This window comes from Streptomyces sp. NPDC001513, assembly GCF_042894695.1.
In the GTDB taxonomy this organism is placed as follows: Bacteria; Actinomycetota; Actinomycetes; order Streptomycetales; family Streptomycetaceae; genus Streptomyces.
The window spans coordinates 1,174-56,884 of record NZ_JBIAVU010000021.1; the positions used below are offsets into that span (position 1 = coordinate 1,174).

The 55,711-nt window shown below is 73.0% G+C and carries 52 protein-coding genes (1 of these 52 cut by a window edge); 38 read left to right on the forward strand and 14 right to left on the reverse strand.

Annotated elements, in window-relative coordinates:
* Positions 1-343 precede the first annotated feature (343 nt).
* Positions 344-1,213 (forward strand): hypothetical protein, encoded by an 870-nt coding sequence (locus ACFYZ4_RS35895; protein WP_390785998.1) that lies wholly within the window; start codon positions 344-346, stop codon positions 1,211-1,213.
* A 70-nt stretch (positions 1,214-1,283) separates the two neighbouring features.
* On the opposite strand, the gene ACFYZ4_RS35900 is transcribed toward ACFYZ4_RS35895, so the two are convergent.
* Positions 1,284-2,555 (reverse strand): DUF1015 domain-containing protein, encoded by a 1,272-nt coding sequence (locus ACFYZ4_RS35900; protein WP_351302657.1) that lies wholly within the window; start codon positions 2,553-2,555, stop codon positions 1,284-1,286.
* Positions 2,556-2,667: 112 nt separating this feature from the next.
* Here ACFYZ4_RS35900 and ACFYZ4_RS35905 point away from each other — a divergent pair, with 112 nt between their 5' ends.
* The 4 genes from ACFYZ4_RS35905 to ACFYZ4_RS35920 are packed head-to-tail and all read left to right on the forward strand — an operon-like array spanning position 2,668 to position 6,720.
* Positions 2,668-3,705: an HAD hydrolase-like protein gene (locus tag ACFYZ4_RS35905; protein ID WP_384352218.1), complete on the forward strand. Its 1,038-nt coding sequence runs from the start codon at positions 2,668-2,670 to the stop codon at positions 3,703-3,705.
* Positions 3,706-3,755: 50 nt separating this feature from the next.
* Complete coding sequence (locus ACFYZ4_RS35910; RefSeq protein WP_384352221.1) at positions 3,756-4,814, forward strand: FecCD family ABC transporter permease; 1,059 nt, start codon at positions 3,756-3,758, stop codon at positions 4,812-4,814.
* Between the two features lie 2 nt (positions 4,815-4,816).
* The gene (locus tag ACFYZ4_RS35915) at positions 4,817-5,890 is read left to right on the forward strand and encodes a FecCD family ABC transporter permease (protein WP_390785999.1); all 1,074 of its coding nucleotides are present in this window, start codon (positions 4,817-4,819) and stop codon (positions 5,888-5,890) included.
* A complete protein-coding gene (locus tag ACFYZ4_RS35920; RefSeq protein WP_390785944.1) occupies positions 5,887-6,720 on the forward strand; it encodes an ABC transporter ATP-binding protein in 834 nt (277 codons plus the stop codon). Before ACFYZ4_RS35915 ends, ACFYZ4_RS35920 begins: the two co-directional genes overlap by 4 nt.
* 71 nt (positions 6,721-6,791) lie before the next feature.
* Here ACFYZ4_RS35920 and ACFYZ4_RS35925 read toward each other — a convergent pair whose 3' ends face one another.
* The gene (locus ACFYZ4_RS35925; protein ID WP_351302644.1) at positions 6,792-7,139 is read right to left on the reverse strand and encodes an SCP2 sterol-binding domain-containing protein; all 348 of its coding nucleotides are present in this window, start codon (positions 7,137-7,139) and stop codon (positions 6,792-6,794) included.
* Positions 7,140-7,203: 64 nt separating this feature from the next.
* Here ACFYZ4_RS35925 and ACFYZ4_RS35930 point away from each other — a divergent pair, with 64 nt between their 5' ends.
* The 5 genes from ACFYZ4_RS35930 (at position 7,204) to ACFYZ4_RS35950 (ending at position 12,405) form a co-directional block, all read left to right on the forward strand.
* Positions 7,204-7,464, forward strand: coding sequence for a hypothetical protein (locus tag ACFYZ4_RS35930; RefSeq protein WP_390785945.1), 261 nt, complete (start codon positions 7,204-7,206; stop codon positions 7,462-7,464).
* Positions 7,465-7,471: 7 nt separating this feature from the next.
* Positions 7,472-8,287, forward strand: a complete 816-nt coding sequence (locus ACFYZ4_RS35935; protein ID WP_390785946.1) for a TlyA family RNA methyltransferase — start codon at positions 7,472-7,474, stop codon at positions 8,285-8,287.
* Entirely contained in the window at positions 8,284-9,192 is a 909-nt protein-coding gene (locus ACFYZ4_RS35940; protein WP_351302636.1) for an NAD kinase, read from the forward strand. Before ACFYZ4_RS35935 ends, ACFYZ4_RS35940 begins: the two co-directional genes overlap by 4 nt.
* Positions 9,193-9,310: 118 nt before the next feature.
* Positions 9,311-11,035 carry a DNA repair protein RecN gene (gene recN, locus ACFYZ4_RS35945; RefSeq protein WP_351302660.1) on the forward strand — a complete coding sequence of 575 codons (1,725 nt, stop codon included), beginning with the start codon at positions 9,311-9,313 and terminating at the stop codon, positions 11,033-11,035.
* A gap of 251 nt (positions 11,036-11,286) precedes the next feature.
* Positions 11,287-12,405 carry a glycosyltransferase family 4 protein gene (locus tag ACFYZ4_RS35950; protein ID WP_390785947.1) on the forward strand — a complete coding sequence of 373 codons (1,119 nt, stop codon included), beginning with the start codon at positions 11,287-11,289 and terminating at the stop codon, positions 12,403-12,405.
* 271 nt (positions 12,406-12,676) lie between these two features.
* Here ACFYZ4_RS35950 and ACFYZ4_RS35955 read toward each other — a convergent pair whose 3' ends face one another.
* From ACFYZ4_RS35955 to ACFYZ4_RS35965, 3 genes are all read right to left on the reverse strand, one after another.
* Positions 12,677-14,302: a PucR family transcriptional regulator gene (locus ACFYZ4_RS35955; RefSeq protein ID WP_351303848.1), complete on the reverse strand. Its 1,626-nt coding sequence runs from the start codon at positions 14,300-14,302 to the stop codon at positions 12,677-12,679.
* Between the two features lie 22 nt (positions 14,303-14,324).
* Entirely contained in the window at positions 14,325-15,707 is a 1,383-nt protein-coding gene (locus tag ACFYZ4_RS35960; protein ID WP_351303845.1) for an FAD-binding oxidoreductase, read from the reverse strand.
* Positions 15,708-15,847: 140 nt separating this feature from the next.
* Entirely contained in the window at positions 15,848-17,653 is a 1,806-nt protein-coding gene (locus ACFYZ4_RS35965; RefSeq protein ID WP_351303842.1) for a glycoside hydrolase family 15 protein, read from the reverse strand.
* A gap of 472 nt (positions 17,654-18,125) precedes the next feature.
* On the opposite strand from ACFYZ4_RS35965, the gene ACFYZ4_RS35970 reads away from it, so the two are divergent.
* The 14 genes from ACFYZ4_RS35970 (at position 18,126) to ACFYZ4_RS36035 (ending at position 34,044) form a co-directional block, all read left to right on the forward strand.
* Positions 18,126-19,778, forward strand: a complete 1,653-nt coding sequence (locus ACFYZ4_RS35970; protein ID WP_351303840.1) for a CTP synthase — start codon at positions 18,126-18,128, stop codon at positions 19,776-19,778.
* Between the two features lie 76 nt (positions 19,779-19,854).
* Positions 19,855-20,508, forward strand: coding sequence for an NUDIX hydrolase (locus ACFYZ4_RS35975; protein WP_351303837.1), 654 nt, complete (start codon positions 19,855-19,857; stop codon positions 20,506-20,508).
* A 396-nt stretch (positions 20,509-20,904) separates the two neighbouring features.
* On the forward strand, positions 20,905-22,869 hold the full coding sequence (locus ACFYZ4_RS35980) for a tetratricopeptide repeat protein (RefSeq protein WP_351298632.1): 1,965 nt from the start codon (positions 20,905-20,907) through the stop codon (positions 22,867-22,869).
* A gap of 152 nt (positions 22,870-23,021) precedes the next feature.
* Positions 23,022-24,137 carry an alanine dehydrogenase gene (gene ald, locus ACFYZ4_RS35985; protein ID WP_351298629.1) on the forward strand — a complete coding sequence of 372 codons (1,116 nt, stop codon included), beginning with the start codon at positions 23,022-23,024 and terminating at the stop codon, positions 24,135-24,137.
* A gap of 344 nt (positions 24,138-24,481) precedes the next feature.
* Positions 24,482-25,600, forward strand: coding sequence for a ParA family protein (locus ACFYZ4_RS35990; protein WP_319726258.1), 1,119 nt, complete (start codon positions 24,482-24,484; stop codon positions 25,598-25,600).
* A complete protein-coding gene (locus ACFYZ4_RS35995; RefSeq protein WP_351298625.1) occupies positions 25,585-26,124 on the forward strand; it encodes a hypothetical protein in 540 nt (179 codons plus the stop codon). The genes ACFYZ4_RS35990 and ACFYZ4_RS35995 overlap by 16 nt, the downstream gene beginning before the upstream one ends.
* A 336-nt stretch (positions 26,125-26,460) precedes the next feature.
* On the forward strand, positions 26,461-27,618 hold the full coding sequence (locus ACFYZ4_RS36000) for a segregation and condensation protein A (protein ID WP_390785948.1): 1,158 nt from the start codon (positions 26,461-26,463) through the stop codon (positions 27,616-27,618).
* Positions 27,615-28,250 carry an SMC-Scp complex subunit ScpB gene (gene scpB / locus ACFYZ4_RS36005; RefSeq protein WP_390785949.1) on the forward strand — a complete coding sequence of 212 codons (636 nt, stop codon included), beginning with the start codon at positions 27,615-27,617 and terminating at the stop codon, positions 28,248-28,250. Before ACFYZ4_RS36000 ends, scpB begins: the two co-directional genes overlap by 4 nt.
* Positions 28,250-29,638, forward strand: a complete 1,389-nt coding sequence (locus tag ACFYZ4_RS36010; RefSeq protein ID WP_390785950.1) for a pseudouridine synthase — start codon at positions 28,250-28,252, stop codon at positions 29,636-29,638. The genes scpB and ACFYZ4_RS36010 overlap by 1 nt, the downstream gene beginning before the upstream one ends.
* Positions 29,639-29,808: 170 nt before the next feature.
* Positions 29,809-30,417, forward strand: coding sequence for a nicotinamide riboside transporter PnuC (gene pnuC, locus ACFYZ4_RS36015; protein ID WP_390785951.1), 609 nt, complete (start codon positions 29,809-29,811; stop codon positions 30,415-30,417).
* Entirely contained in the window at positions 30,414-31,508 is a 1,095-nt protein-coding gene (locus ACFYZ4_RS36020; protein ID WP_390785952.1) for an AAA family ATPase, read from the forward strand. Before pnuC ends, ACFYZ4_RS36020 begins: the two co-directional genes overlap by 4 nt.
* Positions 31,505-32,275: an NUDIX domain-containing protein gene (locus tag ACFYZ4_RS36025; RefSeq protein WP_390785953.1), complete on the forward strand. Its 771-nt coding sequence runs from the start codon at positions 31,505-31,507 to the stop codon at positions 32,273-32,275. The genes ACFYZ4_RS36020 and ACFYZ4_RS36025 overlap by 4 nt, the downstream gene beginning before the upstream one ends.
* Entirely contained in the window at positions 32,272-33,282 is a 1,011-nt protein-coding gene (locus ACFYZ4_RS36030) for an ADP-ribosylglycohydrolase family protein (RefSeq protein WP_390785954.1), read from the forward strand. The genes ACFYZ4_RS36025 and ACFYZ4_RS36030 overlap by 4 nt, the downstream gene beginning before the upstream one ends.
* Before the next feature lie 3 nt (positions 33,283-33,285).
* Positions 33,286-34,044: a DNA polymerase beta superfamily protein gene (locus ACFYZ4_RS36035; RefSeq protein ID WP_390785955.1), complete on the forward strand. Its 759-nt coding sequence runs from the start codon at positions 33,286-33,288 to the stop codon at positions 34,042-34,044.
* 30 nt (positions 34,045-34,074) lie between these two features.
* On the opposite strand, the gene ACFYZ4_RS36040 is transcribed toward ACFYZ4_RS36035, so the two are convergent.
* From ACFYZ4_RS36040 to ACFYZ4_RS36050, 3 genes are all read right to left on the reverse strand, one after another.
* Positions 34,075-34,755, reverse strand: a complete 681-nt coding sequence (locus ACFYZ4_RS36040; protein ID WP_384348336.1) for a DNA polymerase beta superfamily protein — start codon at positions 34,753-34,755, stop codon at positions 34,075-34,077.
* Between the two features lie 28 nt (positions 34,756-34,783).
* Complete coding sequence (locus ACFYZ4_RS36045) at positions 34,784-35,260, reverse strand: Rieske (2Fe-2S) protein (protein WP_390785956.1); 477 nt, start codon at positions 35,258-35,260, stop codon at positions 34,784-34,786.
* A gap of 83 nt (positions 35,261-35,343) precedes the next feature.
* Positions 35,344-35,685, reverse strand: coding sequence for a DUF952 domain-containing protein (locus ACFYZ4_RS36050; protein WP_390785957.1), 342 nt, complete (start codon positions 35,683-35,685; stop codon positions 35,344-35,346).
* 137 nt (positions 35,686-35,822) lie between these two features.
* On the opposite strand from ACFYZ4_RS36050, the gene ACFYZ4_RS36055 reads away from it, so the two are divergent.
* The 5 genes from ACFYZ4_RS36055 to der all read left to right on the forward strand — a co-directional run bounded on the left by ACFYZ4_RS36055 (position 35,823) and on the right by der (position 40,565).
* Complete coding sequence (locus ACFYZ4_RS36055; RefSeq protein WP_390785958.1) at positions 35,823-36,272, forward strand: YidB family protein; 450 nt, start codon at positions 35,823-35,825, stop codon at positions 36,270-36,272.
* A 129-nt stretch (positions 36,273-36,401) separates the two neighbouring features.
* Positions 36,402-37,490 carry a prephenate dehydrogenase gene (locus ACFYZ4_RS36060; protein ID WP_351298593.1) on the forward strand — a complete coding sequence of 363 codons (1,089 nt, stop codon included), beginning with the start codon at positions 36,402-36,404 and terminating at the stop codon, positions 37,488-37,490.
* Positions 37,491-37,676: 186 nt separating this feature from the next.
* Positions 37,677-38,384, forward strand: coding sequence for a (d)CMP kinase (gene cmk / locus ACFYZ4_RS36065; protein ID WP_351298591.1), 708 nt, complete (start codon positions 37,677-37,679; stop codon positions 38,382-38,384).
* Positions 38,339-39,028 (forward strand): lysophospholipid acyltransferase family protein, encoded by a 690-nt coding sequence (locus ACFYZ4_RS36070; RefSeq protein WP_351298588.1) that lies wholly within the window; start codon positions 38,339-38,341, stop codon positions 39,026-39,028. The genes cmk and ACFYZ4_RS36070 overlap by 46 nt, the downstream gene beginning before the upstream one ends.
* Before the next feature lie 76 nt (positions 39,029-39,104).
* On the forward strand, positions 39,105-40,565 hold the full coding sequence (gene der / locus ACFYZ4_RS36075) for a ribosome biogenesis GTPase Der (protein ID WP_351298585.1): 1,461 nt from the start codon (positions 39,105-39,107) through the stop codon (positions 40,563-40,565).
* A gap of 54 nt (positions 40,566-40,619) precedes the next feature.
* Here the strand turns inward: der and ACFYZ4_RS36080 are convergent, their stop codons facing one another.
* Together ACFYZ4_RS36080 and ACFYZ4_RS36085 are read right to left on the reverse strand one after the other, a co-directional pair.
* On the reverse strand, positions 40,620-40,982 hold the full coding sequence (locus ACFYZ4_RS36080) for a hypothetical protein (RefSeq protein WP_351298582.1): 363 nt from the start codon (positions 40,980-40,982) through the stop codon (positions 40,620-40,622).
* Between the two features lie 207 nt (positions 40,983-41,189).
* The gene (locus ACFYZ4_RS36085; RefSeq protein ID WP_351298579.1) at positions 41,190-41,996 is read right to left on the reverse strand and encodes a hypothetical protein; all 807 of its coding nucleotides are present in this window, start codon (positions 41,994-41,996) and stop codon (positions 41,190-41,192) included.
* Between the two features lie 297 nt (positions 41,997-42,293).
* Here ACFYZ4_RS36085 and ACFYZ4_RS36090 point away from each other — a divergent pair, with 297 nt between their 5' ends.
* From ACFYZ4_RS36090 to ACFYZ4_RS36100, 3 genes are all read left to right on the forward strand, one after another.
* Positions 42,294-43,013, forward strand: coding sequence for a transglycosylase family protein (locus ACFYZ4_RS36090; protein WP_390785959.1), 720 nt, complete (start codon positions 42,294-42,296; stop codon positions 43,011-43,013).
* A gap of 108 nt (positions 43,014-43,121) precedes the next feature.
* Positions 43,122-43,655: a hypothetical protein gene (locus ACFYZ4_RS36095; RefSeq protein WP_390785960.1), complete on the forward strand. Its 534-nt coding sequence runs from the start codon at positions 43,122-43,124 to the stop codon at positions 43,653-43,655.
* A gap of 81 nt (positions 43,656-43,736) precedes the next feature.
* On the forward strand, positions 43,737-44,717 hold the full coding sequence (locus ACFYZ4_RS36100; RefSeq protein WP_390785961.1) for a helix-turn-helix transcriptional regulator: 981 nt from the start codon (positions 43,737-43,739) through the stop codon (positions 44,715-44,717).
* Positions 44,718-45,002: 285 nt separating this feature from the next.
* Here the strand turns inward: ACFYZ4_RS36100 and ACFYZ4_RS36105 are convergent, their stop codons facing one another.
* Together ACFYZ4_RS36105 and ACFYZ4_RS36110 are read right to left on the reverse strand one after the other, a co-directional pair.
* Positions 45,003-46,064 carry a phosphatase PAP2 family protein gene (locus tag ACFYZ4_RS36105; protein ID WP_351304683.1) on the reverse strand — a complete coding sequence of 354 codons (1,062 nt, stop codon included), beginning with the start codon at positions 46,062-46,064 and terminating at the stop codon, positions 45,003-45,005.
* 239 nt (positions 46,065-46,303) lie between these two features.
* On the reverse strand, positions 46,304-47,419 hold the full coding sequence (locus ACFYZ4_RS36110; RefSeq protein WP_384348361.1) for a hypothetical protein: 1,116 nt from the start codon (positions 47,417-47,419) through the stop codon (positions 46,304-46,306).
* Between the two features lie 282 nt (positions 47,420-47,701).
* Here ACFYZ4_RS36110 and ACFYZ4_RS36115 point away from each other — a divergent pair, with 282 nt between their 5' ends.
* Positions 47,702-49,360, forward strand: a complete 1,659-nt coding sequence (locus tag ACFYZ4_RS36115; protein ID WP_384348364.1) for an MFS transporter — start codon at positions 47,702-47,704, stop codon at positions 49,358-49,360.
* A 156-nt stretch (positions 49,361-49,516) separates the two neighbouring features.
* A complete protein-coding gene (locus ACFYZ4_RS36120; RefSeq protein ID WP_351294566.1) occupies positions 49,517-50,689 on the forward strand; it encodes an acyl-CoA dehydrogenase family protein in 1,173 nt (390 codons plus the stop codon).
* A gap of 9 nt (positions 50,690-50,698) precedes the next feature.
* On the opposite strand, the gene ACFYZ4_RS36125 is transcribed toward ACFYZ4_RS36120, so the two are convergent.
* The gene (locus tag ACFYZ4_RS36125; RefSeq protein WP_351294569.1) at positions 50,699-51,148 is read right to left on the reverse strand and encodes a cell division protein SepF; all 450 of its coding nucleotides are present in this window, start codon (positions 51,146-51,148) and stop codon (positions 50,699-50,701) included.
* A gap of 285 nt (positions 51,149-51,433) precedes the next feature.
* Here ACFYZ4_RS36125 and ACFYZ4_RS36130 point away from each other — a divergent pair, with 285 nt between their 5' ends.
* The 4 genes from ACFYZ4_RS36130 to ACFYZ4_RS36145 all read left to right on the forward strand — a co-directional run bounded on the left by ACFYZ4_RS36130 (position 51,434) and on the right by ACFYZ4_RS36145 (position 55,212).
* The gene (locus ACFYZ4_RS36130) at positions 51,434-52,723 is read left to right on the forward strand and encodes a DUF5685 family protein (RefSeq protein WP_390785962.1); all 1,290 of its coding nucleotides are present in this window, start codon (positions 51,434-51,436) and stop codon (positions 52,721-52,723) included.
* A gap of 77 nt (positions 52,724-52,800) precedes the next feature.
* Entirely contained in the window at positions 52,801-53,613 is an 813-nt protein-coding gene (locus ACFYZ4_RS36135) for a DUF1684 domain-containing protein (protein ID WP_390785963.1), read from the forward strand.
* Positions 53,614-53,748: 135 nt separating this feature from the next.
* Complete coding sequence (locus tag ACFYZ4_RS36140; RefSeq protein WP_384350747.1) at positions 53,749-54,636, forward strand: S1 family peptidase; 888 nt, start codon at positions 53,749-53,751, stop codon at positions 54,634-54,636.
* A gap of 96 nt (positions 54,637-54,732) precedes the next feature.
* Positions 54,733-55,212 carry a hypothetical protein gene (locus ACFYZ4_RS36145; RefSeq protein WP_390785964.1) on the forward strand — a complete coding sequence of 160 codons (480 nt, stop codon included), beginning with the start codon at positions 54,733-54,735 and terminating at the stop codon, positions 55,210-55,212.
* Positions 55,213-55,245: 33 nt separating this feature from the next.
* Here ACFYZ4_RS36145 and ACFYZ4_RS36150 read toward each other — a convergent pair whose 3' ends face one another.
* Positions 55,246-55,711: the 3' portion of a DUF4231 domain-containing protein gene (locus ACFYZ4_RS36150; protein WP_351294584.1), read on the reverse strand. The gene runs 431 nt beyond the window's last position; the window shows 466 of its 897 coding nt (coding positions 432-897); the start codon falls outside the window, past its right edge; its stop codon occupies positions 55,246-55,248.

Here is a 55,711-nt window from a genome sequence, read left to right on the forward strand (position 1 = left end):
CCCGTCCTACCCCCGCCGCGATGACCGTGGTGGCGAGCGTCCCTCGTACCCGCGTCGTGACGACCGCGGTGACCGTCCCACCGGTGGCGACCGCCCGTCCTACCCGCGCCGTGACGACCGTGGTGGGGACCGTCCGTCCTACCCGCGCCGTGACGACCGCGGCGGCGACCGCGGTGGCGACCGTGGCGGGTTCCGTGGTGGCCGTGACGATCGCGGTGGTGACCGTGGTGGCTACCGTGGTCGCGATGACCGTGGCGGCGACCGCGACTTCCGCTCCGACCGGGACCCGGTCAAGCGCCTTCCGATCGACGAGGACGTCACCGGCCTCGAGATCGACGCCGATGTGCGCCAGGAGCTGCTGAGCCTGCCCAAGGGCCTGGCCGAAGAGGTCTCCAAGAACCTGGTCATGGTCGCGCGGCTGATCGACGAGGACCCCGAGCAGGCGTACGCGTACTCGCGCATCGCCCTGCGCCTGGCCTCCCGCGTCGCCGCCGTCCGCGAGGCCGCCGGCTTCGCCGCGTACGCCACGCAGAAGTACAGCGAGGCCCTCGCGGAGTTCCGTGCCGCCAAGCGCATGACCGGCTCGGTCGAGCTGTGGCCCGTGATGGCCGACTGCGAGCGCGGCCTTGGCCGTCCGGAGCGGGCGCTGGCCATGGCCGGCGAGCCCGAGGTGCAGAAGCTGGACAAGGCCGGCCAGGTCGAGATGCGTCTCGTCGCGGCCGGTGCCCGGCGGGACCAGGGGCAGCTCGAAGCGGCCATCGTGACCCTGCAGAGCCCGGAGCTGGCCTCCAGCTCCGTCCAGCCCTGGACCGCGCGCCTGCGGTACGCCTACGCCGACGCCCTGCTGGCGGCCGGCCGTGAGGACGAGGCGCGCGAGTGGTTCGGCAAGACCCTCGAAGCGGACAAGGACGGGGCCACCGACGCCTCGGACCGTCTCGCCGAGCTCGACGGTGTCGAGTTCGTCGACGCCGCCGTCGACCTGGCCGACGTCGATGTCGACGGTGAAGGCGAAGGCGACCTCGACATCGAGGACGTCATCGACGACGAGGACGACGAGGACGACGAGGACGCGGCGGAGATCGCCGCGGCCGAGCGCGCCTCCGACGTCGCCGAGTACTACGACGAGGACGACGAGGAGTACGAGCCGCTGGAGCAGTCCGCGGCCGACGCCGACGCCGACGACGCGCAGGACTCGGGCCGCAACAAGGCCTGAAGCACGGTGAACGCATGAGAAAGGGCGGTACCCCACCGGGGGTACCGCCCTTTCTCATGTCCGCAGGGGTTCAGCCCAGGCCGCGCAGGACCAGGCCGGTGGCCGGTTTCGGTCCGAAAGAGGTGGACTTCCGGGGCATGGTGACGCCCTGGCGGGCCAGATCCCGTACGACTTCCTCCCGTACGGGGTGCAGCAGGACGGCGGTGCCCCCGTGCCGTTCGGCCATGGCCACGGTGGACGCGGCGTCGTGGATGTACGTGATCTCCTCGGGGGCGTCCGGCACGTGCCAGAGGGCGTCGAGCAGGGTCGCGTGCAGGACGGTGGCGTCCAGCCGGCGCCAGGCCTCCGGGCGGTCGTGGCGGACCGTGCGGTCGAGGAGCGCCAGATCGGGATCGGTGACCAGGTGGAAGGTGCCGTCGCCGGTGAGGAGGAAGGCGTTGCCGCGTTCCGAGGCGTCCGCGAGGGCGTCCAAGGCCAGCGGGAGCGGTCCGTCGACCGGGGTGACGCGGAAGTGGCCGCCGAGGCCGGCGAGGGCGTCGGAGACCGGGAGCCGGCGCAGCATCCGGTGGATCGCGCGGACCTGGAGCGGGTAGCGGGCGGTGTCCACGAGGAGGACCAGCCCGAAGTCCCACGCCGTGGGGGAGCCGTGCTCCTCCTGGAGGCGCAGGTACGTGGCCCAGCGGTGGTGGCCGTCGGCGATGAGGGCCTGGCGGTGGCTGAGGTCCGCCGTGACGGTGGCGAGCTCGGCCGGGTCCGTGATGGCCCACAGGCGGTGCTGGAAGCCGTCCTCGGTGGTCGTCGACAGCAGGGGCGCGCGCTGGGCGGTCCGCTCGACGACCGCGGCCGCTCCCGTGCCGGGATCCTCGCCCCGGTAGGTGAGGAGCAGGGGTTCGAGGTTGGCGGAGGTGGCCCGCATCAGGCCGGCCCGGTCGGTGACCACGTCCGGCATGACGTCCTCGTGGGGGAGGACGATGCCCGCGTCGGCGGTGGACAGGGCGAGGGCGCCGATGACGCCGCGCTGGAGCAGTCCGGACTTGCGCTGCTCGTACACGTAGAGCGCGGGCTCGGGGTCGGCGCTGAGGATGCCCTCGGCGAGCCAGTCGTGCAGGGTGCGGGCGGCCTGTTCGTTGCGTGCGGCCGGGGTGCCGGCCTGCGGGAGGATCAGGCGGACGATGTTGTGCGGGTCGGCGGATTCGAGGTGGTCGACTCCGTCGGGGCGCACGACCACGTCGTACGGCGGGGAGGTGACGGCGGCGAGGCTGCCGACGCGCTCCGGGACGTAGCGCAGGCCATGGAACGGGATCAGTCGCAGCCCTTGGTCCGCGGTGCGAGGTGTGGTCATTGGTGCATGGTAAGTCGCGTCTCGCCATGCGGGATGATCGGGGCAGTGCAGAATCGGACAAGATCGTTCTCCCCCGGCTACCGCCGGGAGGGCCGTCAGAGGAGCGAACGCGATGACCCGGCAGAGCAGGACCAGTCCCGCGGCGAGTGAGCAGAGTCTGCACCAGGCGTACGACACCGCGCTGCTGGACCTCGACGGAGTGGTGTACGCGGGCGGCGAGGCCATCGCGTACGCCGTGGAGTCCCTGGCCGCGGCCCGGGCCGACGGCATGCACCTCGCCTACGTCACCAACAACGCGCTGCGGACCCCGGACGCCGTCGCGGAGCACCTGGGCGAGCTGGGCATCCCGACGGAGGCGGCCGAGGTGATCACCTCGGCGCAGGCGGTGGCCCGGCTGATCTCGGAGCAGGTGGAGCCGGGGTCGAAGGTGCTGGTGATCGGCGGGGAGGGGCTTCGGGTCGCGCTGCGCGAGCGCGGGCTGGTGCCGGTGGAGTCGGCCGAGGAGGAGGGCCTGGCGGCGGTGGTGCAGGGGTACGGGGGTCCCGAACTGCCGTGGGGGCGCTTCGCGGAGGCCTCGTACGCGATCAACCGCGGGGTGCCGTGGTACGTGTCGAACACCGACCTGACGATCCCGGGGGCGCGCGGGATCGGGCCGGGCAACGGGGCCGCGGTGGAGGTCGTACGGATCGCCACGGGCGCGGAGCCGCAGGTGGCGGGCAAGCCGCTGCCCCCGATGCACCGGGAGACGGTGCTGCGGACGGGTGCGGAGCGGCCGCTGGTGGTCGGGGACCGGCTCGACACCGACATCGAGGGCGCCTTCAACGGGGAGGTGGACTCGCTGCTGGTGCTCACCGGGGTGACGGACGCGGAGCAGCTGGTGCGGGCCGAGCCGAGGCACCGGCCGACGTACGTGGACCGGGACCTGCGGGGGCTGCTGACGGGCCAGCCGGAGGTGGAGCCGGTCGCCGAGGGGTTCCGCTGCGGGGGCTGGACCGCGGTCGCGCTGAACCGCGGGGTCCTGGAGCTGCGCGGGGAGGGCGGGGATCCGGTCGACGGGCTGCGCGCGCTGTGCGCCGCGGCCTGGACGGCGGCCGGGGACGGGGTCTGCACGCTGGACGCGGCGAAGGCGCTGGCCAGGCTGGGTCTTTAGGGCCGAACGGGTGATCCGTGCGAGGCGGAGGGTAGGCTAACCTAACTCGCGTGTTGGTCGAGAGCCCCCCTGAACCCGAACCGAGCACGGCGCCCGAACAGGCCGCCGTCGCCCGCCCGCGCCATGCCGCGCGCGTCGCCGGTCTGCTGGCCGCCCTCGCGGTGCTCGCGCTGATCGCGGTCGTGAGCATCGCGGTGGGCGCCAAGCAGATGCCCCTGGACGAGGTCTGGCACGGCCTGTTCGCCTACGCGGGGACGCCGTCCGACGTGGTGGTGCGGGACCTGCGGGTCCCGCGCACGCTCCTCGGGCTGATGGTCGGACTGGGCCTCGGCCTGTCCGGTGCGGTGATGCAGGCGCTGACCCGCAACCCGCTGGCCGAGCCCGGCATCCTCGGCGTCAACGCCGGCGCCGCGGCCGCCGTGGTCACCGCGATCAGCTTCTTCGGCGCCACGTCGATCCGCGAGTTCGTGTGGTGGGCCTTCCTGGGCGCCGCCGTCGTCTCGGTCGTCGTGTACGTGCTCGGCGGCAGCCGCAGCGCCACCCCGGTGCGCCTCGCGCTCGCCGGTACGGCGGCCAGCGCGGCCCTGGTCGGCTACATCAACGCCGTGCAGCTGATGGACAGCAAGGCGCTGGACAAGCTCCGCTTCTGGACGGTGGGTTCGCTGGCCTCGGCCAACATGGACACCGTCCGCCAGGTGGCCCCCTTCCTGATCGTCGGCGCGGTGCTCGCGCTGTCGCTCGGCCGGCCGCTGAACGCGATGGCCATGGGCGACGACACGGCGCGGGCGCTCGGCGCGCACCTGATGCGGACCCGGATCGCCGCCATGGTCGCCATCACCCTGCTGTGCGGTGCGGCGACCGCCGCGTGCGGGCCCATCGTCTTCATCGGCCTGATGATCCCGCACCTCGTCCGGGCGTTCACCGGTCCCGACATGCGCTGGGTGCTCGCGTACTCGGCCGTCCTGTCACCCGTCCTGCTGCTCGGCGCCGACGTCGTCGGCCGTGTCGTCACCCGGCCCGCCGAACTGCAGGTCGGCGTCGTGACCGCGCTCATCGGCGGGCCCGTCTTCATCTACCTGGTTCGGCGCAAGAGGATGGCCCAGCTGTGACCGTGACCGCGACCGTGAACGACACACCGCGCAAGGGCCGGTCCGGGCCCCGCCCGCTGCGCCTGCCCGGCGGGATCGCGCTCCGCGTCGAGGGCCGCGCGCTGGCCGTCGGGCTCCTGCTCGCCGCCGCGACGCTCGCACTCGCCGTCCTGCTCATCGGCACCGGCGACTTCGAGATCGCACCGTGGGACGTCGTCCAGACCCTGCTGGGCAACGGCACCCCCGCCAACGACTTCATCGTCAACGACCTGCGGCTGCCGCGGGTCCTGGTCGCCCTCCTCGTCGGGGCCGCCCTCGGGATGGCCGGCGCGGTCTTCCAGTCGGTCTCCCGCAATCCGCTCGGCTCCCCCGACCTGCTGGGCTTCGGGTACGGCTCGGTGGTCGGCGCGCTCGTCGTCATCATCCTCTTCAAGGGCGATGCCAACGAGGTGGCCGTCGGCGCGCTGATCGGCGGCCTGCTGGCCGGAGCCGCCGTCTACCTGCTGGCGTACAAGCAGGGCATCCAGGGCTACCGGCTCGTGCTCGTCGGCATCGGCGCCTCCGCCATGCTCGTCGCCGTGATCCAGTACCTGATCACGAAGGCCCAGATGATCGAGGCCACCCGCGCCACGGTCTGGCTGACCGGCTCGCTGGCCGGCCGCGACTGGGCGCAGGTGTGGCCGCTGCTCGCGCTCTGCGCGGTGCTCTTCCCCCTGATCCTCGGACAGGGCAGGGCGCTGCGGATGATGGAGATGGGCGACGACGCCGCGTACGCCCTCGGGGTGCCAGTGGAGCGGACGCGGCTGCTGCTGATGATCGCGGCGATCCTGCTCACCACCGCGGCGAGCGCGGCGGCCGGGCCCATCAGCTTCGTCGCGCTGGCCGCGCCGCAGCTGGCCCGGCGGCTCACCCGCTCGCCCGGCGGGAACCTGCTGACGGCCGCGCTGATGGGCTCGGTGCTGCTGATGGTGTCCGACTGGACCTCGCAGCGGGCCTTCGGCGCCGACCAGTTGCCGGTGGGCGTGGTGACCGGGCTGGTCGGCGGTGTCTACCTGCTCTGGCTGCTCGTCACCGAGCGCAAGGCGGGACGTATATGAACCTGATGAGGAGTACGCAAGTGCAGCGGCTGACCGCGGAGAACGTGACGCTCGGCTACGACCAGCGGGTCATCGCCGAAGACCTGTCGGTGGAGATCCCCGACCACTCCTTCACGGTGATCGTCGGCCCCAACGCCTGCGGCAAGTCCACGCTGCTGCGGGCCCTGTCGCGGATGCTGAAGCCGTCCGCCGGGCGGGTGCTGCTGGACGGGCAGGCCATCGGGTCGATGCCGGCGAAGAAGGTCGCCAAGACCCTGGGCCTGCTCCCGCAGTCCTCGATCGCGCCGGACGGCATCACGGTCGCCGACCTGGTCGCACGCGGCCGGTACCCGCACCAGGGGCTGCTGCGGCAGTGGTCGGCCGAGGACGAGCGGGTCGTGAACGAGTCCATGGCCTCGACAGGGGTCGCCGAACTCGCCGACCGGGCGGTGGACGAACTGTCGGGCGGGCAGCGGCAGCGGGTCTGGATCGCGATGGCGCTGGCGCAGCAGACGCCGCTGCTGCTGCTCGACGAGCCGACGACCTACCTGGACATCCAGCACCAGATCGACGTGCTGGACCTGTGCGCGGGGCTGCACGAGAACCAGGGGCGGACGCTGGTCGCGGTACTGCACGACCTGAACCACGCGGCCCGTTACGCGACGCACCTGATCGCGATGCGGGGCGGGAAGGTCGTGGCGGAGGGGGCGCCGGCGGAGGTGGTGACGGCGGAGCTGGTGGAGCAGGTGTTCGGCCTGAAGTGCCAGATCATCGACGATCCGGAGACGGGTACTCCGTTGGTGATTCCGGCGGCGCGTCGGTCCCGTGCGGGGGCCCACGCGGTGGCGTAGCGGGTGCCGCGCCGTTGCCGGGGGCGCTGCCCCCGGAACCCCCGCGCCTCAAACGCCGGCGGGGCTGAAGGTCAGAGCAGGCTCTTGAGGCGGAGGAGGTCGCGGAAGCCGGCTTCGAGTTTGACTCGGCCGGAGGCCCAGGCCTTGGCGAACTTGAGGTGGCCCGCGACCAGGGCGAGGAGGTCGTCGCCCGCCATCGCGAGGCGGATCTCGGCCTTGGCGGCCGGCGGGCCGGGGGCGACCGCGTCCACGCGGATGCGGCCCCCGTCGAGGCGGCCCGTGAACGTCTCGTCGAGGTCCGTGATGTGGCAGCTCAGGGAGCGGTCGAGCGCGGCCGCGCCGCGTACGCCGCCGTCGGCCCGGGCGAGATTGTCGGAGAGGGTGTCGAGTGCTGCGCGGCACTCCTGGATCGTAGCCATCGTGATCACGACCGTACCGCAGAGCCGTGCGTGGTCGCGGGGCGCTTCGGGGTAGCGTCGGGGCATGACCGACGAAGCCCAGGGCGCAGCAGAAGCCGACGGCGAGGCCTCCGCCGGGCCCGCGGGGCCCGTGGCGCTGGGCGTCGCACGCACGCCCACCGGACACGCAGGCGTGGACGCGCACCTGGCGCGGCTGGCGGACGCGGACCACCTCGCGGCGGACGGACACGTCGAGGTGTACGAGGATGTGCACCGGGGGCTGCGCGAGGCGCTGACCGCGCTGGACGCACCGCCCGTCCCTGGTCCGTACGAAAACAGGAGCTGAACCGAACGTGGCAGGAGTGGCACGCCGCCGCCTGGACGCCGAACTGGTACGCCGCAGCATGGCCCGCTCGCGCGAGCACGCCGCGCAGCTGATCGCCGCGGGCCGGGTGACCGTGGGCGGCACCACCGCGACCAAGGCCGCCACCCAGGTCGAGACGAGCGCGGCGCTGGTCGTCCTCAAGGACGACAGCGATCCCGACTACGTCTCGCGGGGCGGCCACAAGCTCGCGGGCGCGCTGGCGGCCTTCCAGCCGCAGGGGCTGCGCGTGGAGGGCCGCCGCGCGCTGGACGCCGGGGCCTCCACGGGCGGGTTCACCGACGTGCTGCTGCGCGCGGGCGTCGCCCACGTGGTGGCCGTCGACGTCGGCTACGGGCAGCTCGCCTGGTCGCTGCAGAGCGACGACCGGGTGACGGTCAAGGACCGGACGAACGTGCGCGAGCTGACCGTCGAGCAGATCGACGGGATCGCGGTCGGCCTCGTCGTCGGCGACCTGTCCTTCATCTCCATCGGGCTGGTGCTGCCCGCGCTCGTACGGTGCTGCGCGCCGGACGCCGACCTGGTGCTGATGGTGAAGCCGCAGTTCGAGGTCGGCAAGGACCGGCTGGGCAGCGGCGGGGTCGTGCGCAGCCCGGAGCTCCGGGCGGAGGCCGTGCGCGAGGTGGCGGCGCAGGCGGCGAAGCTCGGTCTGGGCGTTCTCGGGGTCACGGCGAGTCCGCTGCCGGGACCGTCGGGCAACGTCGAGTACTTTCTGTGGCTGCGGGCGGGGGCACCGGCACTCGACCCGGCGGATGTTGACCGTGCAGTGGCGGAGGGGCCGCAGTGACAGATTCAACGGGGGAACGCACCGTATTCCTGCTCGCGCACACCGGACGGCCGGCGGCCATCCGCAGCGCGGAGCTGGTCGTCAAGGGACTGCTGCGCTGCGGGCTGGGCGTACGGGTCTTCGCGCACGAGGCGGTGGACCTGCCGCTGCCGCCCGAGGTGGAGCTCGTCACCGAGTCCACGCCGGGGGTGCTCGACGGATGTGAGCTGCTGGTCGTGCTGGGCGGGGACGGGACCCTGCTGCGGGGCGCGGAGCTGGCGCGCGCCTCGGGGGTGCCGATGCTGGGCGTCAACCTGGGCCGGGTGGGGTTCCTCGCCGAGGCCGAGCGTGACGACCTGGACAAGGTCGTGGACCGGGTGGTGTCGCGCTCGTACGAGGTCGAGGAGCGGATGACCCTCGACGTGGTCGTGCGCACGAACGGCGACGTGGTCCACCGGGACTGGGCGCTGAACGAGGCCGCGGTCCAGAAGGTGTCCCCGGAGCGGATGCTGGAGGTGGTCCTGGAGATCGACGGGCGCCCGGTGACCGGCTTCGGCTGTGACGGGATCGTCTGCGCGACTCCGACGGGCTCGACGGCCTACGCCTTCTCCGCGGGCGGGCCGGTGGTCTGGCCGGAGGTGGAGGCGCTGCTGATGGTGCCGATCAGCGCGCACGCGCTGTTCGCGAAGCCGCTGGTGACCTCGCCCACCTCGGTGCTGGCGGTGGAGGTGCAGGCCGGCACCCCGCACGGCGTGCTGTGGTGTGACGGCCGGCGGATGCTGGAGCTGCCGTCCGGGGCCCGCGTGGAGGTCCGGCGCGGGGCGGTGCCCGTGCGGCTCGCCCGGCTGCACCACGCGTCCTTCACGGACCGGCTCGTCGCGAAGTTCGCGCTGCCGGTGTCGGGTTGGCGCGGAGCGCCCCACTAGCGGGTGTTCCGGCGTGTCGTCCATCGTGCTTAATAGCACATCCGTTCGGAGAACTCGGGGCGGGTGACGTCACATGGCACCGGTGAAACCTCGGTATCGTCGTCCCGTGCTTGAGGAGATGCGGATACGGTCGCTCGGGGTCATCGACGACGCGGTGGTCGAGCTGTCGCCCGGTTTCACCGCGGTGACCGGCGAGACCGGCGCGGGCAAGACGATGGTCGTCACCAGCCTCGGGCTGCTGCTCGGCGGTCGCGCCGACCCGGCCCTGGTGCGGATCGGGGCCAAGGCCGCGGTCGTCGAGGGCCGCATCGTCCTGCGCCCCGGCGCGCCCGCCGCCCTACGCGCCGAGGAAGCCGGGGCTGAGCTCGACGACGGCGCCCTGCTGATCAGCCGGACCGTGTCCGCCGAGGGACGCTCGCGCGCCCACGTCGGCGGCCGGTCCGTGCCCGTCGGCCTGCTCGGCGAACTCGCGGACGACCTGGTCGCCGTACACGGCCAGACCGACCAGCAGGGGCTGCTGCGCCCGGCCCGGCAGCGGCAGGCGCTCGACAGGTACGCCGGGGACGCCGTCGCCGTCCCCCTGGAGAAGTACGGATCCGCCTACCGCAGGCTCCGCTCCGTCGCCGTCGAGCTGGAGGAGATCACCACCCGGGCCCGGGAACGGGCCCAGGAGGCGGACCTGCTGCGCTTCGGGCTGGACGAGATCGCCGCCGTGGAACCGGTGGCCGGCGAGGACACCGAGCTGGCGGCCGAGGCCGAACGGCTCGGGCACGCCGAATCGCTGGCCTCGGCGGCGCAGCTGGCGCACGGCGCGCTCGCGGGCAATCCCGAGGACCCCGAGGCCATCGACGCGAACATGCTCGTCGCGGGCGCCCACCGCGCCCTGGAATCCGTACGGTCGCACGACCCGGCGCTCGGCGCGCTCGCCGAGCGGATCGGGGAGCTGGGCATCCTGCTGTCCGACGTGGCCGGGGAACTGGCGGGCTACGCCGACGACCTGGACGCCGATCCGCTGCGGCTGGCCGCCGTGGAGGAGCGGCGGGCGGCCCTGACCCAGGTGACCCGCAAGTACGGCTCGGACGGCACCGTGGACTCCGTGCTGGAGTGGGCCGAGCAGGGCGCGGCGCGGCTGCTGGAACTGGACGGCGACGACGAGCGGATCACCGAGCTGACCGTCGAGCGGGACGGGCTGCGCTCCGAACTGTCACTGCTGGCGCAGGCGTTGACGGACGCCCGGGTGGAGGCGGCGACCCGCTTCGCCTCCGCCGTGACGGAGGAGCTGGCCTCGCTGGCGATGCCGCACGCCCGGGTGACCATCGACGTCCGGCAGGCCGAGGACGCGGACGGAGTGGAGGTGGGCGGCCGTCCGGTCGCCTACGGACCTTCGGGCGCGGACGAGGTCGAACTGCTGCTGGCCCCGCACCCCGGCGCCCAGCCGCGGCCGATCGCCAAGGGCGCCTCGGGCGGTGAGCTGTCCCGGGTGATGCTCGCCGTCGAGGTCGTCTTCGCCGGCTCCGACCCGGTGCCGACCTACCTCTTCGACGAGGTCGACGCGGGGGTCGGCGGCAAGGCGGCGGTCGAGGTGGGCCGGCGCCTCGCGAAGCTCGCCAAGTCGGCGCAGGTCGTGGTCGTCACGCACCTGCCGCAGGTGGCGGCCTTCGCCGACCGTCAGCTGCTCGTCGAGAAGACCAACGACGGGTCCGTCACCAGGAGCGGGGTCACCGTCCTGGAGGGCGAGGCCCGGATCCGCGAGCTGTCGCGCATGCTCGCGGGGCACGAGGACTCGGTCTCCGCGCGGGCCCACGCCGAGGAACTGCTGGCGGCGGCGCGCGCGGACGCGTGAGCCGCGAGGGGTGACACGGTCGCGGAAGGGCCCGGCGCGCACGGCGCGGCGGGCCCTTCGCCGCGCCGGAGGCCGTGCGCGGGCGGGGCGGGCGGCCCGCCGGGGTGACGCGACACTAGGCCGTGTGGGTGAGGCTGGGGGGTGTCCTGCGGTATCTCGTACGGGATCCGCACCCGTATGGTCCCGGAACGCGCGTGCGGACTGGCATCCTTGGCGACGTCTCTGACTCCCTCACCCTGGAGCTTCGGCCCGTGAGCAGCTCCCCGGTCTCCACCTCCCTCCCGGCACAGCCCTACGGGCGCCCGCCGCTCCGCACCGTCCAGGTACTCGGCGACGGCGCGGGCGCGGGCAGCTGCGCGCACGTACGGTCGCTCGCGACCGGGCTCGCCGCACGCGGCGTACGGGTCACCGTGTGCGCACCCGTCCAGGCCGAGGGGGAGTACGACTTCACCGGCGCCGGGGCGGAGTTCGCGCCCGACGCGGTGAGCGCCCTGCGGGCCGCGTGCGCCGGCGCGGACGTCGTGCACGCCCACGGCGTGCGCGCCGGGCTGCGCGCCGCGCTGGCCATGCGGGGGCGCCGGGTGCCGCTGGTGGTGAGCTGGCACGGCGACGGGCCCACGACCGCGGGCGCGCTGGGGCGGCTGAGCCGGATGCTGGAACGGCACGTGGCGCGGGCCGCGGCGGTCGTCCTCGGGGCCTCCTCGGACCTGGTGGACCTCGCGCGGCTGCGGGGCGCCCGGGACGCACGGCTCGCACCGGTGGCCGTACCGGCGGGCCCCGCCGGAACCGAGGCGGCGGATCCGGGCAAGGTACGGGCGGAACTCGGGGCGGTCGAGCGGCCGTTGCTGATCACCGTCGGCAGCCTGGTGCCGCACCGCGGGTACTCCCTGCTGCTCGACGCGGCGCGGGAGTGGCGGGCGCTGGAGCCGGCCCCGCTGCTGGTGATCGCCGGTGAGGGCCCGCTCCGGGCCGAACTGTCGCGGCGGATCCAGGCCGAGGGGCTCCCGGTACGGCTGCTCGGACGCCGCCGGGACGCGGCGCAGCTGCTGGCGGCCGCGGACCTGGCGGTCCTGCCGAGCCGGCGCGTGGCACGGGCCCTGCTGGCGCAGGAGGCACTGCGGGTGGGGGTGCCGCTGGTGGCCACGGCGGTGGGGGGCGTGCCGGAGCTGGTGGGGGAGGGCGCGGTACTGGTCCCGCCGGGCGACGCGGCGGCGCTCGCCGCGGCCGTGACCGGCCTGCTGGCGGACCCGGAGCGGAGGGCTGCGCTGGCGGTTGCGGGGCGGGCGCAGGCGGCGACGTGGCCGTCCGAGGACGACACGGTCGCGCAGGTCCTGTCCGTCTACGACGAATTGATGGAACGCCGGCGTTAGCCTCCCGGCGGGGTCGCACCCCAAAGACCGGGGCTCCGCCCCGGACCCCGCGCCTCAAACGCCGGCGGGGCTGGATTTTGCGGGCTGGATTGCCGCGGAGCGGCAATTTCAGCCTCGCCGGCGTTTGAGGCGCGGGTCCGGGCGGAGCCCGGGGAACGGTGGAAGGGCGGGTAGGGGACAGCCCCGCAGGGCGCCGTCTGTGCAGGCGGCCGCCCAGGCATCGGCGCGACCCCGGCGAGGCCCGCCAGGGCCAGGACGTGCGGGGAGGGCGTCAAGAAGGAGACGGGGCGTGGCGGCGGGCGCGGAGGGCCAGGCTCAGGGAGAGGACCGTTTCGGGGTCGTCCAGGTCCGTGCCCAGGAGTTCCGAGATGCGGGCCAGCCGGTTGTAGAGGGTCTGGCGGTTCAGGTGGAGCTCGCGGGCCGTCTCCGCCTTGCGGCCCGCATGGGCCAGGTACGTCTCCAGCGTGGGCAGGAGCGGCGGGCGGGACGTGGTGTCGTGGGTGCGGAGCGGGCCGATCGCCCGGTCCACGAAGGCCGCCAGGTCGGGGTGTTCGCGCAGCCGCCACAGGAGCAGGTCGATGTCCAGCCGCCGCGCGTCGTACCAGGGCCGCGCCGGCAGGCCGTGGGCCGCCGTGGCGGTCTCCGCGGCGTGCCGCAGACCCGCCGACGCGGCCGCCCAGCCGCCCGCGACGCCGACGACCACGGCCGGCGGGGCGGCGGCACGGTCCAGGCCCGCCCGTTCGACGCCGGCCCGCAGCGCGGCCGAGACCCGGTCCGCCACTGCCGTGCGTTCCGATTCGGCCCGCAGGGACACGAGGAGGGGCACACGGCCCTCGACCGGGCGGACGCCCAGCAGGACCGGCACCCCGACGGACGACAGCTCCTCCAGGACCGCGCGGGCCAGGACGGCCCAGTTCCCGGACGGGCCGAGGTCCGAGGAGAGCCGCATGACCACCGGCAGCAGCGGCCCCGCCCCCGGCTTGAAGCCCAGGACGCGGGCCTGCGCAGGGGCGTCCTCCGCCGAGATGCGGCCCTCCGCCAGGTCCGTCAGGAAGTCGCCGCGGCCGCGCGCCGCCAGCTCCTCCTCCTGCCGCGCCTGCATCAGCACGACGGCCAGCACGCCGGCCGTGCGCTCCGCCGCCATCCGGTGCACCGGCTGCAGCGGCGCCGAGACGCCGACCAGGACGACGCGGGCCCGCACCGAGCCCGTGCCGTGGCCGCCGCCCGGTACGTCGACCACCACCGTGTTCGCCGACGGCTCGGCCTCGCGCTGGCCCCGTAGGCCCTCCCACACCTGCAGCGGGTCCGCGCCCGCGTCCCCGGCGGCGCTGCCGGCCGCGTACAGCAGCTGGCCGTCGGGGGTCTCCAGGAAGACCGGGTTCCCGGTGAAGTCGGCGAGGATCCGCAGCACCTGCGGGATGCCCCCGCCGCCCAACAGGGCCTCCGTGCAGCGCCGGTGGACCTCCTCGGCCCGCTGGAGCAGCGCGTAGTGGTGGTTGACGATCTCGGTGTGGACCTCCTCCGTGACGGCGACGAAGGGGACCTCCCGGTGGAGCTGGACCAGCGGCAGTCCCGCCGTGCGCGCGGTCTCCACGATCGTGGCGGGCAGCCGGGTGAAGCGCGGTCCCAGCTCGACCACCAGCGCGGCGATCCCGCGGTCCGCGAGGCGGCGTACGAAGGCACGCTGCTCGGCGGGCCGCGTGCCCAGGCCGAGACCCGTGGTCAGCAGCAGCTCGCCGCCCTTGAGCAGGGAGGCGATGTTCGGGACCTCGCCCGCGTGCACCCAGCGGACGGTCCGGCCGAGGCGGTCCGCGCACGCCACCACCTCGGGCAGCCCGCTGCGCAGTCCCGGCAGCTCAAGTGCCCGCTGAACCGTGATCCCGCCCTGATTGTCCATGTCGCGGGACGCTATCAGGGGGTCAGACCGGCCGGATGTTGTGGTTGAAGCGGAAGATGTTGTCCGGATCGTACTGCCGCTTCAGCTCGCCCAGCCGCCGCATGTTCGCGCTGCCGAGACCCGAGACCACCCGGTCCCCGCCCTCGTCCCCGGTGAAGTTCAGGTACACCGCGCCGGTGCTCCACGGCCGGGCGTCCGCCCGGACGTCCTTGACCCACTGCCGGCACCTCTCGTCGTCCGCCTCGTCCTCCCAGATCCCGAACGGGTGCACCGCCCAGGGCGCGTCGCGGTACGGCACCGGGTAGTCGGCCGGGCCGGAGGCGATGGCACCGCCCTGCGGGAACACCAGGTGCTGGGTGCCGGTCGGCACCGGCATGGACGCGGCGCGGGCGCAGAAGGCGTCCACGAATGCGTCGGGGAGACCGGTGAGGTACTCCGCCGACCAGTAGTTCCGCAGGCCCGGCGGGTCGTCGATCATGCACTGGAGGTCGGCGTACGGGATGGCCGTGACGATCTCGGACTCGTGGGGGATCGCCAGCAGCGGCCGCGCCAGCTCGCGCATCTCCTCCTCCGGGCCCGCGTACGTCAGCAGCGCACCGGCCAGCAGCAGCCCGACCAGGTGCGGCGGTACGAAGTCCTCGGGCGGGCCGGTCACGTACAGGGCGGCGCCGGACGCCTCCGGCGGACCGGCCTCGACGAGGTCCCGGAACGCGCGGACCACCTCGGGCCCGCGCTCGGGCAGGTACAGCACGAACGCGATGGACATGGCGGGCAGTTCGTGCAGGCGCAGGGTCAGCGAGGTGGCGATGCCGAAGTTCCCGCCGCCGCCGTGCAGCCCCCAGAACAGCTCGGGGTGGTCCTCGGCGGTCACGTGCAGCAGCTCGCCGTCCGCGGTGACCAGGTCCACGCCCAGCAGGTTGTCGACCGCCAGGCCGAACTTCCGGTCCAGCCAGCCGGTCCCGCCGCCCAGGACGAAGCCGCCGACGCCGGTGGTGGAGGCCCGGCCGCCGGTGGTGGCCAGGTCGTAGGGCTGGCAGGCCCGGTCCAGGTGGCTCATCGTGGCCCCGCCCTCGACGTGCGCGGCCCTGGCCGCCGGGTGGACCGTCACCTCGTGCATCCGCCGCAGGTCCACGACGAGGCCGCCGTCGTTGAGGGACATCCCGGCCACGCTGTGCCCGCCGCCGCGCACGGCGACCTTCAGGTCGAGGTCCCTCGCGAAACGCACGGCGGTCACCACGTCCGCCGCGCTCTCGCACTGGGCGATGACGGCGGGCTTGCGGTCGATCATCGCGTTGAAGACCTTCCGGGCCCCGTCGTACCCCGGGTCCTGCGGGGTGAACACCTCGCCGGACAGGTCCTCGCGGAGCGCGGTCAGCGCCGCGCCCGCCTTCGAGAGGGGAGCCATGGCCACCCCTTCCACCGGAGGGCAAAGGACCCTTCCAGCGTAGGGGGCGGGGTTCGGCGGGGCGCGCCGAGGAGCGCGCGCCTCGTACGCCCGAGCGGGGTCCCAGCCGAGCCCCCGCCCGCGTACGCCCGGGGAGCGCGCTACCCCCCGTACGCCCCGCTCGCCGTCAGCCGCAGCGCCGTGTCGATCAGCGGAACGTGGCTGAAGGCCTGCGGGAAGTTCCCCACCTGCCGCTGGAGCCGCGGATCCCACTCCTCCGCCAGCAGACCCAGGTCGTTGCGCAGCGACAGCAGCCGCTCGAACAGCCGCCGCGCCTCGTCCACCCGGCCGATCATCGCCAGGTCGTCGGCCATCCAGAACGAGCAGGCCAGGAAGGCTCCCTCGTCGCCCTCCAGGCCGTCCACGCCGGCCTCGTCGCCCGCCGTCGGGTAGCGCAGGATGAACCCGTCGGGCGTGGACAGCTCGCGCTGGATCGCCTCGATCGTGCCGATGACCCGCTTGTCGTCCGGCGGCAGGAAGCCCATCTGCGGGATCAGCAGCAGGGAGGCGTCCAGCTCCTTCGACCCGTACGACTGGGTGAAGGTGTTGCGCTCCTTGTCGTAGCCCTTCTCGCACACGTCCTCGTGGATCTCGTCGCGCAGCTCGCGCCACCGTTCCAGCGGACCGTCCGCGTCCCCGCTCTCGATCAGCTTGATCGTGCGGTCCACGGCGACCCAGGCCATCACCTTCGAGTGCACGAAGTGGCGGCGCGGGCCGCGCACCTCCCAGATGCCCTCGTCCGGCTGGTCCCAGTGGGTCTCCAGGTAGCGGATCAGCTTGAGCTGGAGCAGCGAGGCGTAGTCGCTGCGGGCGAGGCCCGTCATGTGGCCCAGGTGCAGGGCCTCGGTGACCTCGCCGTAGACGTCGAGCTGGAGCTGGCCGGCGGCGCCGTTGCCGACGCGGACCGGGCGGGAGTTCTCGTAGCCGGGCAGCCAGTCCAGCTCGGTCTCGCCGAGCTCCCGTTCGCCCGCGATCCCGTACATGATCTGCAGGTTCTCCGGGTCGCCGGCCACCGCGCGCAGCAGCCACTCGCGCCAGGCGCGGGCCTCCTCGCGGTAGCCGGTGCGCAGCAGCGAGGAGAGGGTGATCGCCGCGTCGCGCAGCCAGGTGTAGCGGTAGTCCCAGTTGCGGACCCCGCCGATCTCCTCCGGCAGTGAGGTGGTCGGCGCGGCGACGATCCCGCCCGTGGGGCCGTACGTGAGGGCCTTGAGGGTGATCAGGGAGCGGACCACGGCCTCCCGGTAGGGCCCGTGGTAGGTGCACTGGTCGACCCATTCGCGCCAGAAGTCGGTGGTCGACTCCAGGGCCGCCCCGGCGTCCGGGGGGTCCGGCGCGTCCTTGTGGGAGGGCTGCCAGCTGATGCTGAAGGCCATCCGGTCGCCGGGTCCGACCGTGAAGTCGGAGTACGTCGTCAGGTCCTTGCCGTACGTCTGGGCCTCGGTGTCCAGCCAGACCGAGTCGGGGCCGGCGACGGCGACCGTGCGCCCGTCGACCTTGTGGACCCAGGGCACGACCCGCCCGTAGCTGAAGCGCATCCGCAGTGCCGAGCGCATCGGGACGCGCCCGCTGACGCCCTCCACGATGCGGATCAGCTGCGGCGCGTGGTCCTCGCGGGGCGGCATGAAGTCGATCACGCGCACCTTTCCGCGGGGCGTGTCCCACTCCGACTCCAGCACCAGCGAGTCACCGCGGTAGCGGCGGCGGTCGGCACGCGGGGCCTCGGAGCCGGCCGGGTACGCCGGGCCGATCCGCCAGAACCCGTGATCCTCGGTGCCCAGAATGCTCGCGAACACGGCATGGGAGTCGAAGCGTGGCAGGCACAGCCAGTCCACCGCCCCGTCCCGGCAGACCAGCGCCGCGGTCTGCATGTCCCCGATCAGTGCGTAATCCTCGATGCGCCCGGACACGTTGCATCTCCAGTCGAACGGCCACGTCCGCCCCGAAGGGCGCTTGCATTGCGCGTATGCGCGGTCACCTGTGGGTGGGGATCTCCGCGTTGAGCCCATGATTCCGCATATCGGCTCGGTTAGGCCGTCTGACGGACTGCCCGGCGGTGATGTTCGCAATATCCGAGCAGGATATGACGGCACCCTAGTGATCTCCTTAAGCCGCGGAAGAATGCCGCTGGGCCGAACGGGTGAGCCGGCGCCACGCCGGCCCGGCGCACTTCGGCGCCCTGCTACCGGCCGCTGACGCCGCGTGGCCGGAGGCGGACCGGCCCGGGCGCTGATAGGCTGGTACCCCGTGGACCGGTGGTCTGCCTGTGCGAATCAGGAGCCCCGAAACCGCAGCTTCGGCGCCCCCTGAGACCCCTCCGGATCGACGGTGGCCGGCGCCGGACGCACCTCACCTCGCGACCACGGGAGCCCCCTCTTGGCGATGCCGCCCAAATCAATGACGACCAAGCACATCTTCGTCACCGGGGGTGTCGCTTCCTCCCTCGGCAAGGGCCTGACGGCCTCGAGCCTGGGTGCGCTGCTGAAGGCGCGCGGTCTTCGGGTCACGATGCAGAAGCTCGACCCGTACCTGAACGTCGACCCGGGCACGATGAACCCGTTCCAGCACGGCGAGGTGTTCGTCACCAACGACGGCGCCGAGACCGACCTGGACATCGGTCACTACGAGCGCTTCCTCGACGTCGACCTCGACGGCTCGGCCAACGTCACCACCGGCCAGGTCTACTCGCAGGTCATCGCCAAGGAGCGGCGCGGCGAGTACCTCGGTGACACCGTGCAGGTCATCCCGCACATCACCAACGAGATCAAGCACCGCATCCGCCGCATGGCGACCGAGGACGTCGACGTCGTCATCACCGAGGTCGGCGGCACCGTCGGCGACATCGAGTCGCTGCCGTTCCTGGAGACCGTCCGCCAGGTCCGCCACGAGGTCGGCCGCGACAACGTCTTCGTCGTGCACATCTCGCTGCTGCCCTACATCGGCCCCTCCGGCGAGCTCAAGACCAAGCCGACCCAGCACTCGGTCGCGGCCCTGCGCAACATCGGCATCCAGCCCGACGCGATCGTGCTGCGCGCCGACCGCGACGTCCCGACCTCCATCAAGCGCAAGATCTCGCTGATGTGCGACGTGGACGAGGCGGCCGTGGTCGCGGCCATCGACGCCAAGTCGATCTACGACATCCCGAAGGTCCTGCACACCGAGGGCCTGGACGCGTACGTCGTGCGCAAGCTCGACCTGCCCTTCCGCGACGTCGACTGGACGGTGTGGGAGGACCTGCTGGACCGCGTCCACAACCCCGACCACGAGGTCAAGGTCGCGCTCGTCGGCAAGTACATCGACCTGCCCGACGCCTACCTGTCGGTGACCGAGGCGCTGCGCGCCGGCGGTTTCGCCAACAAGGCCCGGGTCCAGATCAAGTGGGTCGCCTCCGACGACTGCAAGACCGCGGTCGGCGCGGCGGCGCAGCTGGCCGACGTGGACGCGATCTGCGTGCCCGGCGGCTTCGGCGACCGCGGGGTCAACGGCAAGGTCGGCGCGATCACCTACGCCCGCGAGAACAAGATCCCGCTGCTCGGCCTGTGCCTGGGCCTGCAGTGCGTGGTCATCGAGGCCGCGCGGAACCTAGCGGGCATCGATGACGCCAACTCCACCGAGTTCGACGCCTCCACCCCGCACCCGGTCATCTCGACGATGGAGGAGCAGCTGGCCTTCGTCGAGGGCGCGGGCGACCTGGGCGGCACCATGCGCCTGGGCATGTACCCGGCGAAGCTCGCCGAGGGCTCGATCGTCCGTGAGGTCTACGGCGACCAGGCCTACGTGGACGAGCGCCACCGCCACCGGTACGAGGTCAACAACTCCTACCGCGGCGAGCTGGAGAAGAAGGCCGGTCTGGTCTTCTCCGGAACCTCCCCGGACAACAAGCTCGTCGAGTACGTCGAGTACCCGCGCGAGGTGCACCCCTACCTGGTGGCCACCCAGGCCCACCCGGAGCTGCGCTCGCGCCCCACGCGCCCGCACCCGCTGTTCGCGGGCCTGGTCAAGGCGGCCGTGGAGCGGCAGCAGTCCGCGAAGTGAGCGCCTGACCGCATAACGTAGACAGCCGGGGCACGGATCGTGCCCCGGCTGTCGCGTTCTCGGGAAGGTATCGGCCATGGCCATGGGCAACGACATCGGCAACGACATCGTGGACACACCGGAGTCGTGGGAGGTCGTCGCCTCGCGCACCCCGTTCGAGGGCGCGAAGACGTCCGTCAAGTCGGACCAGGTCCGGATGCCCGACCGTTCGGTGGTGCGCCGCGACTACCAGGTGCACCCGGGCTCGGTGTGCGTGCTCGCCCTCGACGAGCAGCAGCGGGTGCTGGTCCTGCGGCAGTTCCGGCACCCGGTACGGCACCGGCTGTGGGAGCTGCCGGCGGGGCTGCTGGACGTGGCGGGGGAGAACCCGCTGCACGCGGCGCAGCGGGAGCTGTACGAGGAGGCGCACGCCAAGGCGGAGGACTGGCGGGTGCTGGCCGACTTCTTCACCTCCCCGGGAGGCTCGGACGAGGCGGTACGGGTCTTCCTGGCGCGGGACCTCGCGGAGGCGGAGGGGGAGCGGTACGCGGTCTCGGACGAGGAGGCGGACATGGAGATCGCCCGTGTTCCTCTCGGGGACCTGGTACGCGGGATCCTCGCGGGCGAGCTGGGCAACCCGGGGCTGGTGACGGGGGTCCTGGCCCTGTCCGCCGCGCTGGCCTCCGAGGGCGGCCTCGAAGCCCTCCGCCCGGCCCTGGCCCCCTGGCCGGCCCGCCCGTACGAGGCGTAGCCCGCGGCGCCGTTGCCGGGGCTCCGCCCCGGACCCCGGTCCTCAAGCGCCGGACGGGCTGAATCTCCAGCCCCGCCGGCGTTTGAGGCGCGGGTCCGGGCGGAGCCCGGGGAACGGTGGAAGGGCGGGTAGGGGAGGGCTTCGCGCAGCGGCGGGCTCGCAGGCGGCAGACGGCCCGCGCATGCCCCGAAGCCCCGCCCGAAGGAACGGCGGACGGAGTCCGGCGCAGCGGCGCGAAGCCGGTGAGGCCCCCCGGGGCCGAGTCCGCGCGAGCGGCGCGTGAAAAAGAGGACCATCCGCTGATCCGATTGGGGGATTTGCCCGCCGCGCTCCACACGGGTCGTCGCTCTCCGTGAACTACGCTCGCCATCCGAAGGCAGGGAGAGGAGCGGATCCGTGACGGATTTCGTCGGGCGGCGGCGTGAGCTCAAGGAGCTGCGCGAGGACATCGCGCGGACCGGGCTCGACACCCTCTCCGGCCGGAAGGCCAAGGCGCCCCGGGCGAGGGTGCTGCTCGTCGCCGGGCGGCCGGGCTCCGGGCGGACGGCCCTCGCCGAGGAGTTCGTGCGCGAGGTGGCGGGCGAGTACCCCGACGGGGTGCTCCGGACCCGGCTCGTCCTCCCCGGAGGGGAGACGGTGGACACCGAGCGCGCCGTCAGGGGCCTGCTGGAAGGGCTCGGGCGGCCCACCCCGCCCGGAGCGGGCGAGGACGAGCTGAGCTCGGCCCTCCGCACCGCGCTCGACGGCCGACGGGTGATCATCCTCGTCGACGACGCCGCCGATCCGCACCAGGTCGACGCCCTGCTGCCGGACACCCCCGAGTGCCTCGTCGTGGTCACCTCCGAGGGGCCCCTCACGGGGATTCCGGACGTGCGGCCCTGCACCCTCGGCGGGCTCGACACGCCCTCCGCCGTGGAGCTGCTCGCCCAGCACATCGGCGACACCCGCGTCACCGCCGATCCCCGGGCCGCCGACGCCCTCGCCGAGGAATGCGGGGGCCAGCCCGCCGCGCTCGGTCTCGTCGGCGGGTGGCTCGCCGCCCGGCCCAAGGCCTCCGTCGCCGATGTGGCCAAGCAGCTGCACGAGATGCCGGCCCTCACCGGCGGCCCGCTCGCCCGGTGTTTCCGGCTCGTCTACGAGTCCCTGCCGCAGCCCGCCCAGCGGACCCTGCGGCTGCTGCCGCTGGCCCCGGCCGGCCTCGTCGACTCGCACACCGCCTCCGCCCTCGCCGGCTGCTCCGTGGCCGGCGCCCAGGCCACGCTGGACGATTTCGCCGGGCTGGGGCTCGTACAGGGCGCGCACAACGGGCTGTTCCTGCTGCCCGGCTGCCTCGCACCGCTGCTCCAGGCCCTGCTGGAGGCCAAGGAGCGGCCCGCCGAGGTGCAGCTGGCCCGGGCGCGGATGCTGGAGCGCACGGTCCGGCTGCTGCACTCCTGCGGGGCGATGGCCTCGGCGGACGAGGACGACGTACGGGAGGTGCTGGACGGCCTGCCGCGCGCCCTGCGGTTCCCGGACCGGCGGGCCGCCGCCACCTGGCTGGACACCCGGCTGCCCGCGCTCGCCGCGGCCGCCTCGCTGGCCGTGGCCGACGGGGAGCTGGACACCCTGGCCCGCAGGCTGGTCGCCGCCCTCGTACGGGCCCTCGCGGAGCACCGGGGCACCGCCGGGGCCGCCCCGGAGCTGTACGGGCTGCACCGGCTGGTCCTGGACGTGGCGGAGCGCCGCGACCTGCACCGGGAGCAGGCCGCCGCGCTGCTGAACCTGGCCGATCTGGACGCCGAGACCGGCCGGACCCACGAGGCCCTGGAGCGCTACCGGGCCGCGCTGGTCGCGGGAAAGGCCGCCGGGGACCCGTACGCGACCGGCCGCGCGATGGAATCCGTAGGAGGCGCGTACCAGGAGCTGGCGGACTGGCACCGGGCCGCCGACTGGTTCGGCCGGGCGCTCTCCCAGGCCCTCGCGCGGGGGGAGCGCGCGGACGAGGCCCGGCTGTACGGGCGGCTGGGGAACGTGCACACGTACGCGGGCCGGTACGGGGACGCGCTGCGCAGCTGGCGGGCGGCCGCCGCGGGCTACCGGAAACTGGCCGATGTGCCAGGTCAGGCCAAGGCGTTGAGCGAGATGGCGCGGGTCCAGGAGTACGCGGGCCGGCCCGAGGAATCGCTGCACACCTGCCGTGAGGCGGTGGAGCTCGCGCGCAGGGCCGGCGACCAGCGGCTTCAGGCCGCTCTGCAGGTCCGGCTGGCCGACACGCTCGACCGGCTGGGCGACCCCGCGGCCGCCAGGCTGCACCGCTCCGCAGCCGACAGATTGCTGGGAGACGACCCCGCAGCCTGCGAAATCCGCAGTGATATCGACTGAGATTATTTGTTTGCAAGGCTAGACAGCGCGTCGTCCTTCATTAGACTGGCTTCACCACAACATCCCGTGGTGCATCCCGTTGCGCGTTCTTGTGGGCGGGTATGTATGAAAGTGCCCCGAAAAATCCCCTGAGCCAAGGACCGTGATCGACGATGAAGGTCGGCATCCCCCGCGAGGTCAAGAACAACGAGTTCCGGGTCGCCATCACGCCTGCCGGCGTGCATGAGCTGGTCCGCAACGGCCACCAGGTCTTCGTCGAGCAGAACGCCGGTGTCGGCTCCTCGATCACGGACGCCGAGTACGTCTCGGCCGGTGCGGAGATCCTCGGCACCGCCGACGAGGTCTGGGCCACCGCCGACCTGCTGCTGAAGGTCAAGGAGCCGATCGCGGAGGAGTACCACCGCCTCCGCAAGGACCAGACCCTCTTCACCTACCTGCACCTCGCGGCCTCCCGCGAGTGCACGGACGCCCTGCTGGAGTCCGGCACCACCGCCATCGCGTACGAGACGGTCGAGCTCGCCAACCGCGCGCTGCCCCTGCTCGCCCCGATGTCCGAGGTCGCGGGCCGGCTGGCCCCGCAGGTCGGCGCCTACCACCTGATGCGCTCGGCCGGCGGCCGCGGCGTCCTCCCGGGCGGTGTCCCCGGCACCCACGCCGGTGAGTGCGTGGTCATCGGCGGCGGCGTCTCCGGCTGGAACGCCGCGCAGATCGCCATCGGCATGGGCTTCCACGTGACCCTGCTCGACCGCGACATCAACAAGCTCCGCGAGGCCGACAAGATCTTCGGTACGAAGATCAAGACGATCGTCTCCAACGCCTACGAGCTCGAGAAGGCCGTCGTCGAGGCCGACCTCGTCATCGGCGCGGTGCTGATCCCGGGTGCGAAGGCCCCGAAGCTGGTCACCAACGAGCTCGTCGCCAAGATGAAGCCCGGAAGTGTACTTGTCGACATTGCGATCGACCAGGGCGGCTGCTTCGAGGACTCCCGTCCGACCACCCACGCCGAGCCGACCTTCCAGGTCCACAACTCGGTCTTCTACTGCGTCGCCAACATGCCGGGCGCGGTGCCGAACACCTCCACCTACGCGCTGACGAACGCCACGCTGCCCTACATCGTGCAGCTCGCGAACCTCGGCTGGGTCGAGGCGCTGCGCCGTGACCCCGCGCTCGGCCTGGGCCTCAACACCCATGACGGGCAGGTCGTTTACGGTCCGGTCGCCGAGGCGCACGGCCTCGAGACCCTCGAGCTGAGCACGCTCCTCGGCTGACGCGTCAACGACTGACGTCAATCTCACGTATCCGGCCGGACGCGTTTGCGGCATGCCCCGAGACCCCGCTCAACTCGCCTCGAACGTAACCCTTTAACCCTTTCGCGCACCCGCGAAACTTCGCAGCGACAGCTCGCACGCCCTTGACAGAGTGGTGTTCGGTTGCCGACACATCGTGCCGGGTCCGGCGGATTGTGTTGCCGCTGAGTGGTGACACGCCATAGAGTCGCCAACCGTCGGCATGGTGCCACGCTGACCTATCGATAAGTGTCCTGGTCACGTCCGAGGAGGTAAGACGACTTGTGAATGAGTCGACATTTGCCCCTGGGGGTGGTCGAGCAGGGATGCCCGAGCGGGGCCAAGGCCCTACCGGGCTCGAAGCCGTCGGCTCCGTCGCGGTACGCACCTTCGCAAACCACCAGCACATGACGACGCCCCAAAAGAGCATGGACGGCCTAGACGTGAACTCCAGGGCCGGCGACCTGAGCGGCGAAAAGCCCACTGGTTTCGCCGACTACGACAATGTGCCCGAAGGGCACTTCTACGACCCCGACGCGGAGTACGAACCGGACCCCGAGTACGCGGCCACCCTCGCCCCCGACGCTGCCCGCCAGCGCCGTGAGCGGATCGGCCCGACCGGACGCCCGCTTCCGTACTTCCCGATCCCGGGTCCGCTGACCGACCACGGTCCGGCGAAGATCATCGCGATGTGCAACCAGAAGGGCGGCGTGGGCAAGACCACGTCGACCATCAACCTGGGTGCCGCGCTCGCCGAGTACGGGCGCCGCGTGCTGCTCGTCGACTTCGACCCGCAGGGCGCGCTGTCCGTGGGTCTCGGCGTGAACCCGATGGAACTCGACCTGACGGTCTACAACCTGCTCATGGAGCGGGGCATGTCGGCCGACGAGGTGCTGCTCAAGACGGCGGTCCCCAACATGGACCTGCTGCCGAGCAACATCGACCTGTCCGCTGCCGAAGTGCAGTTGGTCAGTGAGGTCGCGCGCGAGTCCACCCTGCAACGGGCCCTGAAGCCCCTGATGGCCGACTACGACTACATCGTGATCGACTGTCAGCCCTCGCTCGGTCTGCTGACCGTGAACGCCCTGACGGCGGCTCACAAGGTCATCGTCCCGCTGGAGTGCGAGTTCTTCGCGCTGCGCGGCGTGGCGCTGCTGACCGAGACCATCGAGAAGGTGCAGGAGCGGCTCAACCCCGAGCTGGAGCTCGACGGCATCCTCGCCACGATGTACGACTCCCGTACGGTGCACAGCCGTGAGGTGCTGGCGCGCGTCGTCGAGGCCTTCGACGACCACGTCTACCACACGGTCATCGGCCGCACGGTGCGCTTCCCGGAGACCACGGTCGCCGGCGAGCCGATCACGACGTACGCGTCCAACTCCGTCGGCGCCGCCGCCTACCGCCAGCTGGCCAGGGAGGTGCTCGCCCGGTGTCACGCCGAGTGAGTCTGCCCGGAGCCGACGAACTGTTCCGTACGACCGGGGGGATGGCGCTCCAGTCGTCCTCGCCGCGGCGCGGGGTCGACGAGGCACCCGTCGCGGAACACTCGGCGAGTTCGGCCGAGGGCACGGCGGGGGAGGGCCGCAGCCGGGAGGCTGAGGCCGGTACGGCATCCGGCGGGCCCGTCGTGGGGCAGCCGCGACGACCGCAGGAAGGTTCTGTCAGCCCCGCCGGCCCGGCCGGCGGGGCGGTCGCCGCCCCGACCGGAGCGACCCGCCGGGGCAAGGGGCAGGGCCGGGGCGCCAACCGGCGCCCCAGCGGCCGCGAACGGCACGACGAGAAGATCACGGTCTACGTCTCCGCCGAGGAGCTCATGGACCTGGAACACGCGCGGCTGGTGCTGCGCGGGGAGCACGGGCTGGCCGTCGACCGGGGCCGCATCGTCCGTGAGGCGGTGGCGGTGGTCCTCGCCGACCTCGAGTCCCGTGGGGACGCCAGCATCCTGGTCCGCCGCCTGCGCGGCCGCTGACCGCCCCCGGCCGGCCCCGCGGAGCCCCGCCGGGCCCGGCCCGGCCCGGCCCAGGGCCGCGCCCGAGCACCTCGGGTACGCCGGCCCTTCTTCGCTCCCCGATGCCCGGCAGCCGGACGCCGTGACCCGATCCGGCCCGATCCGGCACGGCACCTCGGCGCGGTGTCGGAGCGCGCGTACGGCCGGGCACGAGCTGTGCTCGCCCGCCGTGCGATGTACGGCACCGGACGCCGCGGCCCGCTCCACGGAGATCACCCGGACACCCCCTAGGCTGCTGGTGGCCGTGTCGCTCCGCGCGGCTCGCCCCCGCTGCCCCTGCGCACCACTTGGACCGCGATGCCCTTCCCCGCCGAATCCGGCCGACCGCCCCGGCGAGCGCTGGGGCGCGGCCCCGGCACACCCGAGGCGGCGGACGCGGACGCGGGAGCGGGCCCCGAAGCCCCTGACGCGCCCGCTGCGCGGCCCGCGCCGGCGGAGGGCGGGGCGGAGCCCCAGGAGACCCCCGGGCCCCCGGAGGGCCCCCCAGGCCCTCAGCAGGACCATCCCGAGCCGGACAAGGCCGCCCCACTGCCGGCCGACACCCCGCCCGACACCCCAGCCGAAGCCACCCCCGCCGCAGGCGGCCCGGACGGGACCAGGGGTGCCGAAGCCCCTGCCGCAGCCGGGCCGGACGGGGACACCGCGGGCCCCGCCGGAGGCGACGGGCGGTTCACCTTGCGGCTCGCCAACTTCGAGGGGCCCTTCGACCTGCTGCTCCAGCTGATCTCGCGGCACAAGCTCGACGTCACCGAGGTCGCGCTGTCCAGGGTCACCGACGAGTTCATGGCCCACATCCGGGCCATGGGGCCGGACTGGGACCTCGACCAGACCACCGAGTTCCTCGTCGTCGCCGCCACCCTCCTCGACCTGAAGGCCGCCCGGCTGCTGCCGGCCGCCGAGGTCGAGGACGAGGCGGACCTCGCCCTCCTGGAGGCCCGGGACCTGCTCTTCGCACGCCTGCTCCAGTACCGCGCGTACAAGCAGATCGCCGAGATCTTCAAGGCGCGGGCCGAGGCCGAGGGCAAGCGGTACCCGAGGACGGTCGGGCTGGAGCCGCACCACGCGGACCTGCTGCCCGAGGTCGTGATCAGCATCGGGCCCGAAGGGTTCGCCCGCCTCGCCGTCAAGGCCATGCAGCCCAAGGCCAAGCCGCAGGTGTACGTGGACCACATCCACGCGCCCCTCGTCAGCGTGCGCGAGCAGGCCGGGCTCGTGGTGCGGATGCTGAAGGCGCGCGGCGAGGCCACCTTCCAGGAGCTCACCGAGGACGCCGCGGACACCCTCACCGTCGTCGCGCGCTTCCTGGCCCTCCTGGAGCTCTACCGGGAGAAGGCGGTGGTCCTCGACCAGGAGGAGGCCCTGCGGACGCTCACCGTGCGCTGGAGCGGCGGCGACGGCGACGGCATGCCGACCGTGACCGACGAGTTCGACCAGATCGTGGAGGCGAAGGATTGAGCAGCGAAGCGGCGAGCGCGGTGGCCGCGCTGGAGCTGAAGCCGGCGCTGGAAGCCGTGCTCATGGTCGTGGACGAGCCCGCGACCGAGGCGCACCTCGCGAAGGTGCTGGAGCGGACCCCGCGCGAGGTCGCGGACGCGCTGCGCGAGCTCGCCGACGAGTACACGGCCGCGCGCAGGGGATTCGAGCTGCGGCTGGTCGCGGGCGGCTGGCGGTTCTACACCCGGGCGGAGTACGCACCGGCCGTCGAGGGCTTCGTACTGGACGGCCAGCAGGCCCGGCTCACCCAGGCGGCCCTGGAGACCCTCGCCGTCGTCGCGTACCGCCAGCCGGTGAGCCGGTCGCGGGTCTCGGCGGTCCGCGGAGTCAACTGCGACGGGGTCATGCGGACCCTCCTCCAGCGCGGTCTGGTGGAGGAGGCGGGGACGGAACCCGAAACAGGTGCGATCCTATACAGGACGACGAACTACTTTCTGGAGCGGATGGGCCTGCGAGGCCTGGACGAGCTCCCGGAGCTCGCGCCCTTCCTCCCCGAGGCGGACGCGATCGAAGCCGAGACGCAAGAAGGTGTGCCGTCGTTCGATCCGGATGCTCCGGATACCGATGTAGACGACAAGACGACGGACATTTGATGCGAAGCAGCGGCAACGGCAACGGCGGCGGCAACAGGAACAGCGGCGGCGGTGGTGGCGGACGCGGCGGTAACCCCCGTGGCGGCTCCTCCTCTGGCGGTAACTCCCGCGGCGGCTCCTCCTCCGGCGGCAACTACCGCGGCGGCGGCTCCTCCGGCGGTGGCAGCTCCCGCGGTGGCTCCTCCGGCGGCGGCGGCTCCCGCGGTGGCTCCTCCGGCGGCGGCGGCTCCCGCGGTGGCTCCTCCGGCGGCGGCGGCTCCCGCGGCGGCTCCACCGGAGGCGGCGGCGGTTACCGCGGCGGCAACTCCGGCGGCTACCAGGGCGGTGGCTCGGACTCCCGCGACCGCGACCAGGCTCCGCCGCCGCGGATCCGCAACCCGCGCCCCGAGGAGCGCCGCTACGACGTGGGCCCCGAGGGTGAGCGCAACGGCCGCAGCGGTCCCAAGGCCGGCGGCGGCGGTGCCCGTGGCGCGGCCGCGCGCGGTGGCGCCAAGGGCGGCCCCAAGACCCCCGGCATCGGCGGGGCCGGCGGCCCGCGCCGCGGCCCGGGCAGCCGCAGCGGCCAGTCCCGCCCGCGCGAGCTGGACGCGCGCATCGAGGAGCGCGTGCGCGACCGGTACGCGGACAAGCCCGTGATCAAGACCCCGAAGACCTTCCCGGGCGCCGAGGAGGAGGGGGAGCGTCTGCAGAAGGTGCTCGCCCGCGCCGGCATGGGTTCGCGCCGCGCGTGCGAGGAGCTCATCGAGCAGGCGCGCGTCGAGGTCAACGGCGAGATCGTGCTGGAGCAGGGCAAGCGCGTGAAGCCCTCGGACGAGATCAAGGTGGACGGCCTGACCGTCGCCACCCAGTCGTACCTGTTCTTCGCGCTGAACAAGCCGGCCGGCGTCGTCTCCACCATGGAGGACCCGGACGGCCGCCAGTGCCTGGGCGACTACGTCACCAACCGTGAGACGCGTCTCTTCCACGTCGGCCGGCTCGACACCGAGACCGAGGGCATCATCCTGCTCACCAACCACGGTGAGCTGGCCCACCGCCTCACGCACCCGAAGTACGGCGTGAAGAAGACCTACGTCGCCGCGATCACCGGTCCGCTGCCGCGCGACATCGGCAAGCGCCTCAAGGACGGCATCGAGCTGGAGGACGGGTACGCCCGCGCCGACCACTTCCGCGTCGTCGACCAGCTCGGCAAGAACTACCTGGTCGAGGTGACCCTCCACGAGGGCCGCAAGCACATCGTCCGCCGCATGCTGGCCGAGGCCGGCTTCCCGGTCGAGAAGCTCGTCCGGACCTCCTTCGGCCCGATCGAGCTCGGCGACCAGAAGTCCGGCTGGCTGCGCCGCCTGACCAACACCGAGGTCGGCATGCTGATGCGCGAGGTCGGTCTGTAGCAGGTCGGTACGGACGCACGTCCGTACGTCCGCAGTAGGTCCGCAGTACGTCCGCTCCTGAGCGGTGGAAGCCCGCAGTGCCCCCGGCGCTGCGGGCTTTTCGCTTGTCCGGCACCCGGTCCACCGTTTATAGTCACCTTGACTATTAATGCGGAGTGAGGGGGGTCGGCATGAGCTGGACCATGAGCTGGACCGAGGTGCTCGGCTTCGCCACCGGCGCCCTGTGCGTCTGGCTGGTCGCCCGGCAGCACGTCGCCAACTGGCCGATCGGCATCGCCAACAACGTCTTCTTCATCGTGCTCTTCGCCCAGGCCGGCCTCTACGCCGACGCCGGGCTCCAGATCGTCTTCATCGCCCTCGCCGCCTACGGCTGGTGGTCCTGGACCCACGGGGGTGGACCAGGCTCCGCCGAGGCCCTGCCGGTACGCCGTACCACGCGCACCGAATGGGCCGGGCTCGCCGCGGCGGGGGCGGTGGCGGTGCTCGGGCTCACCCTCCTGCTGAGCCGGGCCACCGACTCCACCGTCCCCTTCTGGGACGCGCTGACCACCGGGCTGTCGCTCGCGGCCACCTACGGGCAGTGCCGCAAGCTCGTCGAGTCCTGGTGGCTGTGGATCGCCGCCGACCTCGTCTACATCCCGCTCTACGCCCACAAGGGGCTCTACCTGACCTCCGCGCTCTACGTGGGCTTCCTCGCCCTGTGCGTGGCCGGACTCCTCGGCTGGCGGCGCACGCTGCCCGCGCCGCCAGCCCGTACGGCGGCGGAGGCGACGGCATGAGGCGCTTCGGGCACGGCCTGGTCCTCGGCAAGTTCTATCCGCCGCACGCCGGCCACCACCACCTCGTGCGCACCGCCCAGGACCAGTGCGAGCGGCTGACCGTACTGGTGTGCGCGGCCTCCGTCGAGTCGGTCCCGCTCGCCGACCGGGTCGCCTGGATGCGCGAGGCGCACCCCGGGGCCGAGGTCGTCGGAGCCGTCGACGACATCCCGGTCGACCTGCACGACCCGGCGATCTGGGAGGCGCACATGGCGATCTTCCGCGGCGCGGTCCCCGGGCGGGTGGACGCCGTGTTCACCTCGGAGGAGTACGGGAGCGAGCTCGCCCGGCGGTTCGGCGCCGAGGAGGTACTCGTGGACCGGGAACGGACGCTGTTCCCGGTGTCCGGGACGGTGGTGCGCGGGGACCCGGTCGGCTCCTGGGAGTTCCTCGGGCCGGCCGTGCGCGCCGCGCTGACCCGGCGGGTCGTCGTCCTGGGCGCGGAGTCCACCGGGACCACCACGCTGTCGCGGGCCCTGGCGGAGCACTACCGGCGGCGCGGCGGCGTCTGGGCCAAGAGCGGCTGGGTCGCCGAGTACGGCCGCCGGTACAGCGAGGAGAAGCTGGCGGCGGCCCGCGCGGCCGACCCGGCGGCGTCCTGGGCGGACGTGTCCTTCACCTCGCAGGAGTTCCCGGTCATCGCGCGCCGGCAGGACGCGGACGAGGAGCGGGCCGCCCGGCTCGGCTCCCCGGTGCTGTTCTGCGACACCGACTCCTTCGCCACCGGCATCTGGCACGAGCGGTACATGGGCGGCCGCAACCCCGAGGTCGAGCGGATCTCCGCCCGGACCCGACGGGACCTGTACCTGCTGACCGACCACGCCGACGTGCCCTTCGAGGACGACGGGCTGCGGGACGGGCCCCGGCTGCGGCCCTGGATGACCGGCCGGTTCCGGGAGGAACTGGAGCGCACCGGGAGACGTTTCCTGACCGTGGACGGGGACCGGGAGGCCCGCCTCGCCAAGGCGGTCGCCGCCGTCGACGAACTGCTCGGCGAGGGCTGGTACTTCGCCGACCCGCTGCCGGAGAACGTCCGGGCGGAGGCCCCGTGACCGCCGCCGGATACGACCCTCCCCCGGCCTCCGGCCGGGGAGACCCCCATCTCGCTGCGCACGCCTTCGAGCCGTTCGCGGTGGCCGTCGACCTCGCCGTGTTCACCGTCCGTGCCGGGACCCTGCACGTGCTGCTGATCCGGCGCGGACAGGAACCGTACGTGGGGGCCTGGGCGCTGCCCGGGGGCTTCGTCCTGCCGCGGGAGTCCGCCGAGACCGCCGCCCGGCGCGAACTGGCCGAGGAGACCGGTCTGCCGCCGGAGGTGGTGGCGGCGCTCCACCTGGAGCAGCTGCGCACCTACAGCGAACCGGACCGGGATCCGCGGATGCGGGTGGTCTCGGTGGCCTTCACGGTCCTCGTCCCGGACATGCCCGAACCAGCGGTCGAGGGCGGCGGGGACGCCGCGCACGCCCGCTGGCTGGCGGTGGGGGAGGCCTCGGACCTGGCCTTCGACCACGCCGTGATCCTGGCGGACGCGCGGGAGCGGATCGGCTCGAAGCTGGAGTACACCTGCCTGGCCACCGCCTTCTGCCCGCCCGAATTCACCCTGGGCGAGCTCCGGGCCGTCTACGAGACCGTCTGGGGCACCGCCCTCGACCGCCCCAACTTCCGCCGCAAGGTCCTGACGACGCCCGGTTTCGTCGAGGCCGTGCCCGGCGGCGCCCGGCTCACCGGCGGCCGCGGCAAACCGGCCGCCCTCTACCGGCCCGGCCCCGCGACCGCCCTCCATCCCCCTCTGCTCCGACCGGAAGGACCCACTCGATGACCAAGCGAGCCGCGACGGGCGCCCTGATCGGCCTGGCCCTGGGCGACGCCCTCGGCTTCCCGACCGAGTTCAACGACGTGCCCTCGATCCTGGCCAAGACGGGCCCGTGGCGGGAGATGCGGCTCCCCCGCCCGGCGATCGTCACGGACGACACCCAGATGACCCTCGCCCTCGCACGCGGCATACGCACCGCCGCGGAGCGGGGCCGGGTCGGCCCGCTGCGCCTGGCCCGGCCGGTCCGCGAGGAGTTCGTCGACTGGTACCACTCCCCGGAGAACAACCGGGCGCCGGGGAACACCTGCCTCAAGGCCTGCAGCCTCCTGAACCTGCCCGAACGGGACTGGCGGGACGCCAGCCAGCTCGGCTCCAAGGGCTGCGGCGCGAACATGCGGGTGGCCCCGGTCGGACTGGTGCCCGGCTGGACGGAGGAGGAACGGGCGGGCGCCGCCCAGCTCCAGTCGGCCCTCACCCACGGGCACCCGACGGCCCTCGCCGCCTCCGACCTGACCGCCCGGGCCGTGCACCTCCTCGCCACGGGCACCGAGGTGACGGGCCTGGTCGGACGGCTGCGCTCGTACGCGCTGGAGAACCGCACCCGCTACCACGAGCGCTGGCTCGGCGACCTCTGGACGCGGACCGCCTCCGACACCTCGCCCGAGTCCTTCATGGCACGCGGCTGGGACGAGTGCCTCGGCGTCCTGGAGCGGCTGGCGGCCGCTCTGCGCTCCCCGTCCCCGGAGACCGACCCCTGCCTGGCCACCGGCGACGGCTGGATCGCGGAGGAGGCCCTCGCCACCGCCCTCCAGTGCTTCCTGCTCTTCCCCGACCAGCCCCTCCTGGCGCTGCGCCGCGCGGCCTGCACCAGGGGCGACTCGGACTCCCTCGCCTGCCTCGCCGGCGCCTTCGCCGGAGCCCACCTCGGAGCCGACGTGTGGCCCCGGGACTGGGAGGGCCGCATCGAGTACCGGGACGAACTCCTGGCCTTCGGAGCCCTCTGGGATGCTTGATCCATGCTGGACGCACTGAGTATCGACCTGACCCCCGTCGTGGCGGAGCAGCCCGACCCGCTGCTCTTCGCCACGGTCTCGGGCGCGCACCTGTACGGCTTCCCGTCCCGGGACTCCGACATCGACCTGCGCGGCGCCCACCTCCTGCCGGCGCAGGCCCTCCTCGGCCTGCGCGAACCGGAGGAGACCCGCACCCGCATGTGGGACCGGGACGAGGTGGAGATGGACCTCGTCACGCACGACCTGCGCAAGTTCGTCCGCCTGATGCTGAACCGCAATGGCTACGTCCTGGAGCAGCTGCTCTCCCCGCTCGTGGTCCACACGACACCGGCGCACGAGGAGCTGATCGCGCTGGCCCCGGGGGTGCTGACCTCCCACCACGCCCACCACTACCGGGGGTTCGCCAACACCCAGTGGCGGCTCTTCGAGAAGGCCGCAGAACTCAAGCCGCTGCTGTACGCGTTCCGGGCGCTGCTCACCGGCGTCCACCTGATGCGGTCGGGCACGGTGCAGGCGCACCTGCCGACCCTGCTGGCCGAGGTGCCCGAGGCGCCCCCGTACCTCGCCGCCCTGATCGAGGCCAAGGTGGCCGCCGAACACGGGGGCTACGAGGGCCCGGCCGTCGGCGGGGTGCGCGCGGACTTCGAGGCGCTGCACGCCGTACTGGACGCGGCGCAGTCGGCCTCCGCGCTGCCCGAGCACGGGTCGGCGTTCGAGGCCCTCGACGCGTTCGTCGTCCGGCGCCGGACGCTGCGCGACTGACGCCACACGACCGACGCTACGTGACCGACGCTACGTGACCGACGCGCGGCGGGCGCGGACCAGGAAGTCCTCGACGCGGGCCTGGTCCGGCTCCGCGGGCAGGGGCGTGGTGGCCAGGGCGGCCTCCGTCTCCTCCTGGAGGCGGGCCATCCAGGCGTCGACCTCGTCCCAGGCGAGCTCCCCGCGGCGGACGGCGAGGAGACGGTCGCGGTACGGGCCCGCCTCGATGGTCAGGCGGCCCGTGCGCAGCAGGTCGCGGCAGGACAGCAGCAGGCGCAGCAGGTGCATGGCGTGCTTCCAGCGCGGGGCGCCGTGGACGCGGACGTCGGCGAGGAGTTTGCCGCGCTGGGAGGCCGCGTACCGGCTGAAGCTGGTGTGGGCCCGGCGGGAGAGGAAGGCCTCGCGCAGCGAGAGCAGTTCCTCGCCCACCGGGGTGAGCTCGTCCACCAGGGGCGAGTGCAGACACTCCAGGATGTTCGGGTTGGCCCGCAGCGCGAGTTCGCAGAAGCGCTCCAGCTCCCACGAGAACTCCTCGTCCCGCGGGCCCTCCACGTGCGTGGGGGGCTTCTCGAACCGCCAGAACAGCGGAGCCGGGGCGAGGTAGACACCGCGCCGGTCGGTGTCGCTCGCCTCCGTCGCCAGCCCGAACGCCCGGGAGCCCATCACGCACCGGTAGACCGTGTGGTCCCGTACCAGTGTCAGATCGTCCATGGGGCGAGCGTAGGTGCCTGACCTGCCGCTATGCGAGTGAGATAGTGCCGTCCGCCGCGACCTTGATCTTCTTCTCCGCCAGTCCCTTGGTGGAGGGCCCCTTGGTCACCGCGCCGTCCGCGATGGCGAACTTGCTGTCGTGGCAAGGGCAGTCGATGCTGCCGTTGGCCACCTTGTTGACCAGGCAGCCCTGGTGCGGGCAGACCGCCGTGAAGCAGCGGAAGGATCCGGCCGTGGGCTGGGTGACCACGAGCTTCTGCTCCTTGAGGATCGTGCCGCCGCCCTTGGGTACGTCCACCGCCTTGACGAGGACCTCCTTGGCCGCCGAACCGGCTTCCGGGGTGGCCGCCGTGGCGGCGCCGGCGGGTGCGGACGCCGAGCCGTTCGCCTCGCCCTGCGGGGTCTTCTCGCCGTCACTGCCGCAGGCGGTCAGCGCACCGCCGGCCAGGGCGGCCGCGCCCGCCGCCAGTACCGTGCGCCGGGCGGTGTGCGTGGGGTCGCTCATGAGTCTCTCCTCGCGTTGTGGCCGGGAAGGGCGTGCAGCATCCTGGCCTGCGGCGAGCCTCAGGTGAAGCTTGCCGCGCCGTTTCATCGGCCCGGTTCCCATGGGGCCAGTGAGGCAGGGGTGCCGGGTGTGCGTACGACCTCCCACACGTGGATCACGGCCTCCCGGTTCAACGGACCGTGGACATGTGGGTAGCGGACGCCCGATTCACCCTCGCGGCGGACTTCCGCGGTCAGGGCGTCCTCGTCGAGCTCCACCGCGAGCAACGTACCCGGCACCTCGCGGTAGTGCGCGTCGACGATCGCGAGCGCCGTCGGGCGATCGGCCGAACAGTGCACGAAGCCCTCCGAGTCCAGTGAGGGCGGGGCGTAGGGGAGCGCGGGCGCGGCGGCCCAGTCGGCGAGCGGAACGATGTGGAAGATCATGCGGATCGTTCTACCGCAGCGGCCCGGGGGTCGCGCATCAGGTGGCGGCATGAGGCGGTATGGGTGACATTGTCCGTGTCTTGAAGCCGGGTACGGCGCTGTCCGCGCGGCCCGGTCCCTCTTCGAAAGGCAGGACCATGGCGGGTAACGACCTCGGCTCTCTTCTCGGCAGCCTCCTCGGGGGCGGCGGCCAGGGCGGGAGCGGCGGCGCCGGCAACATCCTCGGCGCGCTGATCGGCGCGCTCGGCGCCGGTGGCGCCGGCGGCGCCGGCGGCCAGGCGGCCGCCGGCAACGGTGCGAACAATCCGCTCGGCGGCCTGATGGACATGCTGACCAAGTCCGGCCTCGCCGACCAGGCGCAGTCCTGGATCGGCACCGGTGAGAACAAGCCCGTCAGCGCCGACCAGATCAAGGAGGCGCTGCCGGACGGAGCCCTCCAGAAGGCCGCGGAACAGGCCGGCGTCTCCCCGGAGCAGGCCGCCGACCAGATCGCGCAGACGCTGCCGCAGGCGGTCGACAAGCTGACCCCGCAGGGGCAGGTGCCGTCCGGCTCGCTGGAGGACATCATCAAGGCACAGGCGCTCTGACCCTCGGCGACGACAGCCCGGGCCCGACGGACCGTCCCACCGGACGGACCGCCGGGCCTTCGCACGTCCGCTCTGGCTACCCTGGCCGGGCAGTCCCGTCACCGTGCCGTACGCAACCCTGGAGCGCCCGTGAGAACCGCCGTCGTCATCGGAACCGGACTGATCGGCACCTCCGCGGCGCTCGCCCTCGCGGCGCGCGGGATCACCGTGCACCTCGCCGACCACGACCCGGACCGGGCCCGTACCGCCGCCGCCCTCGGGGCCGGCACCGACGAGGCGCCCGAGGGCCAGGTCGACCTCGCGATCGTCGCCGTACCGCCGGCCCACGTGGCGGCGACGCTGGCCGACCTGATCGGACGCAAGGCGGCGCGCGCCTACGTGGACGTGGCCAGCGTCAAGGGCGGCCCGCGGCGGGAACTCGCGGCGCTCGGCGTGGACGTCACCGCCTACATCGGCACCCACCCGATGGCGGGCAAGGAGCAGTCGGGACCGCTCGCGGCCACCGCGGACCTCTTCGAGGGCCGCCCGTGGGTGCTGACCCCGACCCGGGACACCGAACACGAGGTGCTGAACCTCGCGCTGGAGCTCGTGGCCCTGTGCCGGGCCGTCCCCGTGGTGATGGACGCGGACGCGCACGACCGGGCGGTGGCGCTCGTCTCGCACACCCCGCAGCTCGTCTCCAGCATGGTCGCGGCCCGGCTGGAGGAGGCCGACGAGACGGCGGTCCGGCTGTGCGGGCAGGGCATAAGGGACGTGACCCGGATCGCCGCCTCCGACCCGCGGATGTGGGTGGAGATCCTGTCGGCCAACCCGGGGCCGGTGGCCGACGTCCTCGCCGGGATCGCGGCCGACCTCAAGGAGACCGTGGAGGCGCTGCGGGGCCTCCAGTCGGCCGACGTGGAGAAGCGGCGCGGCGGCGCGGCGGGCATCGAGGACGTGCTGCGGCGCGGGAACGCGGGCCGGGTGCGGGTGCCGGGCAAGCACGGTGCGGCGCCGACGGTCTACGAGACGGTGGCCGTGCTCATCAGCGACCAGCCGGGCGAGCTCGCGCGGATCTTCGCCGACGCGGGACGGGCCGGGGTCAACATCGAGGACGTCCGGATCGAGCACGCGACGGGCCAGCAGGCCGGCCTCGTGCAGCTGATGGTGGAGCCGCGGGCGGTGGCCGGCCTGACGGCCGAGCTGCGGGAACGGGGCTGGGCGCTGCGGCAGCAGTAGCCGCGCCGTCCGTGCCGGGGGCGCCGCCCCCGGCACCCCGGGCGGGGCCGGATCCGCACGGCCGGCCGGGGGTGTTCCCGGCCGGAAAACAAGGCGGGGCCGGGAGCCGCCGGGGGCCGGTAACCTTGGGGAGGGGCGTTTTGCCGCGCCCGGACACGTACGCGCAACCAGGAAGGTGCCCGCACCGTGGAAACCGCAGCTCCGTCCGCCGTGATCGTCGCCATCGACGGTCCCTCCGGCACGGGCAAGTCCAGCACCTCCAAGGCCGTGGCCGCCAAGCTCGGGCTGCGCTACCTGGACACCGGTGCCCAGTACCGGGCCATCACCTGGTGGATGATCACCAACGGCGTCGACACCGACGACCCGCAGGCCGTCGCCGTCGCCGCGGGCAAGCCCGCCATCGTCTCCGGCACCGACCCGGCCGCCCCCACCATCACGGTGGACGGCCTGGACGCCGCCGGCCCCATCCGCACCCAGGAGGTCACCTCCAAGGTCAGCGCCGTCAGCGCCGTCCCCGAGGTGCGCACCCTGATCACCGAGCTCCAGCGCTCCATCGCCGCCACGGCGGCCGTGGAAGCCGAGGGGATCGTGGTCGAGGGCCGGGACATCGGCACCACCGTGCTGCCCGACGCCGACCTCAAGATCTTCCTGACCGCCTCCGCCGAGGCGCGCGCCGCCCGGCGCAGCGGCGAGCTCCGCGGCAAGGAGGCCGCCGACCTGGCGGCCACCAAGGAGGCGCTGATCAAGCGCGACGCGGCCGACTCCGGCCGCAAGACCTCCCCGCTGGCCAAGGCCGACGACGCCGTCGAGGTGGACACCACCGAGCTCACGCTCGACCGGGTGATCGAATGCGTCGTGACCCTGGTGGAAGAGAAGCGGGCGGGCCGCAAGTGAGCGAATCGCCCTCCCTCACGGGTGCGGCGGTCGGCAGGCGCATCGGCATCGGGCTCATGTACGGGCTGTGGAAGCCGCGCGTGCTGGGCGCCTGGAAAGTGCCCGCCTCCGGTCCCGTGATCCTCGCCGTGAACCACTCGCACAACATAGACGGCCCGATGGTCATGGGCACCGCACCCCGGCCCCTGCACTTCCTGATCAAGAAGGAAGCGTACGTCGGCCCGCTCGGCCCCTTCCTCGACGGGATCGGGCAGGTCAAGGTCGACCGCACCGGCACCGACCGGACGGCGATAGGCCGCGCCCTGAAGGTGCTCGACAACGGAGGGGCCCTGGGGATCTTCCCCGAGGGCAGCCGCGGCGAAGGAGACTTCGCCTCGCTGCGCGCGGGCCTCGCGTACTTCGCGGTCCGCAGCGGAGCGCCCATCGTGCCCGTGGCCGTCCTGGGCAGCGGCGACAGCCGCGGAAAGCTGATCCCGGGGCTGCCGGCCTTCAAGAGCCGGGTCGACGTCGTCTTCGGCTCCGCCTTCGACGCCGGCGACGGCACGGGCCGACGTACCCGTACCGCGCTGGACGAGGCCACCACACGCATCCAGGACCGGCTGACCGCCCACCTGGCCGACGCCAAGCGCCTCACCGGGCGCTGAGCGAGACTTGAAACCAGTAGTGGAACCGCGCTGCGCGGGTACCACCGACCACCACGAACGACGAGGAACGGACTTCATGAACGACCAGCACGACCACGGAGCACTTGGCGATGCCGAGTACGCGGAGTTCATGGAGCTCGCCGCGGAAGAGGGCTTCGACATCGAGGACGTCGAAGGCGCCATCGGGGCGGCGGGCCACGGCCCGCTGCCCGTCCTCGCCGTCGTCGGCCGCCCGAACGTCGGCAAGTCGACCCTGGTGAACCGGATCATCGGCCGCCGCGAGGCGGTCGTCGAGGACAAGCCCGGCGTCACCCGCGACCGCGTCACGTACGAGGCCGAATGGGCCGGCCGGCGCTTCAAGGTCGTCGACACCGGTGGCTGGGAGCAGGACGTCCTCGGCATCGACGCCTCCGTCGCCGCCCAGGCCGAATACGCCATCGAGGCCGCCGACGCGGTCGTCTTCGTCGTCGACGCCAAGGTCGGCGCCACCGACACCGACGAGGCCGTCGTCCGCCTGCTGCGCAGGGCGGGCAAGCCCGTCGTCCTGTGCGCCAACAAGGTCGACGGCCAGAGCGGCGAGTCCGACGCGGCCTCCCTGTGGTCGCTGGGCCTCGGCATGCCGCACCCGGTCTCCTCGCTGCACGGCCGCGGTACGGGCGACATGCTCGACGCCGTCCTGGAGGCCCTGCCGGAGGCGCCCGAGCAGACCTTCGGCGCCGCCGCCCCCGGCGGCCCGCGCCGCATCGCGCTGATCGGCCGCCCGAACGTCGGCAAGTCCTCGCTGCTCAACAAGGTGGCGAAGGAGGACCGCGTCGTCGTCAACGAGCTGGCCGGCACCACCCGCGACCCGGTCGACGAGCTGATCGAGCTCGGCGGCATCACCTGGAAGTTCGTCGACACCGCCGGCATCCGCAAGAAGGTCCACCTCCAGCAGGGCGCCGACTACTACGCCTCGCTGCGCACGGCCGCCGCCGTCGAGAAGGCGGAGGTCGCGGTGATCCTCATCGACACCACCGAGACCATCAGCGTCCAGGACCAGCGCATCATCACCATGGCCGTCGAGGCCGGCCGCGCGATCGTCATCGCCTACAACAAGTGGGACGAGCTCGACGAGGAGCGCCGCTACTACCTCGAGCGCGAGATCGAGACCGAGATGCAGCAGGTCGCCTGGGCGCCGCGGGTGAACGTCTCGGCGCTCACCGGCCGTCACATGGAGAAGCTGGTCCCGGCGATCGAGACCGCCCTCGCGGGCTGGGAGACGCGCGTCCCCACCGGCCGGCTGAACGCCTTCCTCGGTGAGGTCGTCGCCGCCCACCCGCACCCGATCCGCGGCGGCAAGCAGCCCCGCATCCTGTTCGGCACCCAGGCGGGGAGCAAGCCGCCGCGGTTCGTCCTCTTCGCCTCCGGCTTCCTGGAGCACGGCTACCGGCGCTTCATCGAGCGCCGCCTGCGCGAGGAGTTCGGCTTCGAGGGCACCCCGATCCACATCTCCGTGCGGGTGCGCGAGAAGCGCGGCGCCCAGCACAAGAAGAAGTAGCGGCCGAGAAGGAGTCGCGGCGCAGGCCGCGGTACGCGGAAGGGCCGTCCGGGGTCAGTAGCCCCGGCGAGGAGCGGGCGGCAGGGCCGCCGGGACGTGCGTCATCCCGGTCTGGTGCTGCCGCCCGCCGGCGTATCCGGGGCTGCCCGCGGACGAGTAGGCCGGTTGTGGCTGCGGGGTGTACGAGGGCTGCCAGTCGTCGGTCCGCTGCCATGCCGAACCGTTCCAGCCGCTGCCGTACGAGCTGCCGCCGGCGTACCCGCTCCCGTAGGAGAAGGCCGTGAACCCGAGGTCCTCCTCGCCCGTACGGTCGCCCGGCAGTGCCCGGAAGGCACGCAGGTACTCGGAGTACAGCGTGTCGTAGATCGGGGTGTGCGAGACGGCCGGAGCGCTGTCCCGGTCGCGTGCGGGGCGCATCGCGGGGACGGTGCTCGGATAGGACGGGGCGCGGGAGGAGTCGTATGAATGCACGTATCAGCCAACGAAACCGACGGCTTGCGGATGCGGGGTGACGGGGGAGTAAACGCAGATCGCCGGGGGTGTACGGGACGGACCGCACACCCCCGGCGCACGCCACCGGGCCCCCTCGCCGGGGGCTGGTGGCCGTTCCGGTGATCCGTTGGATCAGGCCCCGGGCGTACCCGCCAGGGGCATCGCGGCGGCCACGAGCTTGCCCGACGCGGCGGCCTTGTCGAGCGCGTCGCGCAGCAGGTCCTCGCGGGGCTGCTGGCCGATGGAGCCGACCGGGGCGGCGTAGATGAGCACGCGCTGGGTCTTCTGGACGGCGGCGCGCCAGCCGTCGGTGACCGACAGCGCCTGGTGCGCCTGCCACCAGGCGACCTGGCCGCCGCCCTCGGTGCCCGGCTGCAGCACGGCGTGCAGCTGGCCGCCGGCCAGCAGGACGGACCAGCCGCCCAGGACGGTGGGCAGCTCGGCGGTGTCGGTGACCGGGATGAAGCCCTGCTCGATGAGGAGCGGCAGGAAGTCGTCACCGGGGCCGTCGCTGCCGGGGCGGGCGATCGGCGCGGTCGGCTCGACGACCAGGGCGGGGTGCAGCTCGCCGGCGATGAGGATCAGGCCGCTGGTGATGCCGAGGACTGCCTGGCCGCCGGGCACGTTCTGCGGGCCGCCGCCGTCGGCGCCGGGCGCCGGGCTGTCGCCGGTGATGCTGCGGACGGCGCCCTGGAGCTGCTCCTCGGAGACGGAGACGACCTGCGAGGGGATGCAGGTGGCGTGGGCGAACGCGAGGACGGCGGTCTCCTCGCCGACGAACAGCACCGTGCTGGTGCGGTCGTTCTCGGGGTCGCCCGGGGTGCGGCAGGAAGTGCAGTCGTAACTGCGCGGCGCGTCCTCGCCGACGAGCAGCCTGTCGGCTTCTTCGTCACCGATCTCGGCACGTACCTCATCACTGACGTCGAGCATGCGCGGCACGGGGTGGCTCCTCGGCATAGGTGCGAGGCCGGGGGACTCCCGGCTCGCCGGGCTCAACGGGGGAGCGGCGGCCGGGGTCACGCCATTGGAGGGAACGGAATCGAACCGGGCCCCCGGAAGAGTGAACCGTCTGATCGGAGCGTTGTTTTCGTGCCAACTGTTTTCTGGTTGTGCTCAGTTGGCGGCCGGGTATGGCCGTTTGGGGCAGGGGTGGCGGGTCGGCCGACCGGGTGGGGTGCGGTGACCCGCCGCGTGGCGGGCCGGAGGGGGCCGCGGGGGGCTGCGTAGCGTGACCCGATGCCCAACCTCCGGATCCGCCGGGCCGCCGCCGTCGGCGTCGCCGCTGCCGCCGTGCTGGTGCTCGTACGTCCCTGCGGCCCCGCGGCCGCGGCTCCGCCACCGCCCGCACCCGGACCGGCGGGCGCGGCGCACCCCGGCTCGCCGGGGGTGATCGGCAGCGGGCCGGGGGACTGCGGACCGGGCGGGGAGTGGCCCTGGGACTGCGTGGCCGACTGCGAGAGCGGCGGGCGGTGGGCGGTCAACACCGGCAACGGCTTCTACGGGGGGCTGCAGTTCTGGCAGCCGACCTGGAAGGAGTACGGGGGGCTGGCCTTCGCCCCGCGCGCCGACCTCGCGACCCGGGGACAGCAGATCCGGGTCGCGGAGGAGCTCCTCGGCTCGCAGGGGTGGAACGCCTGGCCGGTGTGCTCGAAGCGGTACGGGCTGGCGGGGCGGATGCACGCGGTACGGGCCGGGGACACGCTGGTGTCGATCGCGCGCAAGCACCGGGTGCGGGGCGGGTGGCGGGCGTTGTACGAGGCGAACCGGGAGCTGATCGGGGCGCGGCCGCAGGCGATCGCGGTGGGCATGCTGCTGACGGTCCCCGAGCAGCGGCCGGAGCCGGAGCCGGAGCCGAGTCCTGAGTCGGTGGTTCCGGTGGCGCCCGCCGCGCCGGGGACCTCGTTCCCCGCCGTGCCGGCGCCGCCGCCCGCCAAGGCCCCGGCCCCGCTGCGCTGAGAGCGGGGTCCGCAGCCGGCCCCGTGCGCGCGTTGCGGGATGCCGCGCGGGCGCCGACCCTGGAAGGACCGAGCCGAACGGCTCGCTCGGACTCCGGTGGTGAGCCAGATGGTCCAGAGCAGACACCCACGTGCCGCGGCCTGCGCGCTGGCAGCGGTCCTGCTGGCCGTACCGGCCGCGGCGGGACGGTCCGCGGCCGCCGGGCCGGACGGGCAGGGCGCCCCGGCTCCGCCCACGGTCGTGGCCCCCGCCGTTCCCGGTCTGCCCGCCGTGGACGGCCCGGCGGACCCCGCGGCCGCCAAGGATCAGATCGAGAAGAACTGGGCCGCCTTCTTCGACCCGGAGACCCCCGTCAAGGAGAAGGCCGACCTGCTGCAACACGGTGAGATGATCGCCATGCTGCTGGGCCTCTTCGGGACCGACCCCGACAGCCCCGACACCGCGGTGGAGATCTCGGACATCACCTTCACCTCGCCCACCGAGGCCACGGTGACGTACGACCTGCTGGTCAGTGGAGTCCCGGCGCTGGAGGACAGCAAGGGGATCGCGGTGCTCGACGACGGGGTCTGGAAGGTGTCGCTGAAGAGCCTGTGCGGGCTGATCGACCTCAGCGGCCACGACGCGCCGGCGCCGCCCTGCTGACACCCCGCCGCCCGGGCCGCTCCCGTCCGGGCCGCGACCGTCCGGCTCCGCGCCGCCCGGCTCCGCTGGCAGACTCGGGGGATGCTCGACACCTCCGCACGACTGCTGCGCCTGCTGTCCCTGTTGCAGGCCCACCGCGAATGGACCGGGGCCGATCTCGCGGAGCGCCTCGGGGTCACCGCACGCACGGTCCGCCGCGACGTGGACCGGTTGCGGGAGCTGGGGTACCCGGTGAACGCCAGCCCCGGGACCGGCGGCGGCTACCAACTGGGGGCGGGGGCGGAGCTGCCGCCGCTGCTGCTGGACGACGACGAGGCCGTGGCCGTCGCCGTCGGGCTGCGGACCGCCGCCGGGAACGGGGTCGAGGGGATCGGCGAGGCCTCCGTGCGCGCCCTCGCGAAGCTGGAGCAGGTGCTGCCCTCGCGGCTGCGGCGCCGGGTGTCCGCCCTCAACGAGTTCACCGTGCCGATGCTGCGCGGGGCCGAGCGGTCCACGGTGGACGCCTCGGTGCTGACCGAGCTGGCCTCCGTCTGCCGGGACGGCGAGCGGCTGCGCTTCGACTACCGGGACCACGAGGGCAACGTCAGCCGCCGCACCGTCGAGCCGCACCGGCTGGTGTGCACCGAGCGGCGCTGGTACCTGGTGGCCTGGGACGTGGACCGGGAGGCGTGGCGGACCTTCCGCGCCGACCGGATCGAGCCCAGACCGCCGCACGGACCGCGGTTCACCCCGCGCCCGCCGCCCGCCGAGGACCTCGCCGCGTACGTCTCCCAGGGCGTGTCGCAGCGGGTGTACGCGGCCCGGGCGGTGGTGCGGCTGAAGGTTTCGGCACAGGAGGCGGGACGGATCGTCGGGCCGAGCGACGGGGTCCTGGAACCGGTGGACGGGCAGACCTGCCTGCTGCGCACCGGGGCGGCGAACCTTGACGTTCTCGTGATTCACATCATGCTGCTCGGCTGTGAGTTCGAAGTGGTCGAGCCGCCGGAGCTGACGGATCGGATCAGGGCCGCGCGGGATCTCCTGGGCAGGGCCGTGGAGACCGGAGAAGTGAAGGAAATGTAGCGGACCTGAGGGGGATTCAGCTGGTCTGGTCCATGAGGGCCGTGGCAATCTCCGGCGGGAATTCCGGGCCGTTCGGCGTGAATTCCAAAGTCCTTGCACGTCGGGCGTGTCGCGCTTCGGATAAGAATTTGCGGTTGTAGATATTCTGTGACACAAGCGTGACCCGGGACGGACGAACGTCCGGGCGCGACGCTGACGAACGACGAAGGCGGGCCCGGTCGGTGAGACCGGGCCCGCCTTCGTGTCGCGGGGTGAGGTGGTGCGTACCGCCCCGCGGTGGGTCCGTCAGCCGCCGGCGATCGGACGGGCCGCGGCCCCCCGGGCGGCGGCCCGTTCGGTGTGCGCCGGGCGGCGGCTGCCGACCGGGGTGACCGGGGTCCGCTCGGAGCGGATCAGGTGCGGCCGGCCGACGGCCGGGTGCGCGGCGGGCCGGGGGGCCGGGGAGTGCGCCGTGCCGGCGCCGGCCGCGGCGGGGACCGGGACGGGCTCCTCGACGGCTTCGTCGACGCGCCGCAGTTGCCACTTACCGCCCGCGGAGAGCAGCGGGGTGAGCGCGGAGACGACCGGCGCGGGCATCCGTCCGGTCTCGGCGCGGCGGCGCAGCAGCTCGCGCAGGTCGAAGACGTAGGCCTCGGCGCGGGCGATGAGCGGCTCGAACCACGGCAGCGCCAGCAGGATCAGCAGACCCGCGGACCAGCCGAGCAGGACGTCACTCACCCAGTGGGTGCCGAGGTACACGGTGGTGGCGCCGACGCTCAGGGAGACGACCGCGGACACCACGGACAGCACCCGCCGGGTGACCACGGTGGAGGCCAGGTAGGCCAGGATCCCCCAGGTCACGACGGCGTTGGCGGTGTGGCCCGAAGGAAATATATCGCCGCCGGCGAAGAGTTCGGCGGATCCGATCTCCGTGGCGTAGTGCGGGCCGAGCCGGCCGAGGCCGAGCTTGACCGACCCGACGGTGACGTTGAGCAGGAGCAGCGCCACGCCGAGGGTGATCAGCGGCCGGAGCGTGTGCTGGCGCCAGCAGCGCCAGCCGAGCCAGGCGGCGACCATGACGGCGGTGGGTCCGCGCTGGCCGAGCACGACGAGGTAGTCGAGGAAGGCGTGTACCTGCGGCCACTGTTCGTAGGGCCGGAAGAACATGATCTGCCAGTCCAGGCGGACCAGCCACGAAGTGGTCAGTACGGCCACCACGATGGCGAGATAGAAGACGAGGGTCGATCCCAGGAGTACGACGCGGTGCCGGCTCATCTGCGGGGTTTGCAGATGAGCCGGTCGCTCTGGTTCCCGGTCCAGCCGGGCGAACACCCGCTCCAGACGGGTCAGGATTTGGTCGGTACGCACTCAATCGACGTTACCGCGCGCCGCTGCTCGGCCCGGGCGAATCGCTGGCTTTGTGATGACCATGTGATGTGGAGTTGGTCTCACGCGGAGCTTAATTCGCGGTATTTCGGCAGTGGTTGGAAGCCCGAAGATCCACTGCCCCGGCAATTGTTTCCGTCACTTACCCGAACTTTATTGCCGCAGGTCATTTCTTTTGCTGAAAGATGGATGGGAATGATTCATTCCGTTATGTGGGGGCTCTATGGAGGTCCCGAGCCGTTCAGCCAGAACGCCCCGTAGACCGCCGAGGCCAGGGCCGCCGCGCCCAGCACCAGGGCCGCCCGCCGCGTCCGCCACCCCGCCAGGGCCAGCGCCGGCGGCAGCAGCAGCGGGAAGGCGGGCAGCAACAGACGGGGCTTGGAGCCGAAGTAGCCGGACGCGCACAGCGCCAGCGCCACGACGATCCCGCAGTACACGAGCAGCGGCGCCGGCTGCCGCCGGCGCACGCACGTCGCGTACAGCCACAGCACCAGCACCACCCCCGCGATCAGCCCGACACCGGCGGGGAACGCGGACGAGGCCAGCTTCGCGCCGATGAACCGGGCGAAGGCCCAGCCGCCGTCGAAGCCGTTGCCCCAGCCGCCCTGCACGTCCAGGTACCCGAGCAGGCCGCCCCCGGTGCGCGCGCCGACCCACAGCACGTACGCCGCCGCGCCCGCCGGAGCGAGCAGCGCCCCCGCGACCGTCCGCCACGACCGCTCCCCGCGCCGCCACGCCAGGACGGCCGCCACCCACACCGCCGCGACCACCGCCGCACCGACCGGGCGGGTCAGCCCCGCACCCGCCGCGAGCAGCCCCGCCGTCAGCCACCGGCCGCGCAGGGCCCCGTACAGCGCCCAGGCGGCCAGCGCCGTGAACAGGGACTCGCTGTACGCCATCGACTGCACGATCCCGACGGGCAGCGCCGCCCAGACCCCGACCGCGAACACCCCGGCCCGGCGGCCGTACAGCAGATCGGCCACGGCGAAGATCCCCCAGGCCGCGGCGAGCCCCGCGAGCGCCGACACCACCAGGCCCGCGGAGCCGTACGACAGTCCGGTCCCCGCCGACACCAGCCGCTCCAGCCACGGCAGCAGCGGGAAGAACGCCAGGTTCGAGTGGACGTCCCCGTTCGGGAGGACCACCTCGTACCCGTACCCCTCCGCGGCGATGCGGGCGTACCAGAGCGAGTCCCAGCGGGCCGACAGCAGCGTGTGCGGGCTGCTGCCGGCCGCCGCGCCCCACACCGCGAGCACGGTCAGCCCCAGCAGCCGGACCGCCGCGAAGAGGGCCAGAGCGGGCGCGGCCCGACGCAATCCAAGATCCTTCACGGGCATGATTATCGGTGGCGGCGGACCTGCCCGGGTCCGGCGACCACGGGCCGTGAGCAGGCGTGTACGTGGGGGAGGGCCGGGGGATGGGCGAGTGGCACACGCCACACTTGGGCCGTCGCCGCGATGAGAGCTTGGCCACGTGTCGGACGCACGAACTCGCGTACGCTGACCGTTCACTCGCGTGTCGATGCCGGACCCCGTTGGACGCCGCACAGCGCACCACCCCCCGTGGCTCCACAAGACGCTGGTCCACCGAGCGCGAGGGATCACCTGGGAGGTACATGCATGTCGGGGACGAACGCGGCCGGGGCCAGGACCCCTTCCCCCTGGCAGCGGATCTGCGCGGCCTCCGGCGGAGCCAACCGCTGGGTCGTCCTGGCGGTCCTCTGCGTCAGCCTGGTCCTCGTCGCACTCGACGCGACCATCCTGCACGTCGCCGTCCCCTCCCTCACCGAGGACCTGCGCCCCGGCCCCATCGAACTCCTCTGGATCGTCGACGCCTACCCGCTGGTCTGCGCCTCCCTGCTCATCCTCTTCGGCACCCTCGGTGACCGGGTCGGCCGCCGCCGCATCCTCCTCCTCGGCTACGGACTCTTCGGCGTCGCCTCCGCGATAGCGGCCCTCGCCGACAACGCCCAGGTCCTCATCGCCGCGCGCGCCCTGCTCGGCATCGGCGGCGCGATGATCATGCCCGCCACCCTGTCGATCCTGCGCCAGGTCTTCCCCGACCGGCGCGAGCGGGCGCTGGCCATCGGCATCTGGACCGCCGTCGCCGCCGTCGGCGCCGCGAGCGGACCGGTGCTCGGCGGCTTCCTCGTCCAGCACTTCTGGTGGGGCTCGGTCTTCCTCATCAACATCCCGCTGATGGCACTGATCCTGCCGCTCGGACGCTGGCTGCTGCCCGAATCGCGCGGCTCCGCGGACGGGCCGTGGGACGTGCTCGGCGCGCTCATGGCAGCCGCCGGCGTACTCGGCTCGGTGCTCGGCATCAAGCGGCTCGGCGCCGAACGCCACCTCCTCGACGCGCAGGCCGTGGTCCCGCTGCTGCTCGGCGCGGTACTGCTCGTCCTGTTCGTACGACGCCAGAAGCGGCGCACGCACCCCCTGATCGACATGCGGATGTTCTCCCGCGCCGCCTTCTCCACCTCCGTGGCCTGCATCGTGCTCGCCATGCTGGCCCTGGTCGGCCTGGAACTGATCGCCGTCCAGTACCTCCAGCTGGTGCTGGAGCTCAGCCCGCTGGAGACGGGCCTGCGGCTGCTGCCGCTGACCTTCGCCGCCATGGCCGCGGGCGCCACCGGGTCGTACACGCTGGGCCGGGTCGGGCCGCGCACGATGGTCTCGCTCGGCTTCCTGCTGACGGCCTTCGCCGTGCTGCTGCTGACGCTGATGGGCCAGCAGGACCGGCCGCTGCTGCTGACCATCGGCTTCATCCTGCTCGGCTTCGGACTGCAGACCACGCTGTTCGCCGCGTACGAGTCGATGCTGAGCGAGGCCCCGGCGGCCACCGCGGGCGGGGCGGCCTCGATCGGCGAGACCTCGTACCAGCTGGGCGCGGGCATCGGCATCGCGCTGCTGGGCAGCGTGATGAACGCGGCGTACCGGCCGGGGCTGGTGGGGGTACCGGGGGTCTCCGCGGCGGATTCGGCGGGCGCGGCGAACTCTCTCGGCGAGGCGTACCAGATCGCCGCGCACCTCGGGGGGCCGGCGGGGGCCGCGCTGTACGCGGCGGCGCGGCAGTCGTTCGTGCACGGGCTGCACGTCACTCTCGTGGTGAGCGCGGGGCTGTTGCTCGCGGGGGCCGTGATGGCGTTGAGGCTGCCGCGGGTGATGGAGTGCGGGGCCGCGGATGCGGAGGGGCCGGCGGAGGATGCTGTGCGGTTGCCCGCGCAGGCCAAGGGGGAGCCGTGCGGGGCGCCGGCGTCGGTCGAGCACGCGGGCTGATCGCCGTTGCGGGGGCGCTGCCCCCGAGCCCCCGCGCCTCAAACGCCGGCGGGGCTGAAAAACCGGGGCTGGATTTGGGCGGCGGGGGCCAATAGCGTCGGCTGGGCGCAAAAACTTGCGTTGCCAGGTTCTTTATTCAGGCCGCCGGGAGGCCCCGTGTCCGCGTTCCTGCCCCATGATCCGCTCGGGCTCGACGAGCTCCTCGGGCCCGAGGACCTCGCCGTCCGGGACACCGTTCGCAGTTGGGCCGCCGACCGGGTGCTGCCGCACATCGCCCAGTGGTACGAGGACGGTGAGCTGCCCGGGATCCGGGAGCTGGCCCGCGAGCTCGGTGCCATCGGGGCGCTCGGGATGTCCCTCCAGGGCTACGGGTGCGCCGGGGCCAGCGCCGTGCAGTACGGGCTCGCCTGCCTGGAGCTGGAGGCCGCCGACTCCGGGATCCGCTCGCTCGTGTCGGTGCAGGGTTCGCTCGCCATGTACGCGATCTGGAAGTACGGCTCCGAGGAGCAGAAGCAGCGCTGGCTGCCCGGGATGGCCGCCGGCGAGCTGATCGGCTGCTTCGGGCTGACCGAGCCCGATGTGGGCTCGGACCCGGCCGCGATGCGGACGTACGCCAAGCGCGACGGCACGGACTGGGTGCTCAACGGCCGCAAGATGTGGATCACCAACGGGTCGGTGGCCGCCGTGGCCGTGGTGTGGGCGCAGACCGACGAGGGGATCCGCGGGTTCGCCGTCCCGACGGACACCGCGGGCTTCTCCGCGCCGGAGATCAAGCACAAGTGGTCCCTGCGGGCGTCCGTGACGAGTGAGCTGGTTATGGACGACGTACGGCTGCCCGCGGATGCGGTGCTGCCGGGAGTGACCGGGCTCAAGGGGCCGCTCGGCTGTCTCAGCCACGCGCGGTACGGGATCATCTGGGGGTCCATGGGCGCGGCGCGCGCCAGTTTCGAGGCGGCGCTCGACTACGCGAGGACGCGGGAGCAGTTCGGCAAGCCGATCGGCGGCTTCCAGCTCACCCAGGCCAAACTGGCCGACATGGCCCTCGAACTCCACAAGGGCATCCTGCTCGCCCACCACCTGGGCCGGCGGATGGACGCGGGCACCCTTCGGCCGGAGCAGATCAGCTTCGGCAAGCTCAACAACGTCCGCGAGGCCATCGACATCTGCCGTACCGCGCGGACCATCCTCGGTGCCAACGGGATCTCGCTCGAATACCCCGTCATGCGGCACGCCACGAACCTCGAATCGGTCCTCACCTACGAGGGCACCGTCGAGATGCACCAGCTGGTGCTGGGCAAAGCGCTCACCGGCCTCGACGCCTTCCGGTGAGGGCCCTGCCTAGCTCTGGTTGAAGAAGTCGCGCGAGCGGCCGCCGGGCTCGCCGCTCACGATCTGGGTGTCGGCCGGGGTCAGCAGGAAGACCCTGGTCGCCACCCGCTCGATCGAACCGCGCAGCCCGAAGGTCAGGCCGGCCGCGAAGTCGACCACGCGCTTCGCGTCGCCCGGGTCCATCGACGACAGGTTCACGATCACCGGGACCCCGTCGCGGAACAGCTCTCCGATGCCGCGCGCGTCACGGAAACCGTCCGGGGTGACCGTCGCGATCCGGCGGCCGTGCTCCACGGCCGACTCGGAGGCGACCCTCACCCGCGGGTCGGTGACCCACTGCTCGCCGGGGCCGGCCACCGAACCCTGAGGGGCCTCCGCGTAGTCGTCGTCGTAGTAGCGCTCGTCGTCGCTGTCCTCCACGAGACCCAGCCAGGCACTCGCCTTGCGCACCGAACCCATGGACTGCCTCCTTTCACCGCGGTCAGTCTGTCTTCTCTCCGCTGCCCCTATGCTCGTCCATGATGCTGACAACGCGCCAAGTGGATAGCCGCCGCGCAGAGGTTTCGTGACGGTACTGGTGCAGAACATCCGTTGCACGGTCAAGGATCCTGGTGGCTACCACTGCTGACTGAGTGAAAATACGACCACTGCCGCCGTGCGGGTGAGCGATGGGGACGTTCGAGTGAACGAATCGGCTCGCTACCATGCCCGGCAGGAACGCGTACGACACACGGGGGAAGCAGTTTGTTCGGCATCGTCAGGCCTTGCACGCACCGGCTCGGGGAGCGGTTCAAGGCGGAGTGGATGGCCCATCTGTGCGGGCTGTGTCTGGCACTTCGGGGAGACCACGGTCAGTTCGCCCGGATCGTCACCAACTATGACGGCTTGCTCGTCTCCGTTCTGACGGAGGCTCAGTCGGGTCCCGCGCCGGGCGCCCGGCGCACCGCGGGGCCCTGCCCGATGCGCGGGATGCGCACCGCCTCGGTCGCCAAGGGCGAGGGTGCGCGGCTCGCGGCCGCCGTCTCGCTCGTCCTCGCCTCCGCGAAGGTGCGCGACCACGTGGCGGACCGGGACGGGCTGTTGGCCCGTGCGCCCATCGCCGCCGCCGCGCGCAAGGTGGCCCGCGGCTGGGACCGGGCCGGCGCCCGCACCGGGGCCTCGCTCGGCTTCGACACGGCGGTGCTCGTCGACGCCGTGGACCGGCAGACGGGCATCGAGACGCTGGCGGGCCCCGGCACGCCCGTGCTCGTGGTGACCGAGCCGACGGAGACCGCGACGGCCGCCGCCTTCGCCCATACCGCGCAGCTCGCCGGACGGCCAGGCAACGCCCCCGCGCTGGCCGAGGCGGGCCGCTACTTCGGCCGGCTCGCGCACCTGCTGGACGCCGTGGAGGACCAGGGCGCCGACGCCGTTGCGGGCGCCTGGAACCCGCTCACCGCCACCGGGACCTCGCTCGCCGAGGCCCGCCGGCTCTGCGACGACGCCCTGCACGGGATCCGGCTCGCGCTGGCCGAGGCGGAGTTCGCGGACGCGGGGCTCGCCCACCGGCTGCTCGTGCACGAGCTGCGCACCTCCGTGGACCGGGCCTTCGGGACCGGCGGCTGCGCCCACACCGCGACCGCCTCCGCCGGACAGGGCGGCAACCCCTACGGGGGCCAACCGTACGGCGGCCAGAGCGGGAACCCGTACGGCCAGAACCCGTACGGCGGGGCTCCCTACGGCGGGGCTCCGTACGGCGGTGGCACGGGCGGCCCCGGGATGCCGCCCACCGGTCCGGGCGGATTCGGCGGTGCGCCGCCGCCGCAGCGGCCGCGCCGCGGACTCCTCGCCGGCTGCGCGGTCGCCCTCGGGCTCTTCTGCACCTGCCAGATGTGCTGCACCGAGCACGAGGGCCCGTGGTCCCGGAAGAAGCGCGACCCGTGGTGCGACGCCTGTGAGTGCTGCGACTGCTGCAACGGCAAGGGCTCCGGCAGTAGTGGCGGGAGCAGTGGCGACGGCTGCTGCAGCTGTGACTGCTGCGGCTGCGACTGCTGAGGCTCTTCCAGATTTCACAGGTCCGGACGGCGTACGAGGGGATTCCCGTCCGGACCCGCGTGGAAGGGGTGAGCGGGATGAGCGACGACGCAGACGATCCGCAGGCCGCCTGGCGGACCTGGCACGAGCGCAGGGCCGCGGCCGTGTCCGCCCCCTACGGCCCCCTCGCGCTGACCGCCACCCACTGGCTTGCCGATTACCCGGAAGGTCGAATTCCGGCCGTTCCGGGGCGCTGGCGCACGACCGACGGCGGTGTGGCGCTCCACGCCACCGCCGAGGACGGCCTCCGCCTCGACGGCGAACCCTTCACGGGTGACGCCGTACTGGCCGCCGACGAGGCCCCGCCCGCACGATCCCGGCTCTCCGCCGGGGAGGTGCGGATCGTGGTGATCCGCCGCGAAGGGGAGTGGGCGGTACGCGTCTTCGACCCCGCCTCCGAGGCCCGCCGGGCCTTCGCCGGTATGGAGACCACCCCGTACGACCCCGCCTTCGCGCCGCGCGGGCGGTTCCGGCCGTACCCCGAGGACCGGAGCGTCCAGGTGGAGAACGCCGACGGGCGGGCCCGCGGACTCGGCCTCGGCGGAGAACTGACCTTCCCCTTCCAGGGCGCCGAGCACACCCTCCAGGTCGCCGTCGACGAAGACGGCAGCCTCTGGGCCGTTTTCGGCGACGCCACCGGCGGGCGCTCCAGCTACCGCTTCCGCTTCCTGCGGCCCGGCATACCGGACGCGGGCGGGGCGATCACCGTGGATTTCAACCGGTCCCTGCTGCCCCCCTGCGCCTTCGCGGACCACTTCATCTGTCCGTTTCCGCCGCCCGGGAACACGCTGCCCTTCGAGGTGGCGGCGGGCGAGCGGAGGCTGAAAGCCGCTCTTGCGACCGGTATCTGACGACAGGACACTCCCGACAGCGCTTGTCAGGGGCACGGCCAAAGTTCATGCGCCCGCCGTGCCCCCGGCTGCGCCTCACGGGCTCGGCCACCCCCACATCCGCCGGGCCCCCGACCCTCTCCAGGAGGACGAGAAGTGAGGATCAAGCGCATGACCCGTACCAGGCTGCTCGCGGCGGCCACCGGCCTGGCCGCCGCCGCAGCGTTCGCCGTCCCCACGGCGGCGACCGCGGACCCCCGGGACGGCGGCGGCTTCAGCGCCGACCGGCTCGCGTCGGCAAGCGCATCCGTGCTGCGCGCCAACGTCGGAGGCACCGCCTGGCACACCGACCCCGCCACCGGAACCCTCGTGGTCACCGCCGACTCCACCGTCTCGGCCGCCGCGATCGACAGAATCAAGCGCGAGGCCGGAGCGGACGCGGGAGCGCTGCGCATCGAGCGCACCCCCGGCAAGCTCACCAAGCTGGTCTCCGGCGGCGACGCGATCTACGCCAACAGCTGGCGCTGCTCCCTCGGCTTCAACGTGCGCAGCGGCAGCAACTACTACGCCCTGACCGCCGGTCACTGCACCGACGGCGCGGGCACCTGGTGGACCAACTCCGCCCGCACCACCGTGCTCGGCACCACCACCGGCTCCAGCTTCCCCACCAACGACTACGGCCTCATCAAGTACGCGAGCAACACACCGGTGCCCCCGGGGACCGTCGGCAGCCAGGACATCACCAGCGCCGTGAACGCCACGGTCAACATGTCCGTGACCCGGCGCGGCTCCACCACCGGCATCCACAGCGGCCGGGTCACCGGCCTCAACGCCACCGTGAACTACGGCGGCGGAGACGTCGTCTACGGCATGATCCGCACCAACGTCTGCGCCGAGCCCGGCGACAGCGGCGGCCCGCTCTACTCCGGCACCCGCGCCGTCGGCCTCACCTCCGGCGGCAGCGGCAACTGCTCCTCGGGCGGTACGACCTTCTTCCAGCCCGTCGTCGAGGCCCTCAACGCGTACGGGGTCAGCGTCTACTGACGGTGCCCCACGCGCCCCCGTCGCACCCCTGGACGTCCTCCCGCCTTCTGGGAGGATGTCCAGGCGTGCGTGTCCGCGGGGGAGGCAGGTTTCTGCATGAAACGTATCGGCGTGACCGGGCACCGGTCCATTCCCGATGCACTGCTCGGCCATGTGGAGAACGGCCTGCGCGCCGTACTGGGCGGCCACGAAGGGCCGTTGGAGGCGTTCTCCAGTCTCGCCGAAGGGGCGGACCAGATGTTCGCCGCCATCGCGCTCGAATGCGGCGCGGGACTGACCGTGGTGATCCCCAGCGGGGACTACGAGGGCGGCTTCGAGGGCGCCGAGGCCCTGGCCCGCTACCGGTGGCTCAAGCGCCGTGCCACGCAGGAGGTCCGGATGGACTTCGCCCGTTCCACGGACGAGGCCTACTACGCCGCCGGCACCTACATCGCCGACTCCTGCGACCGCCTCGTCGCCGTCTGGGACGGACAGCCCGCCCGCGGGCACGGCGGCACCGGCGAGATCGTCGCCTACGCGCGGGCACTCGGCAAGCCGGTCACCGTCATCTGGCGCGAGGGCGTGTCCAGGGACTGAGCCACGCCCCGTACCGGCACGCCCCCACCGGTCTCAACTGCTGTGCCGGGCCAGCCAGTCGGTGTGCTGCGGGGAGACGTACCGCTCGGTCTCGTACACCGACGAAGGCCACTGGGACTCGGTGATGGTCGTCTGCATCACGACCATCATCGCCGCCAGATCCTGCTCGATCAGGGTGTGCGCCTCGATCAGCGGATGATGGCGGCGCACCTCGTTCCAGGCGATGCCGGCCGCAGCCGCCGCGCTCAGCAGGGCGGTCAGTTTCGGCCCCGGCCCCGACCCGAACGACCCCAGCAGCGCGAACAGCAGCGCCAGGCAGGTCAGCAGCACGATCGTCCACGACCACAGGTTCGTCGCCCGCCGGGACACCTCCGTGCGCCGCCGGTACCAGTTGCGCTGCTCGATCAGCCGGTCCCGGACGTACGTCTCCCGCCGCACCTGGTAGTCCATGCCGCGCAGCCGCTGCATCGCGCCGGTGATCTCCCCGCCCTCCGGTACC

What these genes read in the sequence shown, in the direction of transcription:
- ACFYZ4_RS35900 (WP_351302657.1), bottom strand. Translation starts at nt 2,555, where the DNA reads ATGACCACACCTCGCACCGCGGACCAAGGGCTGCGACTGATCCCGTTC.
- ACFYZ4_RS35905 (WP_384352218.1), top strand. Translation starts at nt 2,668, where the DNA reads ATGACCCGGCAGAGCAGGACCAGTCCCGCGGCGAGTGAGCAGAGTCTG.
- ACFYZ4_RS35920 (WP_390785944.1), top strand. Translation starts at nt 5,887, where the DNA reads ATGAACCTGATGAGGAGTACGCAAGTGCAGCGGCTGACCGCGGAGAAC.
- ACFYZ4_RS35925 (WP_351302644.1), bottom strand. Translation starts at nt 7,139, where the DNA reads ATGGCTACGATCCAGGAGTGCCGCGCAGCACTCGACACCCTCTCCGAC.
- ACFYZ4_RS35930 (WP_390785945.1), top strand. Translation starts at nt 7,204, where the DNA reads ATGACCGACGAAGCCCAGGGCGCAGCAGAAGCCGACGGCGAGGCCTCC.
- recN (WP_351302660.1), top strand. Translation starts at nt 9,311, where the DNA reads ATGCGGATACGGTCGCTCGGGGTCATCGACGACGCGGTGGTCGAGCTG.
- ACFYZ4_RS35955 (WP_351303848.1), bottom strand. Translation starts at nt 14,302, where the DNA reads ATGGACAATCAGGGCGGGATCACGGTTCAGCGGGCACTTGAGCTGCCG.
- ACFYZ4_RS35960 (WP_351303845.1), bottom strand. Translation starts at nt 15,707, where the DNA reads ATGGCTCCCCTCTCGAAGGCGGGCGCGGCGCTGACCGCGCTCCGCGAG.
- ACFYZ4_RS35970 (WP_351303840.1), top strand. Translation starts at nt 18,126, where the DNA reads ATGCCGCCCAAATCAATGACGACCAAGCACATCTTCGTCACCGGGGGT.
- ACFYZ4_RS35975 (WP_351303837.1), top strand. Translation starts at nt 19,855, where the DNA reads ATGGCCATGGGCAACGACATCGGCAACGACATCGTGGACACACCGGAG.
- ald (WP_351298629.1), top strand. Translation starts at nt 23,022, where the DNA reads ATGAAGGTCGGCATCCCCCGCGAGGTCAAGAACAACGAGTTCCGGGTC.
- ACFYZ4_RS35990 (WP_319726258.1), top strand. Translation starts at nt 24,482, where the DNA reads ATGCCCGAGCGGGGCCAAGGCCCTACCGGGCTCGAAGCCGTCGGCTCC.
- ACFYZ4_RS36000 (WP_390785948.1), top strand. Translation starts at nt 26,461, where the DNA reads ATGCCCTTCCCCGCCGAATCCGGCCGACCGCCCCGGCGAGCGCTGGGG.
- ACFYZ4_RS36010 (WP_390785950.1), top strand. Translation starts at nt 28,250, where the DNA reads ATGCGAAGCAGCGGCAACGGCAACGGCGGCGGCAACAGGAACAGCGGC.
- pnuC (WP_390785951.1), top strand. Translation starts at nt 29,809, where the DNA reads ATGAGCTGGACCATGAGCTGGACCGAGGTGCTCGGCTTCGCCACCGGC.
- ACFYZ4_RS36020 (WP_390785952.1), top strand. Translation starts at nt 30,414, where the DNA reads ATGAGGCGCTTCGGGCACGGCCTGGTCCTCGGCAAGTTCTATCCGCCG.
- ACFYZ4_RS36030 (WP_390785954.1), top strand. Translation starts at nt 32,272, where the DNA reads ATGACCAAGCGAGCCGCGACGGGCGCCCTGATCGGCCTGGCCCTGGGC.
- ACFYZ4_RS36035 (WP_390785955.1), top strand. Translation starts at nt 33,286, where the DNA reads ATGCTGGACGCACTGAGTATCGACCTGACCCCCGTCGTGGCGGAGCAG.
- ACFYZ4_RS36040 (WP_384348336.1), bottom strand. Translation starts at nt 34,755, where the DNA reads ATGGACGATCTGACACTGGTACGGGACCACACGGTCTACCGGTGCGTG.
- ACFYZ4_RS36045 (WP_390785956.1), bottom strand. Translation starts at nt 35,260, where the DNA reads ATGAGCGACCCCACGCACACCGCCCGGCGCACGGTACTGGCGGCGGGC.
- ACFYZ4_RS36050 (WP_390785957.1), bottom strand. Translation starts at nt 35,685, where the DNA reads ATGATCTTCCACATCGTTCCGCTCGCCGACTGGGCCGCCGCGCCCGCG.
- ACFYZ4_RS36055 (WP_390785958.1), top strand. Translation starts at nt 35,823, where the DNA reads ATGGCGGGTAACGACCTCGGCTCTCTTCTCGGCAGCCTCCTCGGGGGC.
- ACFYZ4_RS36070 (WP_351298588.1), top strand. Translation starts at nt 38,339, where the DNA reads ATGCGTCGTGACCCTGGTGGAAGAGAAGCGGGCGGGCCGCAAGTGAGC.
- der (WP_351298585.1), top strand. Translation starts at nt 39,105, where the DNA reads ATGAACGACCAGCACGACCACGGAGCACTTGGCGATGCCGAGTACGCG.
- ACFYZ4_RS36080 (WP_351298582.1), bottom strand. Translation starts at nt 40,982, where the DNA reads ATGCGCCCCGCACGCGACCGGGACAGCGCTCCGGCCGTCTCGCACACC.
- ACFYZ4_RS36090 (WP_390785959.1), top strand. Translation starts at nt 42,294, where the DNA reads ATGCCCAACCTCCGGATCCGCCGGGCCGCCGCCGTCGGCGTCGCCGCT.
- ACFYZ4_RS36095 (WP_390785960.1), top strand. Translation starts at nt 43,122, where the DNA reads ATGGTCCAGAGCAGACACCCACGTGCCGCGGCCTGCGCGCTGGCAGCG.
- ACFYZ4_RS36100 (WP_390785961.1), top strand. Translation starts at nt 43,737, where the DNA reads ATGCTCGACACCTCCGCACGACTGCTGCGCCTGCTGTCCCTGTTGCAG.
- ACFYZ4_RS36110 (WP_384348361.1), bottom strand. Translation starts at nt 47,419, where the DNA reads ATGCCCGTGAAGGATCTTGGATTGCGTCGGGCCGCGCCCGCTCTGGCC.
- ACFYZ4_RS36115 (WP_384348364.1), top strand. Translation starts at nt 47,702, where the DNA reads ATGTCGGGGACGAACGCGGCCGGGGCCAGGACCCCTTCCCCCTGGCAG.
- ACFYZ4_RS36125 (WP_351294569.1), bottom strand. Translation starts at nt 51,148, where the DNA reads ATGGGTTCGGTGCGCAAGGCGAGTGCCTGGCTGGGTCTCGTGGAGGAC.
- ACFYZ4_RS36135 (WP_390785963.1), top strand. Translation starts at nt 52,801, where the DNA reads ATGAGCGACGACGCAGACGATCCGCAGGCCGCCTGGCGGACCTGGCAC.
- ACFYZ4_RS36145 (WP_390785964.1), top strand. Translation starts at nt 54,733, where the DNA reads ATGAAACGTATCGGCGTGACCGGGCACCGGTCCATTCCCGATGCACTG.